The organism is Nostoc sp. 106C (assembly GCF_002154725.1).
Lineage (GTDB): Bacteria > Cyanobacteriota > Cyanobacteriia > Cyanobacteriales > Nostocaceae > Aulosira.
Map to the genome: position 1 here is coordinate 1 of NZ_MTAW01000014.1, position 47,258 is coordinate 47,258.

Consider the following 47,258-nt stretch of genomic DNA (forward strand, 5'->3'; position numbering starts at 1 on the left):
AGTTATTATTGACTGCCATCTCTTAACTTAGTGCCATTCGGAACGAAACCCAACACTTCAAAGTCCTGTAATTGTTGGGTTTCACTCAGTTCAAACGCCACTTCACTCAAGTCGGGAAACCCACCCACGTAAGTGGCTCCCCAACCTACGCATCTGTCTCATTTTTTCCTGGAATTGGTATGACAGCAAGCAATCTTAGACAGCAAATTTTAGAACATCTTGAAACATTACTAGGAGAACAGGTAAAAACTCTCCTGTTAACATGGCTGACTAGTTCATCTGGGGATTTAGAAGATTTTGAGCAGTTACTTATAAATCAAGCTACTCAAACGACAGAAGAATTATTTGAGGTAGGTGAGATAGACACAGCATTAAATTTTCAACATCTTACTGAAGCCCAAATGGTTCAGCAGAGTCTATCTGCTCTCGAAGCTTACCGTCGCACAGGTTCAGGAGTGACGCATAGCCATGCAGCTTTATTGATGAGCTAAATCGCAGTTTCTACAAGTAATAATTGTTAAATATATTTTAATTAATATCGAAATAGATGAATTCGGTAACACTTTTTATTCTAGCAAGGTGAATATTAAGCCAAACTTATTCTTATTCTAGAAATAGAGAACTTTATTAAGAAGAGAAAGCTTATGTCTCAAGTTTTTATTGGTACAGAACAAGGACTTTTTGAGTTAGAAAGTGACAATAAGGTAATTCCAGCTGAATCAGGACCACCGACAATCAAATTTTTGGCGGCTAGCCAAGGTCAAGCTTATGCATTGACTTTAGATGATGCACTCTGGTCGAAAAGACAAAATCAGCCTTGGCAGATGGTTAACTCACAACCAGTAAAAGAAGAAGTATGGGCCTTTGCAGTTGATTCTCATGTTCCGGAGCGACTTTATCTAGGAGTGTCGCCAGCACTGCTATATCAAAGTCATGATGGTGGTAAAAACTGGAAACCCTGCGATTCTATCCGGCAGATCCCAGGTTATGAGCAATGGACTTTTCCACCACCCCCACATATTCCTCACGTTCGCTCTATTGCTTCAGATGCCAAAGCTGACAATGGTCTTTATATTGGAGTTGAAGAAGGCGGAATTTTTCGGAGTCACGACCAAGGTCAAACTTGGGAAAGCCTCAATGAAGGACTTTATTGGGATGTGCATACAGTCGTCCCAGCTAATGATGTCTTGCGGTTGTATGCAACGACTGGAAATGGTTTTTATCGCAGTGATGATGGTGGTCACCACTGGCGACATATCAAAGAAGGACTAGAACGCAGTTACACAGTACCTTGTGTTGCATCTTTGCAGCAACCAAACCTACTATTTACTGCTGCGGCTGCGGGTCCACCACCAACTTGGAAGCAAGGAGCAAATGTAGCACTGTATCGTAGCGTAGATGGTGGCGAACACTGGCAGAAATTAGCACAGGGACTACCGTCAAAGTTCGATGTCATGATTCGAGCCTTAATTATAGATCCAGAAGACAGGGTTTTCGCGGCTGCTGGTGATGAGCTGTATATGAGTCAGGATTCGGGAGAAAGCTGGCAGTTATTAGGGAAAGATTTCTCTAATATTCGGGCATTAGCAGTGGTGTGAGCTGATTTTGATAATGTTGAATTACATATAAAACTTCGACTCAATGTCAATGAACACGAGACGTGGTTACTAATTAGTACCACGTCACCTTATCTGTATTTAATTTTCAGCACCAAAATCATCCCAGCAAACAAAAAGGTGACAATGTTTGCGGCAATGATAGGAATATCGTGAACATAAGCGCCATACACCAACCACAAAATAATACCTGTACACAGAACAATCAGCATACTCCAAGAAAGATCTTCAGCTGATTTTGACTTCCAGGTTTTTATTAGTTGGGGTAAATAGGCGATTGTCGTAAGTACTCCTGCTGTTAACCCTAAAATGGTGATGAAGTTAGATTCCTCCATTTGAGTTTGCTACCTCTATGCAGTGAAATGGTCAAGTAAGAGCATTTGAACTTTGACCATACACTACCATATTCAGCCGAGTACACTTATCAGCCTTAATTGGTATAACCACACTTGATTTTGGTCTGACTTATCAAAAATGTGTAGCTCTATTTCTTGATACTTACAGCAGGATGGTGAGGCGATCGCACAATATAAGAGAAAATAGGCAAATTAGCAGATGAGGACAAGGCTTAACCTGTAGTATGAGTTTTTATGTTTGAAGAAAAACCAGAAAATTTACGACTTTATGTTGCAAAATTAGCTAAAGAAGCTTTAGAAAAATCAGAACCATCAGCATGGTTTGAAGTTTTATATGCCGCAGCTAAGGGTGATACAGCACAAATTCCTTGGGCAAAGTTGGCTCCCCATCCCTATCTGCAAGATTGGTTGACTAAGCATTCACTAACCGCTACAGGACAAAAGGCACTGGTCATTGGCTGTGGCTTGGGTGACGATGCAGAAGCTTTAGCAAAACAAGGATTTGAGGTAACAGCATTTGACATTTCTCCTACAGCTATTGCTTGGTGTCAGCAGCGATTTCCCCTTTCGACTGTAAACTATGTACTTGCAGATTTACTGGCAATGCCCTCACAATGGCATCTTGCTTTTGACTTAGTTTTTGAATGTCGCAATATCCAAGCTTTACCTTTGAGTGTGCGTTTCTCTGTAATCTCTTCAATCGCTTCAGTAGTGGCTGCTGGTGGGAAACTATTAGTAATTAATCGTTTTCGAGAGATAGAAGCCGAACCTTCTGGTCCTCCCTGGCCGTTATCAAACTCCGAACTAGCAGAATTTGAAAACTTGGGATTACACCAAATACAACGTCTTGTGTTTTTAGAATCTGAGCAGATTGAAGTCAAGCAACTGCTGATTGAATATCAAAGACCTCATCCTGCTACTTAACAAAGTTAGCTAATATCAAGCATTACCTTGAGGTTAATGCAGATAAGGTGTATTGCTGGTGTATGCGATCGCTCCTTAATTAAGATGGAGAAACTTCAAAACTGACATCTTCATATACATCTGCGATCGCACACTTAAAATCTACACGCGCAATGATTTCTCAGCATTGAAGCAATATTGAGAGAAATAACTACATGAGCATTACTTGCTCCTGCCATTGCGTAAACCTGTCCATGTCTATATTCGTGCTTGATGGGACAGGTTTCTTCTCCTTTAAGATAGTCTTCTGAGGAAATATAGTTAGAATTTGGAGTTGCAACCATCTGCAATGACCTTGTGTGATGCCTTGTCTCCAGTTTAAAAGAAGCTCAGGGCTAAATTTGCTAAATTTGCATCTCAATAAATCTAGCTATTGCTAGATGCGCTAATAGTCTTAAAAGCTATAATTTACCTCTGTTGGTTAGAGACATAAACTTGTGGATGCAATATTAGAGCGATCGCACGCACTTAAACAAGCCTTGGTAGATTTTGTTTTGGACGCAGAAGGTGATTTAGCAAAAGCGCTAGAAACCTATGCAGCCGGAAAGTTACGCACTGGTAATGGTAATAGCACACAGCAAGACTTAGTTATTGATAGCTTTATTACAGAAGGGAAAGTTGGCGAGCACTCACCATTAGAATTATTTATAAATAGCCATCCTGATTTATCACAGAGCGATCGCGATTTAATTAGCAGTTGGCATCGTAGTTTTATAGGCTTATTTGCGATCGCTCAAATCCTACCTGATGGCTTTGAGCTAAGGAATTGGTTGACAGATAAATACTACCTCGTTAAGCCAAATAATCCCAAAACCCTACAGGAAATATCTCGATTAAAAGAAGGCGAAATATTGCTAACTCGCATTTGTCCTGTTACCGAGAGTGACTGGACATTTTTCAGTAATTATACAATTATGGGGAAATTGGGTAAACCAAAACTCGCTGTAGCTATTGGTAATTTTAAAGAAACCTATAAAAATAATCTTTACAGCGATGCGCCCGATTTACTAGAAGAAGCTTGGAATTCTGTTGTCCAATACCATCAGCAGTTTGTGGAATTTTTTGGTACGGACGAAATCACACTACCAGGATATCAACTAAATAAAAAAATAGCTGAATTTCAGGAAATAATCACTGAGAAATACTTGGCAGCTACAGGCATAGATACTTCCAAACCTATAGCAGAAATGGCCCAAGAAGCTGGCATTGGTGAAGAGGAAATCAAAGCAGCAGTAGAAGAAATGGGTGCTGACGCAAATGTAGCCTCGCAAATATTGAAAAATAATGGCAACAATAAAATGGTGATGCCAAAGGTTGATTTACCTAACGAACTTAGGAAAGCAGAACAGGTAACAGCCATTTCTCATCCTCGTTGGGGACAAATGTTTTTACCTACTTACAGTAAAATAAAATCAATTTTATCAACAGAAGATTGGCAAAATATTGAAGGTGCTCAAAAACTAATTCGCTATTATCTTGAAGACAAAAGTATTAATGCTTTTATATGGTATAGGTTAGCCCAAGAATACCCCAATACATTAGAAAATGTTTTGCAAACAGTTCTGCAACGTTCCGATTTTCGTCTAAACAGCGACTTGGATGCACTGTTACAAGAATTTCACAAACCTCTAGAGCCAGATTTACCGGAAATTGCTAGTGTTCCTCTACATCTGCACAACTTATTTCAAGCAGCTGTAGCAGAAGTTCACAAATCCAAGCCTCAAAATAAGGGACAGAAAAAGCCTGCAAAGGGTTTTAAATAAGGCTAGCAGACATCAGCGCCAACTCAGTTTGCGTTAACTATTAACGCCTATCGGCTAAAATCTGCTGGCATTATTAAGAAATTCAAGTATATTTTTTGCCAATCTGGAAACCCAGATGTATCATTTGAGGCGTCCATTGTCAAAAAATTAAATTTGGTTGCATCACAATATGACAAATTTAAACCAAATTCTGCCCAGTGACGGCGTTTTGAAGACGAATTCTTCTAGCACGAACGTGGTTAATATTCGTTCGGCTCCCGCAGTTAAGGACGGTAACGTTATACACCAAGGAAAATCAGGCGATCGCGTCAAAATTATAGACAAACAAAAGCCTTCAGGAGACACTCGTACTTGGTACAAAGTGCAGTTTAGTACACAAGCGAAAGATGTCGGCTGGGTACGCGAAGATGTAATTTCAGTGGTAGCTAGCCAGCCTGCGCCTGATAAAAATCCTTCTGAAACAGACACGCTAGTGTATTTCGTGACTGATACCAAGACAGTGAGAGTTTATGGTAAGGGGCAGGCATATATAAATGTATACGATAACAAAACTGAAGTGACAAACCGTGCCCCGGCGGCAAAATTACCTAAAAATGAAACTAATCAACTCTGGACAACCTATATTGCTTCCAAGGATGGATATACTTATCAAGTCAGATTCATTCCTGGTGCTGACACTGAACTGACAATTATTCATGAAAATAAGGTGATTTTACAGCAAAAAGGTTTTCGTGCTGACGGTACTGAGTATCGACCGAAATAAGGCAGAGGGTAGGAGGCAGAAGTTAAGAGTAATGAATTATCCTCCTTGTCACCCGAAGGGCGTTGGAAACCCTACCAAGAGCGCTGTCTCACCTTGTCCCCCTTCTGTTTCATGCATGGTGGTGTACGAAGTTGATAGGGGCTACCTTCTGCCTTCATTACTAGCTTTTCGCCTGAGTTGTAACTGTCAATACTTGCGGCGGCGTAGCATCTGGCGGATAGATTAAATCTACTTCTACCAATCTGCGATCGCCTGCTGGCATATTTAATAAAGTCAAGGGTTCTCCTAGTTGACCTTTCTTTTGCATCAAGTGGATAAACTGAGTTTGCGGCTTACCTCGGTCATCGTTGTAACGGACTCGCACCGTACCCCGGAAGAACACCTGATTAGATGGTGTATTCAAAAAGCGTAAGCCAGGTTTTACCAACGAATCTTCTTTCAGTGGCGTTTGGATTGCTACGCTAACAGTTTGTGAACTTTGGGTATTGTTATATAGTGGCAATTTCAGGCTGTATTGAATTCCATAGTTGCCATGAGCGCGGTATGCGGTGTCAGGATAGCGCACTAGCATATTAGCACTCTGAATTTGACTAGTTCCTAAGCTGCCACCATGCACGGTACTTAAAGCGTAAGACAACGCCTGACCAGGCTGGGGAATAGTTAAATACCTAGCTTGAGGATTATCAACCAAAAAGGCTCGCCACCCAGATCCACTAGCTACCCCTGCGACACGTCCATAAACACGGGGTTTGCCAGTGTCCTCTAGGGGGGTGGGGATTTTATCTCGTGGGCCAGCTAGATCACTATTATTGAGTAAATTTTGCCACTCATCTAAAGTCGGCGCACGCTCACTACCATCAGGATTTGTCTGTGCAAACATAGCGAGACTAGCTGCATAGACTGTGCCGCTACTGCGTAGCCGTATCAAAGTAGACCGACCATTTAAGGGTGGGGTAAGTCCCTTCACAGGAATAGGCAGATTCAGTAACATCTGACTTTGCCTTGGTGGAATGACAATTTGGGCAGGAAAAATCTCTTGTCGCTTTCCTCTAAGTACATCACTGGTAATGCGATCGCCTGGGCCAGAAAAAACTGTACCTAAAATATTTTCTGTAAAAGATGGTAACTGAATAAAGGGTGCTTCTGGCTGGCTCAAGTAACTTGCTGCTTGTAACACATTTACTGTTACTGGTGCAGAACTAGGATTGTGCAAAATTATCCCTATATAAAGTGAGCGCACATTTTCTGGTGGTTCAGCTTTAGCAATGTGGTGAGCAAAAATATCAAATCGCCCCCGAAATGGAAAATTTAAATGAGCTGTTGGTACTTTTTTGCCATCTGGGGGAAACGTAGAGAGTAAAATCCCTTCTTTTAATACTAATTCTGGGCTATTGCTATTAAATACTGGTACTTTATCGAGCTGTCCTGGTAAGGGACGCACGATTTGTGGTTGCACTACTTCTTCAGGCGGTAATGTAGGAGTTGATTGCGCAAGGGTCAAATTTAGTAACAATGGCAACATAGATTTAAATTTTTTCTCCACCATACAGACGCCGACAAATTTATGAAAGTGCCAGTTTGTTAATAATTAATACGAAATCTGCAACAATACTTACCAAATTTTCGTGGTTCAAAACTGGAACATGGACAAAGATGCAATGTGCTTTTAGGTGGTATTGGCGCAGGTAATCCAATACTGAATAATAAAGACCCTCACAAACAAATTTACCGCAGTCGTGGCTAATCTCAATTGCTGTTGCTCCAAAAACTAATTGCTCTAAATCCACTTCTGTTTGCAAAACAGTTTCTGCACAACTAGCACATACTTCCACTGTTAATTGCATACGGCTGGCAGCCATGCCACAACAGATAATGTAATCAGGTTGGAGTTCGTTGATTTTTGTAATTACAGAATCACTGGCAAGCTGCACATCCACAGGTAATTGACGCAAAAAAGTCAAATAATGAGGTAGTGTGTCAAGTTTGGATACTTCTAGTAATAGATCATCAGAAGAATTTGACTGTTGATCGCACAGCCAAGTGTCAAAAGAAGTTAATAGAAACCTTTTCTTCATAGGAAATATTATTTAAAATAGAAAAACCCTCCATAATAAATTTACAAGGAGCAGGTCAATGCCAGTTATTGCGGTCATAGACTACGATATGGGAAATTTGCATTCAGTTTGTAAAGGCTTGGAAAAAGCTGGAGCAACTCCTAAAATCACTCATTCTTCCAAGGAAATAGAAAAAGCAGATGCAGTAGTTTTGCCCGGAGTAGGAGCCTTTGATCCAGCTGTGCAACACTTGCGAGCACGTGGTTTAGAACAACCTATAAAAGACACGATCGCATCTGGTAAACCTTTTTTGGGCATCTGCTTGGGATTGCAAATTCTCTTTGAATCAAGTGCAGAAGGTACGCAACCTGGACTGGGAATTATCAGTGGAAAAGTCAAACGGTTTATTCCAGAACCGGATATCACCATTCCCCACATGGGTTGGAATCAACTGGAAATAACTCAACCAAAAAGTATTATATGGGAGCATTTACCATCCCAACCTTGGGTGTATTTTGTCCATTCTTATTATGTTGAACCAACCGATCCGCAAATTCGGGCTGCAACTGTTACCCACGGTACTCAAACTGTCACAGCTGCGATCGCACGCGAAAATCTGATGGCAGTTCAATTTCACCCCGAAAAATCCTCAAATATCGGATTGCAAATCTTGTCTAATTTCGTTGCTCAAGTACGGGAGAAAGTTGCCGCATAATTCAATTTAAATTTCTTTATTTGTCATTTGTTCATTGTCATTTGTCCTTTGTCATTTGTCATTTGCCCTAAACTAATGACTAATAACAATGACCCTTGACTAATAATCGGTGACTAATAACTAATGACTAGTGACCAATGACTCTGAGAATTTACGGCAATCGCCAGCTAAAAACTATACCTGGTCAAGACACCAGACCCACTAGTGCGCGGGTACGAGAGGCTGTCTTTAATATTTGGCAGGGAAAAATTTCAGGTTGTCGCTGGCTAGATTTGTGCGCTGGTACTGGTTCAATGGGAGCAGAGGCTTTGTGTAGAGGAGCCAGCTTAGTAGTAGGTATTGAACAATCGAGCCGCGCTTGTAAAATTATTCAAGAAAATTGGCAGCAGGTAGCTCATGCTGACCAAGAATGGAAAGTATTGCGGGGGAATGTACTCCAGCAGTTAAAAACCCTAGCAGGCAAACAATTTGACATAATTTATTTCGATCCACCTTATGCTAGTGGATTATACCAGCCAGTATTAGAAGCGATCGCTCATTATCAGCTTTTAAATTCTGACGGCGAAATAGCCGCTGAACACAGTTCCCAAGATTGGACTCCTCCAGTAATTCCAAATTGGGAAATTTGCCGTCAGAAAGTTTACGGTAACACATCTCTAACTTTCTACAGGAATATCGAATAAGGGGCAAGGGAGAGAGGGAGACAAGGGAGAATAATTGTTATGTTACTTTCTCATCTCCACTCTCTCAGGACTCAGCACTCAGGACTCAGGACTCAGCACTCTTCAGCCTCCCAGCTGGTTGGGGCGCTTATATTGCTTATAGGCAGCGTAAAACAGACCAGACAGAGTAACCACAATTAAACCAAGAACAATACCTGAGAGCAGGGGTTCAACCACTGTAAATCTCCTCTTTGCAATTATTAAACATTCATTTCCTGTTTTTGATTTTACCAAATTGGGGATGAATCCCGCGTCCTACAGCGTTTTAGAGAATGAGTGGCGACAAGAAAATCATCTTTTGTGCTTGCAGACAGAATCAAGAACTTTTAAGCTATGTGTAGGAAATGAAAAACTTTTAGCACACCTCAACTTTAACTACAAACCTTTTGGATAACCAGATTACCAAACCTGAAACTCTCATTCAGCGGATCGCTTTGCTGGCTCTTGCCATATTGCTAGCAATCCCTTTGGGCATTTTTGGTGTTCAAATGGTTCGAGCTTCCGATCCCTATGTCAAGAGTGTTCTCTCTCTCACAGGAAATCCTGTTCAAGGAAACGCTATCTTTCAAATTAATTGTGCTGGTTGTCATGGCTGGCAAGCAGATGGGCGAGTAGGCCCAAGTTTGCAAGGTGTCTCAAAGCATAAGTCTCGGTATGGGCTGATTCACCAAGTGATCAGTGGGGAAACGCCGCCAATGCCAAAGTTCCAACCGAGTGCCCAAGAAATGGCAGACCTTTTAAGCTATCTAGAGTCTTTATAGGAGGAAACATCACCATTGCATGGCAATAAGGAATTTTGAGCATTCATTTATAGCGAGAAGTTACAGACAAGAACAATGAGTTTGCGTATCTGCTAACTTCTCTTCTTTGTCCAAATTGCTATATCTGGAGCTTAAGCTAATCATCATTCAAACTGCATCCCTACATCTGTTTTCGGGTTCCCTAGTTGCCTTGGTTAAGCTAACTGTCTCCTAGCGCTGGTTCACAGCGTCTTTATGGGAATATGGATGACGCAACTTAAAAACACATTAGCTTAGGCACGAATTGCCAAATCGTCTTTATAAATTTTTAACCTTCTATATTTAGTAGGTAGTTAAAAATTAATCGTAAGATGACTGAGCCTGAAAACTTGCCCAGCTTAGAATAAAGAAATGTTTCAATTGTATCTACCTAAGGAGATAAATATTATCTTCGACGAAACTTTATAATAAGCAACACATTTTTGAAATTACAATTATGTTGAGTATACCAGAGGCAGCAACTGATACCAATTTTGGCTTTTAGATTAACAGTCTTTACCTAAAGATTTAACCAAAGTTGGTATGAACACTCACTACTGAGTTTGCGATGGCAGAGTTGCTATGCAGATTGCTGAATCAGTATCGAAAACTAAAGAATGTAAAATTCAACAGCCCATAATATATTTTTATATACTTAACACCTAATGACTGAAATACTAAGAATTGGTAACCGTACAATCACGGCTGATGAACTGATCCCCTTACTGGCTGGCTACCAAATGCTGCCACAGTTGCGACGGGAATTAATTATTGATGAGGCGATCGCATCCATAGACTGTACTCCAGAAGAAATCGCTCATGCTAGACAGCAATTTTTCGCTGAGAGGCAGTTAGCATCAGAAGCCGATGTCAAAGCGTGGATGGAATATCTCGGTCTTAGTGCCAATCAACTAGAAGCTCTGACTGTGCGCAAGCTGAAAGTTGAAAAATTCAAGCAAGTGACTTGGGGTAAAAAGCTCGAATCTTATTTCTTTCAGTCTAAAGCCAAACTGGACAAAGTAATTTATTCTCTGCTGCGCACTCAAGATATAGGAATAGCTCAAGAACTATACTTCCGCATTCAAGCCAAAGAACAGTCGTTTGCAGAAGTAGCACGGGAATATTCAAAAGGCCCGGAGGCGCAAACAGGGGGATTAGTTGGCCCCATTGAACTCAGCCAACTCCATCCAGCAATGGCGCAATTACTGACTAACACTCAACCAGGTCAAGTTTTACCGCCAACTCGCATTGCTGAATGGTTTGTGATTGTGCAGTTAGAGAAATTTATCCCCGCACAACTAGATGAACCTATGAGAGTGCGCCTTTTGAATGAACTGTTTGAAAGTTGGATACAGGAACAGCAAAGGCAAATGATGACTCCAGCTGTTTCTATCAGCAGTTAGTGTACCTGAAGAGACAAAAAGGCTAAGGGAAGGGAGACAAGGAGAGAAGTCTCTTGCGAGGCTTCCTCCGCTCAGAACTTTGGAGAGACAAGAGAGATGAAGGAGACTAGGTTATTTATCGTGCTTACAAGCCCTGCCAGAATTGTCCGCTTCATCGCCTTGTTAGCTCTGTTTGCACAATTCAGACATATATTGTTCACGGTCAAATTTGAATGACCCCAATCGGCGCACTAATTCTATCAGTGATTGATTATTGATATAAATTTCAGCCACGCAAAGACCTTTACCTAGTGTCCAGGGAGGAAATGAGCGATTTATTCGTATTTCAAAATTATCCAAAGTTTGCATCTGGTTGTCCTGTAATGTTCGCCTTATCACTAACTAATGTAACAATGCAAAGAATTTGCACTACATTAGCAGCGATCGCCTTCTTTGATTTCGGTTATATGAGTTAACCGACATTGAGGTAGAAGCGGCTAATTTAGAGCAATATGTTGTGCTTCATGGTAAGTGTATAGATGAAGATAACTGCTGAGGATTTATTGCAGCGATATGCTGCTGGAAAAAGAAATTTTGTTTAGTCGAACTTGGTATATATACTTTTTAGACGACCAAGATACTGGGGTTTTTAGCACTAAATTATTATCATTTATTACTATATAAACAAGATTTATTTACATGTAATTAATACATTAACCCATGCAGGCAGGTTTTGTCTGTTTCGCCGCGATTTCCCATCATTAAGGCTAAATAAAATTATGCATGAAATATTATATATTGATTGTTGAAGAAGTATAGGGTCTTGCAATTTACATATCTGTATGCAAAGATGAATATACATAAAATACGGTAAATCTACCAATTTACCGTACTAGTTCCGGTCAATGCTCAGAAATCTAGTTAGCTGATTGCAAATGAAGGCATTCAGCCAATTTTATTTGGAAGTAAATGACTAAAATCCAAATTTATAACTTCAACAACAATATTGCGATGACGCCAGGGGTAATCTGGCTTACTTCACCAGACTTTAAGGCAAGCAATCCTGATAGCGTAGTTGGATGGCTTAATACTACCTTCAGATTTTAATCTGGGGAACTGCTGTACAGTCTGCGTTTTTGATATTTTAATTACCCTGAGAGAATGAATAAGAAAGAATAATTTAAACTAAAACACAATGTGGATTGTTCAACTTGCTCTTCGCCGTCCCTACACCTTCGTAATCACTGCCATACTAATTTTTGTCTTAGGAGTAGTCACAATTACACGTATGGCAACGGATATTTTTCCAGAAATTAATATTCCCGTTGTCAGTGTAATTTGGTCTTATAACGGTGTTTCACCAGAAGAAATGGAACAGCGTATTGTTACAACCAGCGAACGCTCTTTTACAACTACAGTTAATGATATTGAACACATTGAATCCCAATCATTAAATGGTGTTAGTGTCATTAAAGTTTTCTTCCAACCAGGAGCCAAAATTGAGGCAGCAGTAGCTCAACTTACTTCGATTACTCAAACCATTCTGCGGGTTTTACCGCCAGGAATAACGCCTCCTTTGATTATTCGCTACAATGCGTCTAATGTGCCAATTCTCCAACTAAGTGTTAGTAGTAAATCACTATCAGAGCAGGAACTTTACGATAACGGCAATAATTTTCTGCGTACTCAGCTAGCGACCGTTCAAGGTGCATCTGTACCGTTACCTTATGGAGGGAAACCTCGGCAAATCATGGTAGATCTAGACCCGCAAGCATTATTTGCTAAAGGTCTTTCTGCAACTGATGTCACAACTGCTATCACTGCCCAAAATCTGATTTTACCTGCGGGAAATGCCAAGCTAGGCGATCGCGAGTACAATATTCGGCTCAATAGCAGTCCGCAAGTGATAGAAGCCTTAAATGATATACCAATTAAACAAATCAACGGTACTGTCATTTATATGCGTGATGTTGCTCAAGTCCATGATGGCTTTGCTGTGCAAAACAATATTGTCCGTCGAGATGGGCGACGTTCTAGTTTATTGACTATCCTCAAAAACGGTAGTGCTTCGACTTTAGATGTTGTGGCTCGTGTCAAACAAACATTACCACGCATTCAAGCCACATTACCTAAAGAATTAGATTTAGACATACTATTCGATCAATCTATATTTGTTAAAGCTTCTATTCAAGGAGTATTAACTGAGGGGCTAATTGCTGCTTGCTTAACTGCTGCCATGATTTTATTGTTTTTAGGCAGTTGGCGTAGTACTTTAATTGTCGCCATCTCCATCCCTCTATCAATTCTTTGTTCGATTGTTGTCCTCAGATTAATAGGACAGACTCTCAATATTATGACCTTAGGAGGTCTAGCTTTAGCAGTTGGGATTTTAGTAGATGATGCCACAGTAGAAATTGAAAATATCCACCGTAATTTTGGGCAGGGAAAACCCCTTAAACAAGCTATTTTAGATGGCGCGCAACAAATAGCTGTTCCGGCTTTTGTTTCCACCTTAGCAATCTGTATTGTTTTTATACCTGTAATTTTTTTAACTGGAGTAGCACAATCGCTATTTATGCCTTTAGGTATGGCGGTTGTATTTGCAATGCTTGCTTCTTATCTTCTATCACGTACAGTAGTGCCGATGTTAGCAAATTTTCTACTTGGTAAAGAAGTGCATCTTTATACTGAGCATGAAAATTTTGAACAGAATCTTCACCTCTCATCCCAAGTTGAAAAAAAAGATATTTTCTGGCGCATTCATGAGCAGTTTAACCGCAAATTTGAAAGATTTCGCCAACACTATCGCAATACTTTAGCCAAGGCTCTAAATCATCGCGGTATTGTTTTTGCACTGTTTGGTGCTTTTTGGGTAAGTGCTTTAGTTTTGCTACCTTTTGTCGGTCAAGACTTTTTTCCTCAAGTAGATGCGGGTCAGTTTCGCTTGCACGTCCGCACTCCTGCTGGAACGCGAATTGAGAAAACAGAACAGATTTTTACTCAAGTTGAAAACGCGATTCGCCAAATTATTCCCCAGCAAGAATTAGAAATTATTCTTGACAACATTGGTGTACCTGTAGGTGGAGTCAACCTTGCTTTTAGCGACACAGCAACTATAGGGCCTGGTGATGGAGAAATTCTTGTAGCCCTCAAAGAAGGGAAACATCACTCTACTTGGAAATATGTGCGACAACTTCGCCAAGAATTAACTGCCCAATTTCCCCAATTAACCTTCTTTTTTCAACCTGCGGATATAGTAACTCAAATTCTTAATTTTGGGTTACCAGCTCCCATTGATATTCAAGTTATAGGCCCTGCCAAAAATCGTCGGGATAACTACAAAATTGCTAAACAAATCAAAACCAAGATAGAAAAAATTTCTGGAGCAGTTGATGTTCATTTACATCAAGTTGTCGATGCCCCAGAAATACGTATTAATGTAGATCGTTCTCAGGCACAACGTACTGGTTTAACTCAAAGGGATGTCGCCAATAACTTACTCACATCATTAAGTTCTAGCGGTCAAACATCCCCCAATTTTTGGCTCGATCCGATTAAAGGAGTTAGTTATTTAGTAGCTGTACAAGTTCCTCAGTATAAACTTAACTCCCTAGAAAAGATTCAGAACACACCTGTAGCTAATGGCGCTAACGCATCACAACTCTTAAGTAATCTTGCTGTTGTGCAACGTGGTAAAGCATCTGCTGTGGTTAATCATTACAATGTACAGCCTGTCTTTGATATCTATGCAAATGTGCAAGGTCGTGATTTAGGTGCTGTAGCTCAAGAGGTTTATAAAATAGTTGACCAATTTCAGCATGAATTACCACGGGGAACATCAATTAAAGTCAAAGGCCAAATAGAAACCATGAACACATCTTTTCTAGGACTAGAAGTGGGATTGCTATTTGCAATTGGATTAGTTTATTGCCTAATGGTAGTAAATTTCCAATCTTGGCTCGATCCGTTCATTATCATGATGGCATTGCCAAATGCTTTAGCTGGAATTGTTTGGATATTGTTTATTACCAATACGACTTTTAGCGTCCCTTCTTTAATGGGTGCAATTATGAGTATTGGAGTGGCGACTGCTAATAGTATTTTACTGGTCACATTTGCTAATGAGCAACGTCTCATGGGAGAAAAAGCTGTGTCTGCGGCTTTAATCGCAGGTTATACCCGTTTGCGTCCAGTATTGATGACTGCTGGAGCGATGATTATTGGGATGTTACCAATGTCTCTTGGTTTAGGAGAGGGTGGCGAACAAAATGCTCCTTTAGGACGTGCTGTGATTGGTGGTTTATTAGCAGCAACAGTGGCAACTTTAATTTTTGTACCTGTAATTTATAGTATTTTGCGCCGTAAACAACCCCAAAATTTAGAGGAAGAAACATCATCTGCTGTCAAACTAACTGTAGTCAATCGGTAAAGCAATCAAGAGGAATGTTTAAATATATCAACTATGGATACTCAAGAAAAGTCTCAAATTGAAAATTCTGATATCACATCAGATGTGGCAACAAATCAAAAAAATCGCTTTAGCTCTATCACCATTATTGCCACGACAACTTTTGTTGTCACTGGACTGTTAGCAATTGGTATTATCCCGCGCATACAAAAGCAATCAGAATTAAATGCCTTTGCTAAATCTACAACAGCTAAAGTTACTACAGTTAATGTAATTAAGCCAAAGCTGGCATCTAATACTACTGAGTTAGTTCTCCCAGCTACTATTCAAGCTAATCGAGAAACAACAATTTATGCTCGTACAAGTGGTTACTTACAAAAGAGATTAGTGGATATTGGCAACCGGGTAAGTGCAGGACAATTATTAGCTGTAATCGATGCACCGGAAACTGACCAAGATGTGCAGCAAGCTGTTGCTGAATTGGCAAAATCTGATGCTAATCTGGCACAAGTGCAAGCAGATTTAGTACAAAAACAAAGTAGTCTTGCTCAAGCACAAGCAAACTTAAAAGCTAGACAGGCTGAATTAGTTCAGGCACGTACCAACCTAGAATTAGCACGTCAAACTTGGCAACGTTGGCAAGCACTGCAAAAGCAAGGAGCTGTTGCTACACAGGCTGCTGATGAGCGTCTATCAACATTTAATGCAAATAAAGCAAATGTAGATGCGTTAGTTGCTCGCGTTAAATCCGAGCGAGATAATGTGAATACTGCTGTTGCAGCAATTCAATCTCAAAAAGCTAACATTAATGCGTTTGTTGCAAGTAAGGCTGCTAGTAAGTCAAACTTGCAACGTACAACTGTTCTACAATCATTTAAACAAGTTGTTGCGCCTTTTACAGGTGTAATTACTGCGCGCAACGTGGATACAGGAGCTTTGATTTCTGCTGGCAGCAACAATAATAATGGAAATTCTTGGTTGTTTAAGATTGCTCAAACAGATACTTTACGTATCCGAATCAACGTTCCCCAAGCTTTTGTTCAATCAATTCAGCCCAGACAAAATGCGGTAATTCGTGTTAATGAGCTACCGAAAAAAACTTTTTCTGGTCAAGTGATTCGTACTGCTGATGCTTTAGATGCCAATTCTAATACTCTGTTAACTGAAATTGAAGTGAAGAATTCGGAAAATTTGCTGCGACCAGGAATGTATGCTGAAGTCAAGTTTCAGACTAAACGTCCTCATCCACCTTTGTTAGTCCCGGCTAATACTTTGATGATTAATACAGATGGTGTACAAGTAGCAAGCGTAACGAAGGAAGGTAAGGTTAGGTACAAAAAAGTAGAGTTGGGACGAGACTATGGGACTGAAGTTGAAGTGGTTTCTGGTTTAAGCCCTAATGTGATGTTAATTACTAATCCTACGGATGCTCTCCAAAACGGTCAATCGGTTCAGGCACTTGTATCGAAATCTAAGACTAAGAAATGATGCCTGAGATATGGATATTTTTACTATATGCTGCAAGAATGCGATCGCATTCTTGCAGTTAAGTTTTTAAATGCGTGTGAGTGCTACAGAAATTCAGACTGTAGGTAGCAAAGGCTATGACGGCTTTGCCATCGCTGTTGTGACTGGCGATGTTTAAATTGTAAAAGCGATCGCATTGGGTAATAGCTGTAATGTTTAACTTAGTGTACAAGTCAGGTGATCGCTACTAATTTAATTCCCAACTGCTTCTAACCAAGACGACAAATCAGCTACACATGTGAAATCTAACAGTGCTTCGGCAAGATTTTCTAATTGTTCTAGGGATAGAGTTTCAATGCGATCAGGCAATTCTTGAGGTAATTCTCCCACCCGCCGAGTCAGTTGACGAAGAATAAGCAATCGCGCTTCCGCTTCTCGTCCTTCTTGCTTAATTTCGCGGTAAACTCGCGTTTCCTTGAGCGTGATTCCTAGCATTGACTCTACCTCAGTTCGAGTTAATGTTTCAAACTTGTAAACCATGATTGTCACGATCATCTCTATTATGGCGCGACTTGCACTTTCAGACGCTTCTTGAGAGGTTCTAGTTAACAAATACCGTGCTTCTTGGGGTGCAAGTTCATCATCTAGTGTGGTTAACACCATCAGTGCTACCCATAAAGGTAAGATGCGAATATCTCCCAACTCATCTAAATATATGCGATGTACTTGTCCACCGTTGAGTAATGAGCGATGGGGATAAATATCACCCTGTTCGAGACTGCGAGATTGGTAAATTATGACTGCTTGCCAATCACTAAATCTGTCACGGTTGCGGTAAAAATAGAGTGCAGATTCCGCAAATACCCTTTCATATAACCTTTCGTCTTTTTGAAATTGAACCTCGCAAAAATATACAATCCCTGAACTGTCATTTTCTGGTGGTAAAAATACACCATCGATTTCAAATTTTGGCTCTTTGATAGCGACTGAATCAAACCGATAGTACTTGGCATTTATTGGTGGATTTGTCAATAGTTCAAATAATAAACTGGGGTATTGTTGAAATAGTTTGTAAAAAATTGAATCTCGGCGCATGAAGCATTTGATTTCATTGATTTGTTCAATCTGCTTTTCATTAAAACATGTAAGCTCATCCCACCTTCCGGAGTGAGCTTTTCCCGCGCCGACTTTCTGTAAGTACCTACTATCCTGTTTGCAGGTCGGATAAATTATGATCGCTAGCTTCTTCAGGTAAAAATCCACCTGCCTGCATTTGCCATAACCTGTAGTAAGCACCGCCTTTTGCCAATAGTTTATTGTGGCTACCATCTTCGACAATGCGACCTTGGTCAAATACCAAAATGCGATCTAGATGGGCGATGGTGGATAAGCGATGAGCTACTACAATCACGGTTTTTCCATGCATTGCCAAATCTAAGGTGTCTTGGATCGCTTTTTCGGTGATGGAATCGAGACTAGAGGTGGCTTCATCTAAAATCAGGATTGGTGCATCTTTGAGGATTACCCGCGCGATCGCAATCCGTTGTCTCTGTCCACCAGACAGTTTAACACCGCGTTCGCCCACCAAGGAATGATAACCCTCAGCCATCTGTGCAATAAAATCGTGAGCGTAAGCTTTGCGTGCGGCTTCCATCACTTCCTCATCGCTGGCTTCCAATCGTCCGTAACGAATATTTTCCAGTAACGTGCGATGAAACAGAGACGGATCTTGGGGAATCAAGCTAATCTGGGCGTGGAGTGCATCCTGAGTCATATCGCGAATATCGACTCCATCAATGAGAACTTGTCCCCCTTGGGGGTCGAACAGACGCAAAATCAAATTAACAAAAGTAGATTTTCCAGAGCCAGAAAAGCCTACCAATCCGACACGCTGTCCTGGTTGGATGGTAACAGAAAGGTTGTGGAATACTTTTTTCTCATCTGAATAATTAAAATTCACGCGCCGAAACTCAATGCGACCCTTAGTGATTGAATGGGCGATCGCGCTATCTCGATCGATTAACTCGTGGGGTTGAACAATGGTGAAGACACCATTGGCGACATTGCCAATATGTTCAAAGAATTCTAGAAAGCGTTTGCTTAAATTGCGAGCTTCACTGATGATCAACAGCGATAAGCTAGTTGCAACCACAAAGTCAGCAGTTGCGATCGCTCCTTGACTCCACAAATAAAGTGAGTAATACAGAGTACCAATTTTCAAAATCGCTGCTGAGATAAACTGAAACCAGCGAATTCGCTCTGAGTACCAGTTGGACTGTCTCACTTCTTTGAGTTCGCGCCTTAATTGCTCATTTAAATAACGTCGTTCAAAATCCAAACGAGCAAATAGTCGACTACTGGTAAGATTTGTTACCGCATCTACGATGATACCAGTTGTCTCACTTCTCTTAGCTGCGGCTCTGCGAGAATAAATTCGGCAGCGAGTTGCTAGCCAGAACGAAATACTAATGAACAGAACTGCCCATACTCCCACAAGTGCAGCTAGGGGAGGATAGGCGCGATACAGTACAATTGTAGCGATAGTATACACAATGATTACAGGCATAAATTCAGTAATCATCATTTGCATCGTCTGGGTTACACCTAAAGAAGTTTCGCTAATTCGATGGGCCAATGCCCCAGCAAAACTACTGCTCAGGTAGCGATGTGAATGGTGCTGCAAGTAGGCGTATAGAGAGCGGACGATGTGCTGTCGGTGAATTGGGTGCAGGATAGTCTGCAACAATCCCGACGATCGCCCGAATATCACTTCACCCACACTCAAGGCGACGAACAGCATCAGGGGTTGCTTCACAGCATCAAAAATGAGCTTGCTGTCGCCCGGCGATCGCGTTACACTGCGGATAATCTCGCCAATGGCATAAGGCAACATAATGCCACAAGTTGCGTGTATCACCTCCAAAATTACTGCTGCTACATACCACCAGCGAAATTGATTGACAAAATAGCAAATGAACCTGAATGGAGTCGCTGGTAATTGGGGTGCATCAGCAGCACGTTGGAACGATTGAGATGAACGAGGACTTTTGATTAAAGAACGGCGATCGCGTCGTATCACTTCAGCTTCTCCCTAACATCATCACAATCTGCCTGTATTTCACTCATTTCAGTGAGTCTGCTCATGCGTTCCACGCTTCGAGGAGTATCCTCCAACTTGACACGATACCGATCCAGCCAGATCCCAATCATTCCAGCCTGCTTTGCTGCGATCGCATCCAGTTCAAGATTGTCGTTGACAAAAAGACTGTCATGTGTATGTATTTCCTCTGTGGTCTTATGCATTAACAAATGTTACCGAATTGATAATTTTCAACTACGCTTAACTTGAAGAATAGAGGGAATCTCATTCAGTTCATTGATGATTGCATCTGCTTGTTTTGCCTCCATCCAGTGTGGACTGCGTTTCCAAATCGCCATCATTCTGTGCTGTGATGAATTGCTGAATCGAGGTATCGCGATCGAGCAATGTTCCATCGAAATCGAAAAGAACTGATTTCACCATTCATTGTTTTGTGCGGTTGGCACTCGACCCATTGGAATGACATTCATTCCTCTGGAAATGTAGTTATTAAATCGCTCACGCAATAAGTCTGGAAGCTCAATCAGTGAAACTTCTTGAAACCCTACTTGTTGATAGAACGATTTCAAATGCTGCCACGGAATACAGTAACCAACTCGATCGGCAAATTGCTCAGTACAGGCTTGAAGTAGCTGCGTGCCAACACCTTGACGCTGAAATGGAGCTAATACCTGCATTCCCCGAAGCACAAAGAAACCAGTATTTGGACACAAACGTACTGCACCAACTATTCTCTCTTCCAATTGAGCAATGAAGATTAAGGCTTCCTCACTCAGATCGCCTCCGTAACCACACTGATTGTAAAAAGCTTTAATCTTTTCAGCATCATGCAATTTTGCTTGGCTAATTTTCAGCATATCGCTCTATAAAATCGCTGGGTTAGCAATTTTAGCGCACAGCATCTCCCCTACGATATTCAACTGTGATATCGTCTAGCTTTTGTTTTAAATTGTCGTCGAGTTTTACTTCCACTGCTTTGAGAGTGTCAGCAAGTTGTTCTGGACGGCTAGCACCAATAATCGGGGCAGTGATAATTGGATTTGCCAAAACCCAAGCCAGTGCTAGAGTAGTGAGTGACAATCCAGCCAAATCTGCTACTGTGCGTAATTCCTCAACAGTATTAAACTCGCGATCGTGCCAATAACGTTCTTGATAACGTTCAGCAGCCGCACCCAAGGTAAAACGAGTTCCAGCGGTGGGGCCTTGAGTAAGATTGTGTTTCCCAGTAAGCAGACCACCCGCCAAAGGATTGTAGGGAATTACACCTAGCCCTTCTTCTTGCGCTAGGGGCAAAAGTTCTCGCTCAATTTCACGGAATAACAGATTGTAGCGGGGCTGAATCGAGACAAAGCGAGTCAAATTCCGCACATTAGCGCGACCTAAAGCGCGGCTAAGTCGGTAAGCTAAGAAATTAGAAACCCCGATATAACGTGCCTTACCCGCCCGGACTATCGTATCAAGGGCTTCTAGAGTCTCATCCAATGGAGTTGAGGCATCATCAGAATGCAATTGATACAGATCGACATAATCAGTTCCCAAGCGTTTGAGGGAAGCATCGATCGCATCTAAAATATGTTTGCGCGAAGCACCCTGATCCCAAGGTGCAGGGCCAACCTTGCCTACAGCTTTGGTAGCCAGTATAAAATGTTCGCGTTTGCCTTTGAGCCAGCGTCCAATAATTTCTTCGGTGCGTCCGGCTGTGGCAATTCCACCGCCCAGGGGATAAACATCGGCTGTATCGAGAAAGTTGATACCAGCATCGGCGGCTGTGTCAAGGATTACCCTGGAAGTTTCTTCATCAGTCTGCAATCCAAAGGTCATCGTGCCAAGAACAAGGCGCGAAACAATCAATCCAGTTTTACCGAGATTCGTAGTTGGTAAAGTCATAGTGATGTTTGTATGTCGTTAAATTTTGATAAGTCGGGGTGTTCAGATCCCCGACTTCTTCAAAGAAGTCGGGGATCTATAAAGTCCTCCTAGTTTTTCCTTTTTGTACCCTCAGACAGCTACAGATGCGCGACGGCTTTGTGATACTAGCCATTGTTGCAACTTCGAGTCGCTATATACCTCATCGGCAATAAAATGATCGCCATCAGGTAGCACTGTAAAATCTACTGTCCCCCCCACTCCGCGCAAGGTAGCGACAATCTGCTCTGTATCCTCAATCGGTAGTTTTTCGTCTTTTCCACCTTGGAATATTTGGATGGGAATTTCTTTGAGTGCAGCTAGTTGGCTTGCTTCTAATGTCTTGGGTACACGACCTGATACTGCTACCAAACCAGCGAAGCGCCCAGGATGAGAAACAGCGATATGCCAAGCGCCAGCTGTACCTAAGCTGAACCCAGAGATAATTACACGGGACGGATCGATGGGTTGGGAGGCGATAAGTTCATCGAGCAAAGCAATGACATCTGACTCGCGCTCTACCCAGGTTTGCCCTTCAGGAAGTTGGGGGGCTGCAAAGACATAAGGTAATGAGGCTGACACATCCACGAAACGAGGTAGGCCCCATTTTAGCAGTACATTTAGATCGTTGCCGCGAGCGCGCGCTCCGTGCAGAAACAACACCAAAGGTGCGGGTTGATTAGCATTGTCAGAGACAGGTGAGAAAATATAAGGCAATGAACTATTGCTGATGTGTTGGACAGGCATAGTTGTAACTCCTTTAGAGATTGGGAAAAGGGTAAGGGGGAAAGGGAAAAAACATTCCTTTAACCTTTTCCGCTGTTTCCCTGTGCATACTACGCAGACTCAGCTAACCCCCGCCTTAGCTGGCTGTTTCCAAACTGCGGCGGCGTACAGTGAGTCTTCAAAGTCGGGGGCGATGTTATCGCTGGTGATGCGTGCTTCGTGCTTTTCCCAATCGTTGAAGAACAAGTCGTGGCTGATGCGCGATACTATTGCAGGCACATCACGGCGAATGCTGGGTACATCACCAATTGGCAGTCCGAAGCTGACGAAACCAGCAGGATTAAATACATGAATATCTTTCAGATAGGGCGCAGTGCCAGGTACTTTCTCTAAGTATTCGTGGGCGCTACCGAGGTAAGGGTGCGTTCCCAAATCGTCGTCGCGCTGGTCGGCTGGGGCTTCGTAGCGATCGCGCCACAAGGCGATATGCTGTGCAAAGTCGGCTAGTTCGGAGCGCTTTGTCGGGTCAACGAAGTAACCAGTACCAGCGATCGCAAAATCAAACTCAAAAGTATTATCGTTCGCTTGGGCGACGATACGCCCGCCCTTTTCCTGCGCTGATTTCCAAGGTGCAGATAGGTGCAGGTGGAAATTGGGAAAGGCGATTACTCGCTCAATCGCATCCGGTGGTGGTGTGGAACCTGCCTGGCGAAAGCGCCATGCCTGGAACCAGCGAGCTGCATCGGGCAGTTGTGGATAATTGTAGTAAGCACCAGGATAACCCCGCACCCGAATCACTGGCAGAGATGCGATCGCCGAGCGCCGTGCAAACAAATGTACCGCCTTCGCTCCTGATTCTAACGCTACTCCTGCTGCGTCAAAAGCTGAAGCCGCCGCACCCAGCACTGCTACAGTCTTACCGCGCAGTGCTGCAAAATCGATAGCATCAGCAGTATGTGCATACAGCGTGCGTGATACATCAGTTAGTACTGGTGGGATGTATGGGCCACCAGTACCAGCCACACCATTAGCAAAGATAATTTTGCGTGTAGTCTCCACCTGCGGGACACCGTTTACCTCAAGGTGCAGGCGAAAGAAACCTTCAACTGGCTCAACTCGCACCAACTTTGTCCGGTAGCGAACCTGAATACCAAGGAACTGCCGATACCAGCTGAGGTACTCAGCCCACAATACTCGTGGAATGCGGTCAATTGCCGTGTAAGCCTCAGCACCATGCCGCGCTTCGTACCAAGCTTGAAAAGACAATTCCGGAATGCCTAATTCCGGGCCGGGTAGGTTCTTCGGTGTGCGAAGCTTTTTCATCCGCGCTCGCGTCAGCCACACACCTGCATGAGCTTCGTCCTCGGCTGCATCGATTACCGTGACGCGACCAATGCCTGCACGCCGTAGGGCAAATGCAAAGACACTACCGCTACCACTGCCACCTACTATTGTGACATTGTGGTCAATGCCTGGGCGATCGCTCACCCAGTTTTCTGGATCGGGGCCGATTAGACGTAGTGCCTCACGAGCGCGAAAATCGAGGTCAGTCGTTGTTGTCATATCAATTTCCCATGCTGGATGAGGGGACAAGGGAGTGTGGGAAGTGTGGGGAGTTTTCTTCCCCATCTCTTCCCCATGCTCTATCCCCTATGCCCTAACAAAGCTCTTATCTACTTGTGGTAATTCGATTTGAGCTACCTTGGATTCAATCGCTGTACCCTTGAAGAAATTCGGGTTAGCTTCGGTGTAGAACTTGTAGGGATTAGCGAATACATAAGCTTTGAAGTCAGCTTCAGAAATTACGCCTTCTTTCACTAGCTGCCAGCTTTCTGCTAGAGGATCGGTCAGATCGGGTACATCCCAGTGACCAACATCAGAGGAATAGATGGCGTTAATCTTCACACTCAAGGGATTGGCTTTGTCATTAAATGCTGCTGCTATGGTGCGATCGTCGGACTCGGAACCAAAGAAGAAACTGTTCACCCAGCGATCGCGGATATCTTCTATTGTTTCAATCCCGGCTGCTGCAAAATCCTCTAATTCCTTACCAACTGGTTGACGGCTATGACGGTTGAAGGAAGAACCTAGCACAGACTTGACTAATTCTTCTTTGCTGAGGGAATGTCCTTGAGTGATTTCGCCACCGAAGCGTTCAAACAACTCGAACAACTCATCAGCATTAGTGAGGTCTGGGTTGTAGTTTTGCAGTGCTTTAATATTGCGCTTGGAGAAACGATCCACTAAATGAATATAGACGTGAGCACCCCAATCTGCGCCACCTTCGAGCATCCCGACGCGCAACTGTGGAAAACGCTTGGTTACACCACCAAAGAACAGCGACTTGGCAAATGCTTGGGAACCATCGGCAAAGTGACCGATATGGTTGTTCATGTAGTTACTGATCGAGGAGCGTCCAGTCCAACCTTGACTGCCGTAATGGGTAGTAACTGGCACACCTAATTCAACAGCTTTAGCCCAGAATGGATCGTAGTCGTATTCACTGTCTAGTCCGTAGAAGTCGATATAAGAGGCATATTTGGCAATTTCAGGAAATTTATCGGCTGGATATTTATCAGCGATCGCCTTAATTGGCCGTTTCACACCACCAGGAATATTTGCAACTTTTAGCCCTAGGGTTTTTACGGCAAACTCTAACTCCTCAATGGCTTCTTGAGGATTACCCATCGGGATACCAGCGACAGGTGTCAAGCGATCGCTATATTTACGATAGATATCAGCATGATAGTGATTAACTGCCCGTTGCAATGCTTGACGGTTCTCTGGACTGGCTCCAGCTGGTGCTAAGACATTATTGGGAAACAGCACCGAATAATCTGATCCCTGTTCCGCCTGACGTTCATACAGCAGTTCCGGGAGGATGTATGTAGCGAGATCCAGAGTATTTTTGGTCACTCTCGCCCACCAAGGCGATCGAATTGTGCGGTTGCGTTGACGTTCTTCAGGAGTCTGTTGATACCAGTCTTTACCGTCTGTTTTAGAGTTGAGACGAGAGGATTCCGCCTTCCGCAATTCGTCCACAAGTTTCGCACCGCCGTAATTAGCGATGTAATCTTCCAAAGCCGGTGTGAAATCATTGGTGTGAACGTCGGTGTCGATTACTGGATAATCTAGAGTTGCTCTGATTGCGGCGGAGGGTGAAGTTTTCAATCTGCTATATTCAGTCATGTTTTTTTCCTTATTTTTGAGTAAGATTTTCAGGCTATGTAGAGAATTTGGTACACCTCAAACTGGAGGCGATCTGCAAAAAGCACGCTTTAAACGGTATGGTTTAAGCATCTGTAAAAAATCCTGAGTAGCAGGTGCTTAGTATTTAATGCTTTTTCTCTAAAATCCGGCTACACGCAAATGAGTTAATCACTCCAAATCTTTTAATATACAAGGGTGTGTTATGCCGGAGGCTAACGCACCAACCGAGATTTTCGGTGCGTTAGAAGTAAAGTCCATAAAGCACCCTACCGAATACTTCTTGCTAAGTGTTGAGTATTTACGCCAAAACCAATCTCTCATCTGCTTTTTTAGCAGCAAAACGATTACCTGGACGACGCAAACCAAGGTTTTCACGCAAGGTACTACCCTCGTATGCAGTACGGAAAAGTCCACGTTTCTGGAGGACAGGAACAACTAAATTAACGAACTCATCTAACCCTGTAGGCAGTATCGGCGGCATGATATTAAAGCCATCTGCCGCACCGTTGTTGAACCATTCTTCTAGTTGATCGGCAATGGTTTCGGGAGTACCAAGTATGGTGCGATGCCCTCGTGCGGTAGCTAGAGAGAGGTACAACTGACGCAGTGTGAGAGTGCCACGAGTAGCCAGATCCTTAACTAATTTGAGACGGCTCTTGTTGGTGTTGGTGTCAGTTGGGAGTTCAGGAGCCAAATCATCTAGAGAATATTTCGACAGATCCACACCCTTGTAATAGTTCTTTAAAATGCCCCAAGCTACATCAGGATGGATCAACGATTGCAGAAATTCGTACTTTTCTTGAGCTTCTTCCTCAGTGCGGCCAATGATGGGGAAAGCACCAGGCATAATTTTGAGGTCATCTGGAGAGCGTCCATATTTTGCCAACCGACCTTTAACGTCGGCATAAAATTCCTGTGCATCAGCTAAGGTTTGATTGGCAGTGAATATTACCTCGGCAGTGCGTGCGGCCAAATCCCGCCCAGCTTCCGAGGCTCCAGCCTGCACAATCACTGGGTAGCCTTGGGGCGGACGACCAACGTTTAAGGGGCCTTTAACAGAAAAATGTTTGCCTTTGTGGTTGAGTATGTGTAGTTTGTTTGTATCGAAATAAATCCCAGATTCTCTGTCACGGATGAAGGCATCATCGTCCCAACTATCCCACAGTCCTTTTACGACTTCCACAAACTCTTCAGCGCGTTCATAACGCTGGCTGTGTTCTGGGTGATGCTCAAGTCCGAAATTAGCTGCGGCATTATCATTGCCTGTGGTGACTACATTCCAACCAGCTCGTCCTTTACTCAAGTGATCTAAGGAAGCAAACTTACGTGCAAGGGTGTAGGGTTCTTCGTATGTAGTCGAGGCGGTGGCTATGAAGCCAATGTTTTGAGTTACTGAAGATAAAGCAGAGAAGAGGGTGACAGGCTCAAAATGGACAATTTTACCATTGCGACTCTGATGTTCAGGGGCGCTACCCCAGACTCCTGGGCTATCTGCTAGAAAAACTGCATCAAATAAGCCGCGTTGAGCAGTCTGGGTAATTTCCTGATAATGCTCAAAATTCAACCCAGCATCTATTTGTGAATCGGGGTGTCGCCATGCAGAGACATGATGTCCAGTGGCTTGAATAAATGCACCTAAACGAAACTTACGTGTTGTACTCATCTGCTTTTTTCTATTCTTAGTAGTGCGATCGCTAATGCAGCGTATAAGTAGAACGGTGTGGAAAAACAAAACTATGTTAAGAAAAATCAAGTAGGCTTAAACCCTCTTCCCTTCTGCCTCCTGCCTCATCCCAACGGTAAATCTTCACGCCGACCTACTCAGCAAATGGTTTTTCAGATAACATCAGTCATTATTTGACTGCTGCTACAAAAGTTTGGCTCTTTCCTAACTGCTCAAAACTCATGTATTAACCCTGATAGCCTGACACATCTTGGTCAAACCCTCATGAATAGCACTTAAGTGACTTATGAGAAGGTGAAAGTTTAAGCTTTCAACTGCTGACATATACCCAAAAAATACTTGTATTTGGATGGCAGATTTATAAAATCCTTTTACTGTAAAGCTTTGAGCTAATCGTGTCTGGCACTCAGGCATTCACCTAATTACTAGACACTTAAGATAAAGCTTAAACAATACATCCAAAAAAATATGTAATGGAAAACACAAGTATTATGATATACGAATTATTAGATTATCAAACATTAAATATTGCAAACTATTTAGGAGCGATAAAACGATGGTTTGAGATGTACTGCTCGTGGCGATCGCATCCTGCAATAAATTAGCATTCAAGAATATGGACGATAAATTTATGCTGGCGGCTTTAGCTCAAAGCCGGAAAGCTTTACCAGAATGCTTACCCAACCCACCAGTAGGTTGTGTCATCGTCCATTCTGGCGAGATAGTAGCCGTAGGATATACGCATTCGCCTGGAAAACATCATGCGGAAGCAGATGCACTCACTCAGATTCAAGGTCAAGATTTACAGTTTTTGCAAATGTACGTCACTCTTGAACCTTGTTCTTTTCAAGGGCGTACACCTTCTTGTGCTTTGGCGATCGCAACAGATCCGCGCATTCAAGAAATATATCTCTCGATAGTTGATCCAGATCCTCGCAATAACGGTAAAGGATTAGATATTCTCAAAGCAGCAGGGAAAACAGTTCATGTCGGTTTATGTGCTGATGAAGTGACTGCTTTTCTTCAACAATATTTATTAAGGAGTTGAATTACAGATGTAACCCATCCTGTCTGATCTAAGACAGTCATACATGATAGCGATTTCGGGAAAACCCAGATAGAGCAGGATCAATATAAGCCCAAGATACTGCTGAATCAGTCCAGATTTGATCCATCGGCTTAACCCACTCGGGATTGTCCAGACTTCCTGCTTTGAGCCAGACGAATTGCGGCTTTGCTGGCGCTCTCGTAAACAGGGGTGAACCGCACTCTGGGCAGAATTCGCGAGTGATTGTATTGCCACTGTCTCCTGTTTTTGTATAACTTTTAACTTGACCTGCTACGAGATGCAGCGCAGCTGATTGCAGACGAACCCCAACATTGAAAGCGCTACCCGTGGTCTTTCTACAATCTCGACAGTGGCAATAATTCGCCGTTCCTAGTTCTCCGTCATACTCGTATCGCACATAGCCACAAAGACACCCTCCTGTAACAAGTTCAGTCATACTCTCTCTACTGTGTTAGTTCACCAAGCTTAGAAACGTTCCAAGCAGCCAAATTTTTAGCAAACCTAATTATTAGGTTTACATAAATTTATGAAACCATATATTTTATTGTCTAAGGGCTTGAAATTTACCTATTGCCATGTAATACTCCTAAAGTAAACACCGTTAAATCGGTCAATAAACAGTATTTTACAAATTTTGGAGCAAGTACTGTACGGCTAAATTATTCACATCCTTGTAATAGTCATTCACAGATGACTTCTGTGAGCTATGTTTTTTGTTTGGTTGCTAGTGCAAAGTAAGTGTTGCAAATAAAAGGGTGAAGCTCGTGAGCGCAAATCAATTAGCATCTCTTGCAGTATCTACCAACGATCTAGATTTGGAAACCGATGTCTTAGTGATTGGTGGTGGCCCTGCGGGTGCTTGGGCTGCTCATAATGCGGCGGCTAGTGGAGCTAGGGTTGTGTTAGTAGACAAAGGCTACTGTGGTTCTAGTGGCGCAACAGCAGCAGGTGGTACTAGTGTCTGGTATGTCTCCAACGCAGAGCAACGGGAAACCGCAATGGCTAGCCGGGAAGCGCTAGGAGGATTTTTATCAGAGCGTTCTTGGATGCGACGAGTTTTGGCTCGGAGTCAAGAGAATCTGCATTGGTTAGGAAATTGGGGTTATCCTTTTCCTTCCGATCAACAAGGGCAACCCTATTATCGATCGCTTCAACAAGGTGCAGAATATATGCGCCTGATGCGGAAGCAAGTCAAGAAAGCCGGAGTGCAAATTCTCGACCATAGCCCCGCCTTAGAATTGCTTGTGGATGACGAAGGTGCGGTTGCTGGGGCGAGGGGAATTCGCCGCCAAGCTGGTGGAAGCTGGCAAGTACGAGCTGGGGCGGTAGTGATTGCAACTGGTGGTTGTGCTTTCTTGAGTAAAGCCCTGGGCTGTAACGTCCTGACAGGAGACGGTTATTTAATGGCAGCAGAAGCCGGGGCACAACTGTCGGGAATGGAATTTTCTAACGCTTATGCTCTCACTCCAGCCTTTGCATCTGTAACAAAAGGCGCTTTCTATCGTTGGGCAACCTTTACCTACGAAGACGGCACAGTAATTGAGGGTGCTGGCTCGCAACGAGGGCGCTCTGTGATTGCCAAAACATTACTAACTCAGCCAGTGTACTGTAGTCTACACGAAACACCAGAGGAAGTACGAGCCTGGATGAGAACCATTCAGCATAATTTTTTCTTACCCTTTGATCGCAGTGGTATCGATCCCTTTACCCAACGTTTCCCGGTTACCCTCCGCCTAGAAGGAACAGTCAGAGGTACGGGCGGGATTCGGATTATAGATAATTCTTGCGCTACTTCCGTACCTGGACTTTATGCAGCTGGCGATGCGGCAACTAGAGAATTAATTTGTGGTGGCTTTACAGGCGGTGGTAGTTACAATGCTGCTTGGGCAATGTCTTCTGGATATTGGGCAGGGGAAGCAGCAGCAGAATATGCACGGAAATTAGGAACTAATGCACATCAACGACAAGTAAGTTCAATTGGACAGGCAGGAGTATCAAACAACGATCGCACTTTTGAGCCGCAAGAAGTGATTCGTGCTGTGCAAGCAGAAGTAATACCCTACGATCGCAATCTCTTCCGGACTGAACGCGGTTTGAACGATTCTCTGGAGCGCTTGCATAGTGTCTGGAAAGAAGTCCGACATAGTAATGCCCCAACAGAAAACCAAGCATTACAAGCACGAGAAGCGGCGGCGATGGTAGCCACAGCTCGTTGGATGTATACTTCAGCCCTAGCACGGAAAGAAACTCGCGGTATGCATAAGCACCAAGATTATCTTCAGGAAGATCCCAAACAACAATATCGCCTGATTAGTGGTGGCTTAGATACAGTCTGGGCAAAGCCTGAACAAGAAGTAATCAACAGGGAGTTAGTAGCACTGTGATTGAACTAGTCAGTGAATCTCGCTGCATCCAATGTAATCTTTGCGTTACAGCTTGTCCTACTAACGTTTTTGATGCAGTACCGGGACGTGCGCCCAAAATTGCCCGCCAAAGTGATTGTCAAACCTGCTATATGTGCGAACTTTACTGCCCAGTAGACGCATTGTACGTTAATCCCAACGCTGAGGAATCAGTACCAGTGGATGAAGAGACTTTGGTAGCAGCTGGGTTACTTGGTAGCTATCGGCAAAAAGTAGGTTGGGGAAGAGGACGGACACCAGCCGCTAAAAACGAGAAGTCTGCTTATTATTACCCAGCCATGCTGAACAACAGTAATCTCGCTACCGATGCTCAGGGTAGAATTCTCCCTTGGGGAACGCAGTCATCTACAGAGAAGGCAGAAAACGTCAGCAATACACCTTGAAAATTAACTGTTACACTATGTCAGTTTATGAGTTTCCAAGTATTTGAGCGTAATTTTTGCGCTCGCCTTTTAGCTTCAGTTACATCTGTTGTTCTTTTACTCACCCTGACGAGTTGCGCTGCTGAACCGAAATCCGACGCCTCAGCCGCAACCAAAGCCAGTTCGACAGAGGTAAAAAAACTAGTTTTGAGGGTTGGCTTCATTAGCACTGAAAGTAAACTACCTATCGGGCCTGAAGGCTGGGCGATTGAAAAAGGGACATTGACTCCAGCACTCAAAAGCTTGGGTGTAACAGAAGTAAAATTCTTCCCTTTTAATGGTGGACCAGCACTCAACGAAGCCCTCGCAAGTAATCAACTAGATATGGGTTTGTATGGAGATACTCCAGCTTTAGTTGGTAGAGCCGCCGGACTTAAAACCCGATTGATCAATCAGACACGGGTGGGTCAGAATGCCTGGTTAGTCACCAAGAAAAATGGCCCGCGTTCAGTGGCACAACTTAAGGGTGAGAAGATAGGAGTGGCTAAAGGTACTTATCCTCATCGGTATTTACTAGGGCTATTGGAAAAAGAGGGACTCGCCAAGGATGTGAAGGTAGTGCAAATTCCCTCTGCTGATGCGAAAGCCGCACTAGAAAGAGGGGATATAGCCGCTTATCCATTTGCGATGGGAACAGGGCCTACAGTAATTTCTCAAGGATTTGCTTCGATCGATCAAGCCAAAGATCATCAAGGATTGGTAGGAACAGGGGTGAGTATTGTTACCGAAGAGTTTCTTTCTCAGCATCCAGATCTACCACAAAAGTGGAATCAAACTCGGCAGCAAGCTTTGCAAGAAATTAAAGCTAATCCTGAAGCATTTTATCAGTTTGCAGCTAAAGCCAGTGGTGATGGGCCATTGGCAGTGGTGAAAGAGTCTTATCCACTCAATCTTTATCCTAATGAGCCGTTCACACCAGAAGGGTTAAAACTTTTGAATTCAACTAAGCAGTTTTTAGCCGCTCAGAAATTGTTGAAGTCAGATTTTGAAATTAAAGATTGGCAAGTTTCAAGTCCTTAAATTTCTGCTAAAAACTACTCTCGCTAACTTGTGGATAAAGGGAAAAGGGTGATTTACCCTGACTCTTTATCCCTTTCTCTAATTTTGGTTTTGTCTAACGCAGAGATGTAGAGAAGAATACATATATAAGGAGTAAAGTTTGTGAATAATCATATCCGTAAAGAGCCTGAAGACTATATTTCTAATCTCAATTTGATAGCAGATGTATTGGTAATCGGGGGTGGCCCGGCTGGAACTTGGGCAGCTTGGAGTGCAGCTAGTAGTGGCGCAAATGTGATTTTGGCTGATAAGGGTTACTGCGGTACGAGTGGTGCAGCCGCCGCTTCGGGGAATGGTGTGTGGTATGTGCCACCAGATCCCGAACAACGAGAAGCAGCAATGGCGAGTCGGGAGGCGATGGGAGGATTTCTGTGCGATCGCAATTGGATGACGCGTGTGTTGGATCGCACCTATGACAATATCAATTCTCTTGCAGATTGGGGTTATCCTTTCCGCGTTGATGCTGATGGCACAGTCATTCGTCGCTCTTTACAAGGGCCGGACTATATGCGGTTTATGCGGAAAAAGATTAAGCAAGCAGGTGTCAAAATTTTAGACCATAGTCCGGCTTTAGAGTTGCTTGTCGATGCAGAAGGTGCTGTAGCTGGGGCTAAAGGCATCAATCGCCAATCTGGAGAACGCTGGACAGTCCAAGCCGGAGCAGTTGTAATTGCTACTGGTGGTTGTGCTTTCTTAAGTAAAGCCCTCGGTTGTAATGTGCTAACTGGAGATGGTTTGTTAATGGCGGCTGAAGCTGGTGCAGACTTCTCTGGTATGGAATTTTCTAATGCTTATGCGATTTCTCCCGCTTTTTCTTCAGTTACTAAGACTCGTTATTATGACTGGGCATCTTTTACCTATGAAGATGGTACGGTAATTGAAGGTGCAGGTTCTAAGCGCGGTCGTTCTGTGATTGCCAAAACTTTGCTGACTCAGCCAGTTTATGCACGCCTCGACCAAAACATGGATGAGGAAACTAAAGCTTGGATGCGGTCTTCTCAGCCTAATTTCTTTGTGGTCTTTGATCGCGCTGGAATTGACCCCTTTACCCAACGCTTTCCCATCACTCTACGCTTAGAAGGAACTGTGCGCGGTACAGGTGGCATCAGAATTGCAGATTGATTACACCTGCGCTACCTCAGTAAATGGCCTCTATGCTGCGGGAGATGCGGCAACTAGAGAGTTAATTTGTGGTGGCTTTACAGGTGGAGGTAGTCACAACGCAGCTTGGGCAATGTCTTCTGGCTACTGGTCTGGACAATCGGCGGCTACTTACGCTTTGAGTTTGGGAGAGAAAGCAGCATTGCGGAGTGTTCGCGGTGTTGGTGAAGCTGGATTGCAAGGTGCAGGGAATAATCGCTTCTCACCAGAAGATGCGATCGCAGCTACCCAAGCTGAAGTCTTCCCCTACGATCGCAATCTCTTCCGTACTGCAACAGGTTTAAGCGCATCCCTAGACAGACTCAATGACCTCTGGCAAGAAATCCGGAACAGCCAAACTCCGGCTGATATCCAAATTGTGCGATCGCGGGAAGCTGCGGCAATGGTTGCTACCGCTCGTTGGATGTACAACAGCGGTTTGCAACGCCAAGAAACCAGAGGAATGCATAAACGGGAAGATTATCCCCAGCAAGACCCCAATCAGCAATATCGAATACTAAGTGGTAGATTAGACAAGATTTGGGTCAAACCTGAGTCAGCAGTTGCAAAGCGGGAATTAGTTGCAGTCTAATCTTGTGGGATTGCTTACTAATCAAATTCTCTCTGCGTCTCTGTGGTTAAATAAATAGCTTATAAACCACAGAGGCACAGAGAACACAGAGATTAAGAGGTTATTTTACCTTGCACTCAACTACAAATTGCTAGAGAAAGTCTCTATGAGGCTAAATGTATTCACATAGGAACTCATAAACTGGCAGATAGTTAACTTAGGCAAACAAGTAGATTTTTCAATTTACAATCCAAAAAGGTATGACCTATGAGCTTAAATAGCCAAGTTCTAGACAGACCGATTTCTGAGGATTTGCCATACGTAGAGGCTAACCTCACATACCTGATTCCGATGACAGAAAGACTTGTCAACTACACATACGAACCACCATCAGGCATTCCCCGCACGAATGGCACATATCAATCACACAAACTGCCAATCTACAATGCTCGTTCTATCTCCGATAATATTTTGCTAGATCGAGAAGGTTTTGGTTTTACTGGACATACTACCAGCGTCCGTAACTTTTATGATGAAGACGAAATTCGCCAAGTTTATTACCCAGAAGCAGAACAGTTATTAAAACAGGTGACTGGTGCAACTGAGGTAGTAATATTCGACCACACCTTGCGTAACGCCGAACTGATGAAGCAGGACATCAATAACGGCATTAAGGAACCTGTGAAGCGCGTACACAATGACTTTACTGCTAAATCTGGCTATACACGCGCCCGTAGGGAATTAGCAGCAAGAGGTATAGATAACATTGACAGCCTGTTGCAACAACGGTTTGCCATCATCAATGTTTGGCGAGGAATTGGCGACACAATTCAAGAGTCACCATTAGCAGTATGCGATGCTCAAAGTATTGCACCAACAGACTTGGTAGCTAGCGATCTAGTGTACCGCGATCGCGTCGGTGAAACCTACGCCATCACCTACAACCAACAACATAAGTGGTACTACTTCCCGCAAATGCAAAGGAACGAAGCCCTATTTATCAAGTGTTTCGACTCTGCTGAGGATGGACGCGCACGCTTTGCAGCCCACACTGCATTTGAAGATCCAACTAGCCCACCAAATGCATCTCCACGGGAGAGTATAGAATTGCGGACATTCGTTTTCTATCCTGCATAGTTCAGTAGTTCTTAATTAAAAATTTGTAGGTTCACAATCAATATATTGTGAACCTACAAATTTTCTGTATTTGACTGAATAGAGTGAATACGATGAAATTAGTCATGTTTGACATTGATGGCACTCTTACTGAGTCGAATAACCTGGATAATGAATCATATTTACATGCATTATATGAAGTATTTGGTTTTGCCGAAGTATCAAGTGACTGGATGTCATACACTCATGGAACAGATGCTTGTATTTTAAAGGAAGCCTGTCAAAGTAAACTTGGTCGCCTTCCTTCATCTAAGGAAGTTGAGGCATTTCAACAGCATTTTTTAGAATTACTTATGGATGGTGCAGAAGCAAGTGGTGGAGTAAAAGCGATACCAGGTTCATCTTATATTTTGAAACAGCTCCTTGCATCTGGTGACTATCAGGTAGCCTATGCTGGAGGAGGTTGGGCAGCATCAGCAATATTCAAGTTAAAATCTGCTCATCTTCCCATTGATCGTATTCCTTACGCTTTCTCGGATGATGACGATTCGCGTGAGGGAATAATGGCGATCGCGCGTTCTCGAGCCGAAACGTATTACAATCAGCTTTTCTATGAAGTTGTTTACATTGGGGATGGTGTTTGGGATATTCGTTCGGCTCGCAAGTTAGGATATTCATTTATTGGTATTGCCTCAGACGATGCAGCTCAAGCATTATTCAACCAGGGAGCAACTGATGTTTTTCCAAACTATGATGACTACGAAAGTTTTTTGGTAGCCTTAAAAAAGGCTACAGGCATGACGAAAGGTGAAACAATTTCATAAGCTTTAGCTGCTTGCAATACTAGTAAATCTCTATATTTGGCAGCGACAATTTGTATACCTACAGGTAAACCATTTTTGGTGAAGCCACAAGGTACAGATGCCGCAGGTTGCTGTGTGAGATTAAAAGGATAAGAAAAGGGCGACCAATCTCGTTGGGGATGATTAATATATGACGGGGGTCTATTTTGTCCAACGGGAAAAGCAACTACAGGTAAAGTGGGAGTAATCAGTAAATCATAGTTTTGGTGAAAGCGTTGTAGATGTCTTCCTAACGCTTCACGAGCATCTTGAGCGCTGAGATATTCTGCTAGTGTAATGCGATCGCCTTCTTTAGCAATAGTCTGCAAACCTTCTTCAATGACGGCTTGTTGTTCTAGACTAAAACCACGCAGTAACTTGGCTGCACCCACTTTCCACAAGGTTTGGAAAATACTGCGGGGATTGGCAAAACCCGGATCGACTTCTTCGACAACAGCACCAAGTTTGGCAAACACATCGACTGCGGCTTTAACTAAAGCGGCTACTTCTGGCTCAACATCAGCGTAGCCAAAGTTGGGACTGTAAGCAATTCGCAGCCCCGCTACACCCCGATCTAAATTCACAGTATAGTCTTGTTGCGCATCTGGTAAAGCATACCAATCACGCACATCTGGATGGGCAATGACATTCAACGTAACGGCTGCATCGGTAACAGTGCGAACCAGAACGCCAATATGAAACAAAGTTCCAGTATGGGCTGATGGATAACCAGCCACACGTCCAAAAGTAGGTTTGAAACCAAACACACCTGTTAACGCTGCTGGTGTTCTTGACGATCCGCCGCCATCTGTACCGAGATGAAGTGTTCCCAGCCCCAATGCAGCAGCGACAGCCGCCCCGCCGCTACTACCTCCGGGAGTAAGTTCTGTATTCCAAGGATTGCGAGTGATACCAGTCAGGGGACTGTCAGTGACACCTTTCCAACCAAATTCTGAGGTTGTGGTTTTTCCAAGTAATACTGCGCCCTGTTCCCGTAAATGTGCTACCGCTGGTGCATCTTCTTCCCAAGGTTGATTGGTGTTAATTGCTTTACTTCCTCGGCGTGTGGGTAAACCTTTAGTTAACAATAAATCTTTGGCAGTAAAGGGTATTCCATCCACCAAGCCCAGGGGTTTACCATTTAACCAGCGCACTTCTGAGGCATAAGCTTCAGCAAGAGCTGTCTTTTCATCTACGATCGCAAAGGCATTAACTGAGCTATTGTAAGTATTGATTCGCTCTAAGGCTGCAATGGTAACTTCAACTGGTGATAATTGGCGATCGCGGTATAGCGATAACAGTTGAGAAGCTGATAAATCGGCAATTTCTGACATATTTTGAGGTTGAATAAGAATTAGCGATTTTTAGGTAGGTAAGTCACGACGCTTGAGCAGAGAAAGCAGTACGATCCCTTCAGCTAAGAGTTTGTCAACAGCACCTTCCTCGCGATCGATAACGCAGAGTGCGTAATCAATTTCAGCCCCAAGTTGACGAAGTTGATGGGCTGAGATGATGATTTGACCACCAGAAGTTACTACATCTTCTACAATCAGCACTTTTCGATTATTAATCTGTGCACCTTCCGCTAATCGGGAAGTTCCATATTTTTTCGCTTCTTTTCTTACGAAAGCAGTAGGTAAGCCAGAGTAGTGTGATAAGAGTGTCACTATAGAAATAGCACCAAGTTCAAGACCAGCCAGTACTTCAGTATCGCTGGGAATGAGATTAACCATCTGCTTCACAATAGCATCAAGTAAGCTCGGATTTGCCTCGAATTGATACTTATCAAAGTATTCACTTGATATTCGTCCAGAACGCAGTTGAAACGATCCAACAAGATGTGAAACTGTATAAATTTGCTTGGCTATTTCACTTTTAATCATTTCGGTTTCAGAGCTTTTGGAACTTTCATGTATTTAACCTTGTTTCCAAAAATTTGCTGTGTCTGATTTAATAACTTGATATTAAATGGCTGAAAACTTGTATTAGTTAAACTCACAGCAGCAAAATTCCACTTGTTAAAGCTTCATCCCACAGAGGCGATTTTTGTACTGCTGATACAGAAAGAGGTGGATTTATAGATTGTGTAGAACTGTTGCTATGAGTCAGGAAAGATTGCTCTGGTTGGAGAGATAATTGCCAGTAACCTACATCATGCCACTTACCAAATTTAAACCCTACTCGCTGAAACACTCCTACAGGTGCAAAACCTACAGCTTCATGTACAGCTACACTGGGTTGATTGGGTAAAGCGATCGCCGCCACCACATTATAAAATCCTTGGAGTTGCAGTAATTTAAACAACGCCGTATACAAAGCTTTGGCAATTCCTTTGCGGCGATGATTAACACCAACGTACACAGAAGATTCTACAGACCATTGATAAGCTGCACGGGTACGATAGGGACTAGCATAAGCGTAACCTACAACCTCACCATGAATTTCGCAAACTAACCAAGGCATCTGCTGTTGATAGCTTTTGATCCGCTGTTGAAATTCAGTTTCGCTGGGTGGATCTACCTCAAAGGAAATTGTCGTTTCGCGGACAATTGGTACATAAATAGTCAGCATTTGTAATGCATCGTTTACAGTAGCTAGTCTGATTGTCGTCTTCACTGCAATACTTGTCTTCTAGCAAACCAATGAAATAATAAAGCCGTTCCCAACCCCCAAGCACCATTAACTAATAAAGCTGTAATTATCGCTGGTAGTTTCCAACCTCCAGCTATAGGCAAACCTTTTAATGGTGCAACAACAAACCAGGCAATTAGTGTCGGTGCAACTGCACCAAAAATCAGCGCTGCTAACCAATAATTTTTGTTTACTTGCCAACGTACTGTAATTGCTGCCCAAACTAAACCCCAAATTCCTCCCCAGAAAGCACTTGAGAGAAATTGTGGTACACCAAAGGGCTGTGTGGGTGTAGTTTGATAGGCTGGACGCTGGGCAAAGTTAATGGCGTGTAGTAGCGTGAGTAAACCTTGATGAAATACCAGTACTGCCAGAAAGCCAGCAATAAAAGCTAGGATAAATCGATATACTTCTGCTTTTTGAGTCATTTAATTACTTGCTTCCTTAGAACAATTTGTGATAAGTTCCTGTTAAGCAAAGTACGGTAACTCAATCAGCTTACCGTACTTTAGGTCATAACTCAATCTCCAAACCCATGCTGAACCACGAGTACTGGGTGTAGAGACAAACGAAGCCATTACTTATTGAGCAGCATTTTGGAAGTAAGCTTTCCATGCAAATTCAAACTGTTGGTATTTTAAGTCCGGGCGACATGGGGCAGGCGATCGCATCTGTACTCAATCAACATGGATTGAAAACCATTGCTGCTTTGGACGATCGAAGCGATCGCACTCGACAATTAGCCGCAGCAGCCTACATCCAAGATGTGGGTTCTCTAAAACAACTGGTAATTGAATCCGATGTGGTCTTATCAGTTCTAGTTCCCGCAGCCGCCACTGAAGCAGCAGAACAAGTAGCTGAAGCTATAGACAGCGTTGGTAAAAGTATTTTATATGTTGATGCCAACGCTATATCACCCCATAAAGTCAGAAGTATTGCCCAAATTATTGAATCCAAGGGCGGGGACTTTGTCGATGCATCAATTATCGGCCCGCCACCACGAGTTCCCAATCGCACCCGCATCTATGCATCCGGAAAAAAGGCAGTTGAACTCCAGCAACTGCGAAATTATGGATTAGATATTAGGGTAATTGGCGAAGAAATTGGTCAAGCTTCAGGTTTGAAGATGTGCTACGCAGCTTTAACAAAAGGACTAACAGCAATTGGCACAGAATTACTAATTGCCGCCCATCGTTTAGGTTTAGATCAACAACTATGGGATGAAGTATCGACTAGCCAACCAGAATTAGCAAAAATCCTTACGCGTTCCCTGCCATCCATGACACCAAAAGCACATCGATGGATCGGTGAAATGGAAGAGATTGCAGACACATTTGCAGCCTTAGAATTGACCGATCGCATTTTTCAAGGTGCAGCTGATGTTTACCGCTTAGTACAACAAACCTCCTTGGGTAAGGAAACACCAGAAGAAAGCAAACGCGATCGCCCACTACCAGATATCATTACTACCCTTTCCCAAGAATCTTTAAAGAATCAATAGTCATTAGTTAGTTTTATTATCCCCCTCCCAATAAATCAGGTCTTCTCAATATGAGTAAAATACGTGCCGTTGTAGTCGATCCCAATGTATCCGGACGTTTGGTACTGCGTGATGTAGATGCACCTACCCCAGCTGCTAATGAAGCCGTGATTCGAGTCGCAGCCATTTCCTTGAATCGGGGAGAAATTAGACGTTCTACCACCGCAGAAGCAGGTTGGCGACCTGGTTGGGATTTGGCAGGTGTGGTAGAAACCCCAGCTGCTGATGGTTCCGGCCCAGCAGCTGGAACAAGGGTCGTGGGGTTACTTCGTGCTGGCGCTTGGGGAGAATTGGTCTCAGCCCCAACCCATTCACTAGCACAATTGCCACCCTCTGTATCTTTTACTCAAGCTGCTACATTACCCGTAGCGGGTTTAACTGCCTACCACGCTCTGCTCAAAGGCGGTTCGATTTTAGGAGGCTCAGTATTAATTACAGGTGCATCGGGTGGTGTAGGTTACTTTGCAATTCAACTAGCACGGCTTAGTGGCGCAAAGGTAGTGGCACATATTCGTCGCCCAGAATACGAGTCTTTCGTTAAAGATGCTGGCGCTCATTCTGTAATTATTGGTGAGAACATTTCACCAAATGACGAATCTGCTCCCTACGACTTAATTGTTGAGTCAGTAGGTGGCAACACCCTGGGAACAGCCCTCAGTTTATTGGCACAAAATGGGACAGTTGTTCTGTTTGGCACATCAGGGGAAAATGAGGTAACATTCAATGCTCAACGATTTTATGGAACTGGTGGTGCAAGTTTGTACGGTTTGATTTTGTTCCACGAATTACAACGAGAATCAGCAGCAGTTGGACTCCAACGACTTTTGCGTTTAGTAGAAGCCGGTCAATTGCGTCCTCATATTGATGTTGAAGCTGAGTGGACACAAATAGCTGATGTTGCCCAAAAATTATTGGACAGAACCTATCCTGGCAAGGCAGTATTGAACATCTCTAAATAAATAAGTCGGTGTAATTAAAAATAACTGGCGTACTCCTTTAAGGAAGCAAGCTACGCGTAGCGTCTCCGACAGGAGAGGGTCGTCATTGGTTACCTCTACTCCATCAAATTTAGTGTATTTGTGTTACAGAAATATTTTTGAAACATTAAAACACAAACAATTTTGACTTCAGTTTTTACCATCTCCTAAATCAGCTTGCTCTAATGCAGCCGTCTTGGGTAAATTTACCTCAACATTAGATATAGCAGCAATTTCTACTTTAGTATTTTGAAATTCCCCATCTAAAAGATGCCCACCTGTTTTACGATCTGCTGTAAGAAAATGGAAATGATACCCGTTAACATTGACTCCTTGCATATAAGACGGTGTAAGAAAGCCAACCAAAGTCCCATTGATGTTTTTTAATTCAAAAATAGATTGTGTTTTAATTGCATCTGCTAAACGAGGATATGGTGGAGTTTGTTTCGGGACACTTCTAAATTTGAGGTAAGGGAATTTTCCTTGAATGCGAATAGCATAAGGATAATTTTTTGTTAGTATTTCTTTATCTAAAGTTTGTTGCAGTTGCTGATAATTCAACTTTTCTGCCAAGTTAATCAATTTCTCTGATTTAAAAAAAGTAACAGTTGCAAAAGGACTTTTTGTAGAATCAGGAACAACAGAAGCAACTCCATTTGATTTAATTTGATAAAATTTGCTATCAAATCCAATCATTTCTCCATCTAGATCGTTTACTGTCCCTAAACCAAAATTACCGTGCTTCTTTAATTCTTTGAAAGTAGTAGTTCCTTCAAAAATCCCCGCCGATAGAGCAGTAAATGTAGAAGCTTGAAATAAGTTATTTAATGGTATATTCTGCTGTGTTTTTGCAGGCAGAATCATACCTAATAATACAGTGAGAGTTAAAATTGTTATCAATGCATAACGCTTGAGTTTCATAAAACCGTAGTGCTCCTCATCATATTTAATCGATGCGATACATTGGGCAAACCGCTAAGAGGGTCTACGCCAAGGTTAGATTTACTACATTTAGCAAATTTTATATACTTAACCTTAGTTGACAGGGTACTTAATTATTCAGAATATTCTCTGATGTGTTTGCTAAATTTAATTAAATACTAAAAGTCTATCAATTTACCGTATGTTATAAATATCATTAACCTATCCGCAGGATTATGAAGTAGAGAAGGACTAGGTTATCTGTTGCAGGCAGTAGATATTAGACCAAACACATCTAGGAATTCATCTCATGAGCTTAGATTTACAACTATCAGGTAAAACAGCAATTGTTACAGGTGGTAGTGCGGGTATTGGTTTAGCGATCGCCAAATCTCTCTATAGTGAAGGTGTGAATGTAGCGATCGCAGCTCGGAATCCAGAACGGTTAGAGAATGCCGTCAGCACGATTCAATCCTTACCCACACCAGGGGCGAAAGTCATTTCTATAAGTGCCGATTTAACTCAGGCAGAAAGTGTCGAGCGAGTTGTTTCCACCACATTGGCACAGTTTGGACAGATTGATATTTTAATCAACAATGCAGGTTCAGCCCGTGCAGGCTCTTTCTTGGAGTTGAGTGATGATGCTTTTTTGGATGCTTGGAACCTGAAATTACTAGGTTATATTCGTTTAGTTAGAGCCGTTGTGCCCCATCTCAAAAGTCGGCGTGATGGGCGAATTGTCAATATTATCGGTGGTGCTGGACGCACACCTCGACCAGGATTCCTTCCTGGCGGTACGACCAATGCAGCTTTATTGAACTTCACGCGCGGCATCTCTAAAGAACTAGCCAGAGATAACATTCGCATTAACGCCATTTCACCCGGTCTGACAGCAACAGAACGTGCAGAAACTTTGGCACAGCAAAATGCTCAGGCTCGTGGTGTGAGTGTTGAAGAAATTAAAACAGAATCCTTGCAATCTATTCCTTTAGGGAAAATCGTCAAACCGGAAGAAATAGCTGCATTAGCTTTATTTTTAGTATCTGACCTGGCCTCTTCGATTACAGGTGCAGAGATTCTTGTTGATGGTGGGCATACCCCTGGTGTTTAGATACTGACAAATTTCGCAATGACTAGAAAAAACAAACAACTGAGACTAGGTGCATTTCTACATCCGACTGGACATCACATAGCAGCTTGGCGACATCCTAACGCTCAGGCCAACCCTCTTGATTTTCAGCATTATCAGCAACTGGCACAGACAGCCGAACGCGGAAAATTTGATATGATTTTCCTTGCAGATGGGGTAGCTGTACGAGATCGCAATTACGATCCAGAAGTGTTGAGCCTTAATGGTAAGCTCGTACACTTTGAACCCCTTACCCTACTGTCGGCCTTGTCCGCAGTCACCGAAAATATTGGCTTAGTGGCAACAGCCTCTACCACCTACAACGAACCTTTTCATATCGCTCGCAAGTTTGCCTCACTAGATTATTTAAGTGGTGGTCGTGCTGGCTGGAATGTTGTCACCTCTGGTACAGAAGCCGAAGCCAAGAACTTCAACCGAGAACAGCACTTAGAACACGCACTACGCTACGAACGTGCTAAGGAATTTGTCGAAGTCGTCACTAAACTCTGGGATAGTTGGGAAGATGATGCTTTCCTGCGAGACAAAGACTCAGGGATTTACTTTGAACCTGATAAGTTGCACGTTCCCAACCACAAAGGCAAACATTTCTCTGTACGCGGCCCTCTCAATGTTGCTCGTCCTATCCAAGGGTATCCAGTGATTGTGCAGGCTGGATCTTCTGAAGCTGGTCAGGAACTCGCCGCCGAAACCGCAGAAGTGATATTCACAGCCCAGCAAACTCTCAAAGAAGCACAAGAATTCTACGCCAGCGTCAAAGGAAGACTGGCAAAATATGGACGTTCTCCTGAGCATCTCAAGATTATGCCAGGGATATTCCCAGTAATTGGAAGAACTGAGCAGGAAGCGAAGGAAAAGTACGAGCAACTTCAAGAGTTAGTTCATCCGCAAGTGGGACTGGGATTATTAGCATGGGTATATGGTGGCAAGGATTTATCCGGCTACCCTTTAGATGGGCCGCCGCCAGAATTTCCTGATGATACCAACGGTAGTAAGAGCCGCTTGAAGCTGGTGTCTGATTTGGCAAATAGAGAAAACTTGACACTGAGAGAATTATACTTGGCGATCGCAGGTGCAAGAGGTCATAGAACTATTTGGGGCACACCGCAACAAATTGCCGACCAGTTAGAAGAATGGTTTTTAAATGATGGGGCTGATGGCTTCAACATTATGCCGCCTTATTTATCTGGTGGTTTAGAAGAGTTTGTAGATTTAGTCATTCCCGAATTACAACGCCGCGGTCTATTCCGCACAGAGTACGAAGGTCAAACCCTCCGCGAGAATTTGGGATTATCCCGGCCAGTAAATCAGTTCACCACAATTGCCAACTCCTCTGAATTAGCAGGTGTATCCGCATAAAAAAAATGAGTAAGAAAAAACAACTTAAACTAGGTGCATTTCTCCCAGACGCAGGCCATCATGTAGCAGCTTGGCGACATCCCCAAGCCCAAGCAGACGGAGGACTGAATTTTCAGCATTACAAACGACTCGCACAGACAGCTGAACGAGCTAAGTTTGACATGGTTTTCCTCGCAGATGGTTTAGCCGTCTGGGATCGAGGACAAGGGAAAGAAGCTTTTAGCCGTTCGGGACAATTCAGCGTCCATTTTGAACCACTAACTTTATTGTCGGCTTTGTCTGTGGTGACAGAGCGTATAGGTTTAGTAGCAACAGCATCAACTACATACGACGAACCCTTTCACCTCGCTCGTAAGTTCGCCTCACTAGATTATCTTAGTGGTGGTCGTGCTGGGTGGAATGTTGTCACTTCCTCTGCTGAAGCCGCAGCGAAAAATTTTAGCCGAGAACAGCATTTAGAACACTCACTCCGCTACGAGAGAGCAACAGAACTTTTAGAGGTTGTCACCAAGCTTTGGGATAGTTGGGAAGATGATGCCTTTATCCGCGATAAAGAATCAGGCGTTTACTTCCATCCTGAGAAATTACACATTCCTAACCATAAAGGTAAAAATTTCTCGGTACGCGGCCCGTTGAATGTCGCCCGCCCCATTCAAGGGTATCCGGTGATTGTGCAAGCTGGTTCCTCCGAAGCTGGTCAAGAACTCGCCGCCCAAACAGCAGAGGTCATTTTCACAGCGCAACAAACTCTGGCGGAAGCACAGGCTTTTTACTCCAGTGTCAAGGGTAGATTGGCTAAATATGGGCGTTCTCCCGAACATCTCAAAATTATGCCTGGTGTATTTCCGGTGATTGGCAAAACCGAGCAAGAAGCCAAGGAGAAATACGAGCAACTTCAAGATTTAATTCATCCGTCAGTGGGATTGGGCCTGCTTTCCAGCCTAATAGGTGGGCATGATTTAACAAAATATCCCTTAGACGGGCCGCTACCAGATCTGCCAGATACCAACGGTGGCAAAAGCCGTTTGCAACTCATTAAAGACCTTGCTCAAAGAGAGAATTTAACTATTCGGCAACTATATTTATGGATTGCTGGCGCACGCGGACATCGCACAATTCTTGGTACACCAGAGCAAATTGCTGACCAGCTAGAAGACTGGTTTATTAACGATGGGGCTGATGGATTCAACATCATGCCACCTTGGTTACCTGGTGGTTTGGATGAATTTATCGAGTTTGTCATTCCCGAACTGCAACGCCGGGGTATATTCCGTACTGAGTACGAAGGGCAGACTCTGCGAGAAAATCTTGGTTTACCTCGTCCGGTTAACCAGTTCAGCAAAGTTGCATCCCCTGAACTAGCTGGTGTTTCTACATGATTTTACTAGGTTGATTTATAGGTAATGTATGAAAAGTATCTTGTAAAACATCAATTTCATTAAAAAATCACCCCCTATCTCTTTGATTGCAGAAGGGGGAAATTCAGTCTAGTTGTATCAAAAAAAGTCCCACTTTTTGATGAAACTCTTCTATACACCTAACTCTCCTTTCGCACGCATAGCACGGGTAGCTGTATTGGAACTCAGACTTAGCGATCGCATTCAAATGCAAAAAGTCACGGTACGAGATCCGAACAGCAATCTACTGAATTACAACCCTACAGGTAAAGTTCCAACGCTAGCGACTGACGATGGATTTATCTTGAGTGAAACGCGCATAATCTGTGTTTATCTCAATCACTTAAATCCTAAAATCAAACTAATCGCTGACATTTCTCATGCTTTTTTACAGCAACTTGAAGGTATAACAAGTGGATTTCTAGATGGGATTGCTGTCTGGGTGCGGGAGATCAGGCGATCGCGCAATGAACAATCACCAGGGATAATCGAGTTAGAGCGCGCGCGAGCCTTGAGAGTTTTAGACTACTTCGAGAAGATTTCAGATAAACTTGACCAAACTCCTAAGCTTGCTCATATCAGCCTCGCGTCTGCATTGGGATTAGAAATTTGTCTTCCGGAACTGCAATGGCGACAGAACTATCCTCAACTTGCTCGTTGGTATGATGAATTTTCTGAGCGACCATCTCTGCAAATGACTAAACCAGATTCCTAATTCAACCTGCCTATTTTGCTATGCGGTTAATTGTGAATTAACGCTCTTTAATCACTCTCGTGAGATAAAAATCTGCAACCCTTATTATGCCGAACTTTTATAAATTTAGGCGTAGGTTGGGTTGAGGAACGAAACCGAATGGCACTAAGTTTAGTTACTTGTTGAGGCAAGCTGGGGGAGCAGGGGGAGACAAAAAATAAGTGTATTCTTGGGTTTTATAGTATTAAGAGTTACTAAAAATTACTCTTTACTTCCCCAGCCTCCCCAGCCTCCTCAGCTCCCCCAGCTTATCTTCGTGACATTCGGAACGAAACCC

46 protein-coding genes and 2 pseudogenes are annotated in these 47,258 nt (G+C 43.2%); 26 read left to right on the forward strand and 22 right to left on the reverse strand.

Annotated elements, in window-relative coordinates; genetic code table 11:
* Window positions 1–5: 5 nt before the first annotated feature.
* The gene (locus BV375_RS38545) at window positions 6–128 is read right to left on the reverse strand and encodes a hypothetical protein (RefSeq protein ID WP_279432883.1); all 123 of its coding nucleotides are present in this window, start codon (window positions 126–128) and stop codon (window positions 6–8) included.
* 51 nt (window positions 129–179) lie between these two features.
* Between BV375_RS38545 and BV375_RS00475 the strand changes: the two genes are divergently transcribed.
* Both BV375_RS00475 and BV375_RS00480 read left to right on the forward strand, forming a co-directional pair.
* A complete protein-coding gene (locus tag BV375_RS00475) occupies window positions 180–491 on the forward strand; it encodes a hypothetical protein (protein ID WP_086756117.1) in 312 nt (103 codons plus the stop codon).
* Between the two features lie 153 nt (window positions 492–644).
* On the forward strand, window positions 645–1,598 hold the full coding sequence (locus BV375_RS00480) for a sialidase (RefSeq protein WP_086756120.1): 954 nt from the start codon (window positions 645–647) through the stop codon (window positions 1,596–1,598).
* Window positions 1,599–1,687: 89 nt separating this feature from the next.
* Here BV375_RS00480 and BV375_RS00485 read toward each other — a convergent pair whose 3' ends face one another.
* A complete protein-coding gene (locus BV375_RS00485) occupies window positions 1,688–1,951 on the reverse strand; it encodes a SemiSWEET transporter (protein WP_086756123.1) in 264 nt (87 codons plus the stop codon).
* Window positions 1,952–2,206: 255 nt separating this feature from the next.
* Between BV375_RS00485 and BV375_RS00490 the strand changes: the two genes are divergently transcribed.
* Window positions 2,207–2,896 carry a class I SAM-dependent methyltransferase gene (locus BV375_RS00490; RefSeq protein WP_086756126.1) on the forward strand — a complete coding sequence of 230 codons (690 nt, stop codon included), beginning with the start codon at window positions 2,207–2,209 and terminating at the stop codon, window positions 2,894–2,896.
* Window positions 2,897–3,048: 152 nt separating this feature from the next.
* On the opposite strand, the pseudogene BV375_RS00495 reads toward BV375_RS00490, so the two are convergent.
* Window positions 3,049–3,219: pseudogene (locus BV375_RS00495) on the reverse strand (Uma2 family endonuclease); the annotation flags it as partial.
* A 153-nt stretch (window positions 3,220–3,372) separates the two neighbouring features.
* On the opposite strand from BV375_RS00495, the gene BV375_RS00500 reads away from it, so the two are divergent.
* Window positions 3,373–4,698: a hypothetical protein gene (locus tag BV375_RS00500; protein ID WP_086756131.1), complete on the forward strand. Its 1,326-nt coding sequence runs from the start codon at window positions 3,373–3,375 to the stop codon at window positions 4,696–4,698.
* Between the two features lie 169 nt (window positions 4,699–4,867).
* The gene (locus BV375_RS00505) at window positions 4,868–5,461 is read left to right on the forward strand and encodes an SH3 domain-containing protein (RefSeq protein WP_086756133.1); all 594 of its coding nucleotides are present in this window, start codon (window positions 4,868–4,870) and stop codon (window positions 5,459–5,461) included.
* A 160-nt stretch (window positions 5,462–5,621) separates the two neighbouring features.
* Here the strand turns inward: BV375_RS00505 and BV375_RS00510 are convergent, their stop codons facing one another.
* Entirely contained in the window at window positions 5,622–6,983 is a 1,362-nt protein-coding gene (locus BV375_RS00510) for a DUF3370 domain-containing protein (protein ID WP_086756136.1), read from the reverse strand.
* A gap of 40 nt (window positions 6,984–7,023) precedes the next feature.
* Window positions 7,024–7,536: a peptidase C15 gene (locus BV375_RS00515; protein WP_086756139.1), complete on the reverse strand. Its 513-nt coding sequence runs from the start codon at window positions 7,534–7,536 to the stop codon at window positions 7,024–7,026.
* A gap of 58 nt (window positions 7,537–7,594) precedes the next feature.
* Between BV375_RS00515 and hisH the strand changes: the two genes are divergently transcribed.
* Window positions 7,595–8,230, forward strand: coding sequence for an imidazole glycerol phosphate synthase subunit HisH (gene hisH / locus BV375_RS00520; RefSeq protein ID WP_086756142.1), 636 nt, complete (start codon window positions 7,595–7,597; stop codon window positions 8,228–8,230).
* A gap of 137 nt (window positions 8,231–8,367) precedes the next feature.
* On the forward strand, window positions 8,368–8,913 hold the full coding sequence (gene rsmD, locus BV375_RS00525; protein ID WP_086756145.1) for a 16S rRNA (guanine(966)-N(2))-methyltransferase RsmD: 546 nt from the start codon (window positions 8,368–8,370) through the stop codon (window positions 8,911–8,913).
* Window positions 8,914–9,015: 102 nt separating this feature from the next.
* On the opposite strand, the gene petG is transcribed toward rsmD, so the two are convergent.
* Complete coding sequence (petG, locus tag BV375_RS00530) at window positions 9,016–9,129, reverse strand: cytochrome b6-f complex subunit V (RefSeq protein ID WP_086691646.1); 114 nt, start codon at window positions 9,127–9,129, stop codon at window positions 9,016–9,018.
* 209 nt (window positions 9,130–9,338) lie between these two features.
* Between petG and BV375_RS00535 the strand changes: the two genes are divergently transcribed.
* From BV375_RS00535 to BV375_RS00555, 6 genes are all read left to right on the forward strand, one after another.
* Window positions 9,339–9,713 carry a cytochrome c gene (locus BV375_RS00535; RefSeq protein ID WP_086756147.1) on the forward strand — a complete coding sequence of 125 codons (375 nt, stop codon included), beginning with the start codon at window positions 9,339–9,341 and terminating at the stop codon, window positions 9,711–9,713.
* Window positions 9,714–10,396: 683 nt separating this feature from the next.
* Complete coding sequence (locus BV375_RS00540; RefSeq protein ID WP_086756149.1) at window positions 10,397–11,134, forward strand: peptidylprolyl isomerase; 738 nt, start codon at window positions 10,397–10,399, stop codon at window positions 11,132–11,134.
* Between the two features lie 305 nt (window positions 11,135–11,439).
* The gene (locus BV375_RS36440; protein ID WP_166507337.1) at window positions 11,440–11,589 is read left to right on the forward strand and encodes a hypothetical protein; all 150 of its coding nucleotides are present in this window, start codon (window positions 11,440–11,442) and stop codon (window positions 11,587–11,589) included.
* A 493-nt stretch (window positions 11,590–12,082) separates the two neighbouring features.
* The gene (locus BV375_RS35645; protein ID WP_134075747.1) at window positions 12,083–12,220 is read left to right on the forward strand and encodes a carbohydrate porin; all 138 of its coding nucleotides are present in this window, start codon (window positions 12,083–12,085) and stop codon (window positions 12,218–12,220) included.
* A gap of 88 nt (window positions 12,221–12,308) precedes the next feature.
* A complete protein-coding gene (locus BV375_RS00550) occupies window positions 12,309–15,542 on the forward strand; it encodes an efflux RND transporter permease subunit (protein ID WP_086756155.1) in 3,234 nt (1,077 codons plus the stop codon).
* A 33-nt stretch (window positions 15,543–15,575) separates the two neighbouring features.
* Window positions 15,576–17,009 carry an efflux RND transporter periplasmic adaptor subunit gene (locus tag BV375_RS00555; protein ID WP_086756158.1) on the forward strand — a complete coding sequence of 478 codons (1,434 nt, stop codon included), beginning with the start codon at window positions 15,576–15,578 and terminating at the stop codon, window positions 17,007–17,009.
* A 231-nt stretch (window positions 17,010–17,240) separates the two neighbouring features.
* On the opposite strand, the gene BV375_RS00560 is transcribed toward BV375_RS00555, so the two are convergent.
* The 10 genes from BV375_RS00560 to BV375_RS00600 all read right to left on the reverse strand — a co-directional run bounded on the left by BV375_RS00560 (window position 17,241) and on the right by BV375_RS00600 (window position 27,592).
* Entirely contained in the window at window positions 17,241–18,083 is an 843-nt protein-coding gene (locus tag BV375_RS00560) for an Rpn family recombination-promoting nuclease/putative transposase (protein ID WP_086756161.1), read from the reverse strand.
* 109 nt (window positions 18,084–18,192) lie between these two features.
* Complete coding sequence (locus BV375_RS00565) at window positions 18,193–20,067, reverse strand: ABC transporter ATP-binding protein (protein ID WP_243713790.1); 1,875 nt, start codon at window positions 20,065–20,067, stop codon at window positions 18,193–18,195.
* The gene (locus tag BV375_RS00570; RefSeq protein WP_086756163.1) at window positions 20,064–20,291 is read right to left on the reverse strand and encodes a hypothetical protein; all 228 of its coding nucleotides are present in this window, start codon (window positions 20,289–20,291) and stop codon (window positions 20,064–20,066) included. Before BV375_RS00570 ends, BV375_RS00565 begins: the two co-directional genes overlap by 4 nt.
* 70 nt (window positions 20,292–20,361) lie before the next feature.
* On the reverse strand, window positions 20,362–20,511 hold the full coding sequence (locus BV375_RS37435) for a hypothetical protein (protein ID WP_208099020.1): 150 nt from the start codon (window positions 20,509–20,511) through the stop codon (window positions 20,362–20,364).
* Window positions 20,505–20,945, reverse strand: a complete 441-nt coding sequence (locus BV375_RS00575; RefSeq protein WP_086756166.1) for a GNAT family N-acetyltransferase — start codon at window positions 20,943–20,945, stop codon at window positions 20,505–20,507. Before BV375_RS00575 ends, BV375_RS37435 begins: the two co-directional genes overlap by 7 nt.
* A gap of 31 nt (window positions 20,946–20,976) precedes the next feature.
* Complete coding sequence (locus BV375_RS00580) at window positions 20,977–21,975, reverse strand: aldo/keto reductase (RefSeq protein WP_086756168.1); 999 nt, start codon at window positions 21,973–21,975, stop codon at window positions 20,977–20,979.
* Between the two features lie 111 nt (window positions 21,976–22,086).
* Window positions 22,087–22,740, reverse strand: a complete 654-nt coding sequence (locus tag BV375_RS00585) for a dienelactone hydrolase family protein (protein WP_086756170.1) — start codon at window positions 22,738–22,740, stop codon at window positions 22,087–22,089.
* A 99-nt stretch (window positions 22,741–22,839) separates the two neighbouring features.
* A complete protein-coding gene (locus BV375_RS00590; protein WP_086756172.1) occupies window positions 22,840–24,282 on the reverse strand; it encodes an NAD(P)-binding domain-containing protein in 1,443 nt (480 codons plus the stop codon).
* A gap of 87 nt (window positions 24,283–24,369) precedes the next feature.
* Window positions 24,370–25,908 (reverse strand): amidohydrolase family protein, encoded by a 1,539-nt coding sequence (locus tag BV375_RS00595; RefSeq protein WP_086756175.1) that lies wholly within the window; start codon window positions 25,906–25,908, stop codon window positions 24,370–24,372.
* A gap of 319 nt (window positions 25,909–26,227) precedes the next feature.
* A complete protein-coding gene (locus BV375_RS00600; protein ID WP_086756178.1) occupies window positions 26,228–27,592 on the reverse strand; it encodes an LLM class flavin-dependent oxidoreductase in 1,365 nt (454 codons plus the stop codon).
* A 637-nt stretch (window positions 27,593–28,229) separates the two neighbouring features.
* Between BV375_RS00600 and BV375_RS00605 the strand changes: the two genes are divergently transcribed.
* On the forward strand, window positions 28,230–28,661 hold the full coding sequence (locus tag BV375_RS00605) for a deaminase (RefSeq protein ID WP_086756181.1): 432 nt from the start codon (window positions 28,230–28,232) through the stop codon (window positions 28,659–28,661).
* 37 nt (window positions 28,662–28,698) lie between these two features.
* Here the strand turns inward: BV375_RS00605 and BV375_RS00610 are convergent, their stop codons facing one another.
* Complete coding sequence (locus tag BV375_RS00610; RefSeq protein WP_086756184.1) at window positions 28,699–29,118, reverse strand: GFA family protein; 420 nt, start codon at window positions 29,116–29,118, stop codon at window positions 28,699–28,701.
* A gap of 328 nt (window positions 29,119–29,446) precedes the next feature.
* On the opposite strand from BV375_RS00610, the gene BV375_RS00615 reads away from it, so the two are divergent.
* The 6 genes and pseudogenes from BV375_RS00615 to BV375_RS00640 all read left to right on the forward strand — a co-directional run bounded on the left by BV375_RS00615 (window position 29,447) and on the right by BV375_RS00640 (window position 36,237).
* Window positions 29,447–31,066, forward strand: coding sequence for an FAD-binding protein (locus tag BV375_RS00615; protein WP_086756221.1), 1,620 nt, complete (start codon window positions 29,447–29,449; stop codon window positions 31,064–31,066).
* Window positions 31,063–31,488 (forward strand): ferredoxin family protein, encoded by a 426-nt coding sequence (locus tag BV375_RS00620; protein WP_086756186.1) that lies wholly within the window; start codon window positions 31,063–31,065, stop codon window positions 31,486–31,488. The genes BV375_RS00615 and BV375_RS00620 overlap by 4 nt, the downstream gene beginning before the upstream one ends.
* A gap of 27 nt (window positions 31,489–31,515) precedes the next feature.
* Window positions 31,516–32,547 (forward strand): ABC transporter substrate-binding protein, encoded by a 1,032-nt coding sequence (locus BV375_RS00625; RefSeq protein WP_086756188.1) that lies wholly within the window; start codon window positions 31,516–31,518, stop codon window positions 32,545–32,547.
* Between the two features lie 141 nt (window positions 32,548–32,688).
* Window positions 32,689–34,318, forward strand: a pseudogene (locus BV375_RS00630) (FAD-binding protein).
* A 246-nt stretch (window positions 34,319–34,564) separates the two neighbouring features.
* Window positions 34,565–35,434 carry a CmcJ/NvfI family oxidoreductase gene (locus BV375_RS00635; protein WP_086756191.1) on the forward strand — a complete coding sequence of 290 codons (870 nt, stop codon included), beginning with the start codon at window positions 34,565–34,567 and terminating at the stop codon, window positions 35,432–35,434.
* A gap of 92 nt (window positions 35,435–35,526) precedes the next feature.
* Window positions 35,527–36,237 (forward strand): HAD family hydrolase, encoded by a 711-nt coding sequence (locus tag BV375_RS00640; protein WP_208099021.1) that lies wholly within the window; start codon window positions 35,527–35,529, stop codon window positions 36,235–36,237.
* On the opposite strand, the gene BV375_RS00645 is transcribed toward BV375_RS00640, so the two are convergent.
* The 4 genes from BV375_RS00645 to BV375_RS00660 form a co-directional block, all read right to left on the reverse strand.
* A complete protein-coding gene (locus tag BV375_RS00645; protein WP_086756194.1) occupies window positions 36,171–37,589 on the reverse strand; it encodes an amidase in 1,419 nt (472 codons plus the stop codon). The genes BV375_RS00640 and BV375_RS00645 overlap by 67 nt on opposite strands.
* Window positions 37,590–37,619: 30 nt before the next feature.
* Window positions 37,620–38,138 carry an orotate phosphoribosyltransferase gene (pyrE, locus tag BV375_RS00650; protein WP_086756196.1) on the reverse strand — a complete coding sequence of 173 codons (519 nt, stop codon included), beginning with the start codon at window positions 38,136–38,138 and terminating at the stop codon, window positions 37,620–37,622.
* A gap of 112 nt (window positions 38,139–38,250) precedes the next feature.
* Window positions 38,251–38,871 carry an arsinothricin resistance N-acetyltransferase ArsN1 family B gene (locus BV375_RS00655; RefSeq protein ID WP_086756199.1) on the reverse strand — a complete coding sequence of 207 codons (621 nt, stop codon included), beginning with the start codon at window positions 38,869–38,871 and terminating at the stop codon, window positions 38,251–38,253.
* Window positions 38,868–39,314 (reverse strand): hypothetical protein, encoded by a 447-nt coding sequence (locus BV375_RS00660; protein WP_086756201.1) that lies wholly within the window; start codon window positions 39,312–39,314, stop codon window positions 38,868–38,870. The genes BV375_RS00655 and BV375_RS00660 overlap by 4 nt, the downstream gene beginning before the upstream one ends.
* 185 nt (window positions 39,315–39,499) lie before the next feature.
* On the opposite strand from BV375_RS00660, the gene BV375_RS00665 reads away from it, so the two are divergent.
* Both BV375_RS00665 and BV375_RS00670 read left to right on the forward strand, forming a co-directional pair.
* Window positions 39,500–40,387: an NAD(P)-dependent oxidoreductase gene (locus BV375_RS00665; protein ID WP_086756203.1), complete on the forward strand. Its 888-nt coding sequence runs from the start codon at window positions 39,500–39,502 to the stop codon at window positions 40,385–40,387.
* Window positions 40,388–40,437: 50 nt separating this feature from the next.
* Window positions 40,438–41,385 carry a zinc-binding dehydrogenase gene (locus tag BV375_RS00670; protein ID WP_086756205.1) on the forward strand — a complete coding sequence of 316 codons (948 nt, stop codon included), beginning with the start codon at window positions 40,438–40,440 and terminating at the stop codon, window positions 41,383–41,385.
* A gap of 168 nt (window positions 41,386–41,553) precedes the next feature.
* On the opposite strand, the gene budA is transcribed toward BV375_RS00670, so the two are convergent.
* Window positions 41,554–42,324: an acetolactate decarboxylase gene (gene budA / locus BV375_RS00675; protein WP_086756207.1), complete on the reverse strand. Its 771-nt coding sequence runs from the start codon at window positions 42,322–42,324 to the stop codon at window positions 41,554–41,556.
* 310 nt (window positions 42,325–42,634) lie between these two features.
* Here budA and BV375_RS00680 point away from each other — a divergent pair, with 310 nt between their 5' ends.
* The 4 genes from BV375_RS00680 to BV375_RS00695 all read left to right on the forward strand — a co-directional run bounded on the left by BV375_RS00680 (window position 42,635) and on the right by BV375_RS00695 (window position 46,942).
* Window positions 42,635–43,435 carry an SDR family oxidoreductase gene (locus BV375_RS00680; protein WP_086756210.1) on the forward strand — a complete coding sequence of 267 codons (801 nt, stop codon included), beginning with the start codon at window positions 42,635–42,637 and terminating at the stop codon, window positions 43,433–43,435.
* Window positions 43,436–43,453: 18 nt separating this feature from the next.
* A complete protein-coding gene (locus BV375_RS00685; RefSeq protein WP_086756213.1) occupies window positions 43,454–44,830 on the forward strand; it encodes an LLM class flavin-dependent oxidoreductase in 1,377 nt (458 codons plus the stop codon).
* A gap of 5 nt (window positions 44,831–44,835) precedes the next feature.
* Window positions 44,836–46,209 carry an LLM class flavin-dependent oxidoreductase gene (locus BV375_RS00690; protein ID WP_086756215.1) on the forward strand — a complete coding sequence of 458 codons (1,374 nt, stop codon included), beginning with the start codon at window positions 44,836–44,838 and terminating at the stop codon, window positions 46,207–46,209.
* A 139-nt stretch (window positions 46,210–46,348) separates the two neighbouring features.
* The gene (locus BV375_RS00695) at window positions 46,349–46,942 is read left to right on the forward strand and encodes a glutathione S-transferase family protein (protein ID WP_086756217.1); all 594 of its coding nucleotides are present in this window, start codon (window positions 46,349–46,351) and stop codon (window positions 46,940–46,942) included.
* Window positions 46,943–47,258: the final 316 nt, after the last annotated feature.

Coding starts and splice junctions, on each gene's coding strand:
- BV375_RS00475 (WP_086756117.1), top strand. CDS start 180: ATGACAGCAAGCAATCTTAGACAGCAAATTTTAGAACATCTTGAAACA.
- BV375_RS00480 (WP_086756120.1), top strand. CDS start 645: ATGTCTCAAGTTTTTATTGGTACAGAACAAGGACTTTTTGAGTTAGAA.
- BV375_RS00485 (WP_086756123.1), bottom strand. CDS start 1,951: ATGGAGGAATCTAACTTCATCACCATTTTAGGGTTAACAGCAGGAGTA.
- BV375_RS00490 (WP_086756126.1), top strand. CDS start 2,207: ATGTTTGAAGAAAAACCAGAAAATTTACGACTTTATGTTGCAAAATTA.
- BV375_RS00505 (WP_086756133.1), top strand. CDS start 4,868: ATGACAAATTTAAACCAAATTCTGCCCAGTGACGGCGTTTTGAAGACG.
- BV375_RS00510 (WP_086756136.1), bottom strand. CDS start 6,983: ATGTTGCCATTGTTACTAAATTTGACCCTTGCGCAATCAACTCCTACA.
- BV375_RS00515 (WP_086756139.1), bottom strand. CDS start 7,536: ATGAAGAAAAGGTTTCTATTAACTTCTTTTGACACTTGGCTGTGCGAT.
- hisH (WP_086756142.1), top strand. CDS start 7,595: ATGCCAGTTATTGCGGTCATAGACTACGATATGGGAAATTTGCATTCA.
- rsmD (WP_086756145.1), top strand. CDS start 8,368: ATGACTCTGAGAATTTACGGCAATCGCCAGCTAAAAACTATACCTGGT.
- BV375_RS00540 (WP_086756149.1), top strand. CDS start 10,397: ATGACTGAAATACTAAGAATTGGTAACCGTACAATCACGGCTGATGAA.
- BV375_RS36440 (WP_166507337.1), top strand. CDS start 11,440: ATGAGCGATTTATTCGTATTTCAAAATTATCCAAAGTTTGCATCTGGT.
- BV375_RS35645 (WP_134075747.1), top strand. CDS start 12,083: ATGACTAAAATCCAAATTTATAACTTCAACAACAATATTGCGATGACG.
- BV375_RS00550 (WP_086756155.1), top strand. CDS start 12,309: ATGTGGATTGTTCAACTTGCTCTTCGCCGTCCCTACACCTTCGTAATC.
- BV375_RS00555 (WP_086756158.1), top strand. CDS start 15,576: ATGGATACTCAAGAAAAGTCTCAAATTGAAAATTCTGATATCACATCA.
- BV375_RS00560 (WP_086756161.1), bottom strand. CDS start 18,083: ATGCGCCGAGATTCAATTTTTTACAAACTATTTCAACAATACCCCAGT.
- BV375_RS00570 (WP_086756163.1), bottom strand. CDS start 20,291: ATGCATAAGACCACAGAGGAAATACATACACATGACAGTCTTTTTGTC.
- BV375_RS37435 (WP_208099020.1), bottom strand. CDS start 20,511: ATGGTGAAATCAGTTCTTTTCGATTTCGATGGAACATTGCTCGATCGC.
- BV375_RS00575 (WP_086756166.1), bottom strand. CDS start 20,945: ATGCTGAAAATTAGCCAAGCAAAATTGCATGATGCTGAAAAGATTAAA.
- BV375_RS00580 (WP_086756168.1), bottom strand. CDS start 21,975: ATGACTTTACCAACTACGAATCTCGGTAAAACTGGATTGATTGTTTCG.
- BV375_RS00585 (WP_086756170.1), bottom strand. CDS start 22,740: ATGCCTGTCCAACACATCAGCAATAGTTCATTGCCTTATATTTTCTCA.
- BV375_RS00590 (WP_086756172.1), bottom strand. CDS start 24,282: ATGACAACAACGACTGACCTCGATTTTCGCGCTCGTGAGGCACTACGT.
- BV375_RS00595 (WP_086756175.1), bottom strand. CDS start 25,908: ATGACTGAATATAGCAGATTGAAAACTTCACCCTCCGCCGCAATCAGA.
- BV375_RS00600 (WP_086756178.1), bottom strand. CDS start 27,592: ATGAGTACAACACGTAAGTTTCGTTTAGGTGCATTTATTCAAGCCACT.
- BV375_RS00605 (WP_086756181.1), top strand. CDS start 28,230: ATGGACGATAAATTTATGCTGGCGGCTTTAGCTCAAAGCCGGAAAGCT.
- BV375_RS00610 (WP_086756184.1), bottom strand. CDS start 29,118: ATGACTGAACTTGTTACAGGAGGGTGTCTTTGTGGCTATGTGCGATAC.
- BV375_RS00625 (WP_086756188.1), top strand. CDS start 31,516: ATGAGTTTCCAAGTATTTGAGCGTAATTTTTGCGCTCGCCTTTTAGCT.
- BV375_RS00635 (WP_086756191.1), top strand. CDS start 34,565: ATGAGCTTAAATAGCCAAGTTCTAGACAGACCGATTTCTGAGGATTTG.
- BV375_RS00640 (WP_208099021.1), top strand. CDS start 35,527: ATGAAATTAGTCATGTTTGACATTGATGGCACTCTTACTGAGTCGAAT.
- BV375_RS00645 (WP_086756194.1), bottom strand. CDS start 37,589: ATGTCAGAAATTGCCGATTTATCAGCTTCTCAACTGTTATCGCTATAC.
- pyrE (WP_086756196.1), bottom strand. CDS start 38,138: ATGATTAAAAGTGAAATAGCCAAGCAAATTTATACAGTTTCACATCTT.
- BV375_RS00660 (WP_086756201.1), bottom strand. CDS start 39,314: ATGACTCAAAAAGCAGAAGTATATCGATTTATCCTAGCTTTTATTGCT.
- BV375_RS00665 (WP_086756203.1), top strand. CDS start 39,500: ATGCAAATTCAAACTGTTGGTATTTTAAGTCCGGGCGACATGGGGCAG.
- BV375_RS00670 (WP_086756205.1), top strand. CDS start 40,438: ATGAGTAAAATACGTGCCGTTGTAGTCGATCCCAATGTATCCGGACGT.
- budA (WP_086756207.1), bottom strand. CDS start 42,324: ATGAAACTCAAGCGTTATGCATTGATAACAATTTTAACTCTCACTGTA.
- BV375_RS00680 (WP_086756210.1), top strand. CDS start 42,635: ATGAGCTTAGATTTACAACTATCAGGTAAAACAGCAATTGTTACAGGT.
- BV375_RS00685 (WP_086756213.1), top strand. CDS start 43,454: ATGACTAGAAAAAACAAACAACTGAGACTAGGTGCATTTCTACATCCG.
- BV375_RS00690 (WP_086756215.1), top strand. CDS start 44,836: ATGAGTAAGAAAAAACAACTTAAACTAGGTGCATTTCTCCCAGACGCA.
- BV375_RS00695 (WP_086756217.1), top strand. CDS start 46,349: ATGAAACTCTTCTATACACCTAACTCTCCTTTCGCACGCATAGCACGG.